Source organism: Halopenitus salinus (genome assembly GCF_042662125.1).
GTDB classification, from domain to species: domain Archaea; phylum Halobacteriota; class Halobacteria; order Halobacteriales; family Haloferacaceae; genus Halopenitus; species Halopenitus salinus.
The window spans coordinates 1-55,397 of the sequence record NZ_JBHSXL010000003.1 but is presented as its reverse complement, the minus strand read 5'-3'; the positions used below and the strand labels follow the sequence as shown (position 1 = coordinate 55,397).

Genomic DNA, 55,397 nt, shown 5'->3' with positions numbered 1-55,397 from the left:
TCCGGAGCCGCTCACGGACCGCGTCGGGCGAGCGGCCGCGGACGTCCTCGAACTGGACGTGGACTCGCTCGTCAGCGACGTCCGCCACGGCATGGCCGCCACGCTCGACGAGTTCGAGTCCGAGTGATTCCCCTTACCGACCGTTCGACTCGGCCCGCGGACCGTTCGACTCGCCGGCCGATCACGGGTCGTGACCTTCAAGCCACGCCGGGTGGTCTCCTCGGGTATGCACGTCGAAGGGACGATCCTCCGCGGCCGACAGTTCACGCCGGTCGAGGGACGGGTCGTGATCGCCGACGGCGAGATCGTCGCCATCGAGGAGGTCGAGACCGAAAGCGACGACGTGATCGTGCCCGCGTTCGTCAACGCCCACACCCACATCGGCGACTCGATCGCCAAGGAGGCGGGCGGCGGCCTCTCGCTCGACGAGCTCGTCGCGCCGCCGGACGGGCTCAAGCACCGCCTCCTCCGGTCGGCGAGCCGCGAGGAGACGGTCGAGGCCATGGCCAGGTCGCTCCGATTCATGGAGTCGACCGGAACGGGCGCGTTCCTCGAGTTCCGCGAGGGCGGCCGCGAGGGCGTCGCCGCGCTCCGTGACGCCCTGGCCGGACGCGGCGGTGCGGAGTCGATCGGGGCGCGCGACGTCGAGTCGGTGATCCTGGGTCGTGGCGGGAGCGAGGTCCTCGAGGTCGCGGACGGGTATGGTGCCTCCGGCGCCCGCGACGGCGACTTCGACGAGGCGCGCAACGCGGCCCGAAAGGCGGGAAAGCCGTTCGCGATCCACGCCGGCGAGCGTGACGACCTCGACGTCAACCCGGCGATCGACCTGGATCCGGACTTCCTCGTCCACATGGTCCACGCGGGAGAGCTTCACCTCGACCGCATCGAGGACCGGAACACGCCGGTCGTGGTCTGTCCGCGGTCGAACCTCGTCACGAACGTGGGGGTCCCGCCGATCCGAGAGCTCGCTGAACGGACGACCGTCGCGCTCGGAACGGACAACGTCATGTTGAACTCGCCGTCGATGTTCCGCGAGATGGAGTTCGCGGCCAAGCTGGCGGACGTTCCGGCGGCGGCGGTCCTCCGGATGGCGACGGTCAACGGCGCGGAGATCGCCGGCCTCGACTGCGGGGTGATCGAGGAGGGTGCGGACGGCAAGCTCCTGGTGCTCGACGGCGACTCGGACAACCTCGCCGGCGTGCAGGACCTCGTCCGCGCCGTCGTCCGGCGCGCCGGTCACGGCGACGTCGAACGCGTCGTGTTATAGCGCCGTGTCGTGGGCGTCCAACGGCGTCGTGTTGTAGGTGATTCGGACGAATTCGTCCTCAGGCCTCCGGGTTCACGTTCCGTTCGGACCCGGCCGGTTCGGTACCCTCGTCGTCGGCTTCGTCCCCGTCAACGGCGTCGGACTCGTCGACCGCCCCGTCCTCGTCGGTCGTGTCGGCTGCCGGATCGACGTCGACTCGCGGCGGGAGGTCGTCGACGAACCGTTTTATGACCTCCTCCTCGGCGCGGTGAAGCGTCTCGCTCGCGGTGGATTTCGCGATCCCGACCGTCTCCGCGAGGTCCGTCAGCGAGCACTCGCGGGGGGTGTCGTAGTAGCCGCACTCGACGGCCGTGAGAAGCAGCTCCCGCTGTTTCTCCGTGAGTATCTGGCTCGGCTGGAGCCGTTCCTGGATGTACTCCACGCGGAAGTCCATGTCCAGCTCCTGAAACTGGCGGCCGAGCTGTGAGAGGCGGTCGTGGGCCCCGGTCACGTCGATCGTCGCCTCCCCGTCGCGGATCTCGATGGGCATCTCGATGGGGATTCCGGACCGCTTGGCGGCGATCAGTAGCATCGGCGCGGAGGTCTCGAACTGCACGGTGGCCTCGCTTTCGGTCCGCTGCATCACCGACAGCTCCGAGAGCACGGGGTGGTCGTGCATGTCCGAGAGCACGGCGTCGAGGTCCGGCGCGGAGATCCACACGAGCGCGAATCCCGGTCCGTCGCCCGGAAGCGCGGCGAGTACCTGGAACGTGGCGTCGGGATGGGCCCGCGAGACGTCCGCGACCCACGGTCCCTCGGGCATCTCGACGACGAGGCGAGCCTGTGTCATGTTTCGTCCTCCCTTCGATCGAGCGTCCTGCGATCGAGTGTCGCTATCGGCCGATGTGTTCGTGTTGGTAAGTATTTACGGGTCGGTTCGACGGCGACGGCGCCCTTCATTCGACGAAGGGGGCCGTCACTCCACGACGATGGCGCCCTTCATGCCGACGGCCTCGTGGGGCGTACAGACGTACTTGTAGGTGCCCGGATCGAGGGTCTGCTCGAAGGTGTGGCCGGACTCGCCGGTCGTCTCCGACTCGAACTCGCCCCCGTCGGCGGCGACGTTGTGCTGGCCGCCCTGTCCGGTCCACTCCCAGACGATCGTCGTGTCGCTCGAGACGGCGACGGCCGGCGGAGCGAACGAGAGCCCGTCGCCCGCTCCGACTTCGATCGTGACGCTGTCGGCGTCGCGGCGGTCGAGGGTGCCCTCGTAGTTGCTGACGCCCTCGAACCAGCCGTCGTAGTTCGGCTCCTCCGAGAGGTACTCGTCTCCGCCGCCGTTCCCGCCGCCACCGTTACCACCGCTCTCGCCATTTCCGCCGTTCCCGCCGCCACCGTTTCCACCGTTCCCGCCGTCGCCGCTCCCGCCCGAACAGCCGGCGAGCATCGTCGCCCCGACGGACGCGGTCGCGGCGAGGTACGTTCGGCGGTCCAGGGTGCGGTCCGTGAGCGTGCGTTCGCGTTCGGTCATGGGACGAGTGGTACTACCCGGTGGGAGGGGATAGGGTCCGCGATGATTCCCGGCCGCTGGAAACCCCCTGCGAACATGTTCGCTCGCGTGGCGTGCGTCACTCCTGCCAGTCGGGATCGAGACGCGGCGGCGAGAAGAGGTCATACCCCTCGACGGGGACGTCCTGTTCGTTGATGGCGGCGTGGGTTTCCCCGCCCGGAATGACGTAGGAGTCGCCCTCGTGGGCGAGCCGTCGTTCACCCTCGATCACGAACGTGAGGGTCCCGGCGGTGATCACTCCGGCCTGTTCGTGTTCGTGGCTGTGTTCGGGGACCTCCGAGCCCGGCTCGAAGTAGTAGCCCTGGACGCTTATCCTGTCGCCGGCGGCCTCCTGTGTCAAGTGGACGCCCTCGACCGCCTCCACCGGATCGACGTCTTCGTCGGTCACGATTTCCATGTCGATAGGGGGCCGTCGTCGATACTTAAATCGCTCGGCCGGATCGCCGCTTCGAGGCCGTCCGATCGCCGCTTCGACGGCACGTTCATCGCATCGCCGATCGGTCGAACCACGCTCGATCGGTCGTCGGACTCCGTTTCGGTAGCACGGTCCTTATTACCGCGGCGCCCGCGGAGTCCGATATGGAACTCGACGCGATCGCCGACCTGATCGAGGCGGAGATCCCGGACGCAGTCGCCGCGGTGACGCGCCCGCGCGTTCACGACGACGAGGACGAGGACGATCACTACGCGGCGGTCGTCGTCTCGCCCGCCTTCGAGGGGGAACCGCTCGTCGCCCAACACCGGCGCGTCTACGACGCCCTCGACGAGCACATGACGACCGACATCCACGCGATGGAGATGCAGACCTACACGCCCTCGGAGTACGCCGACCGCGGCGACGGCGCCCTCGACGATCGGCTTCGCGAGGCCGGACACCTCCCGGTCGAGGAGTGACGTCGGGGCGGAGACGGTGTCGAACAACGATCGGCGGGGACGTCAGCGGCTTTCAGTAGCTTTTACGCGCTCCACGCGAGAACCCATGGGCATGGAAGACGATCACCGGATCGAATCGGACAGCCTCGGAGAGATGCAGGTGCCGGCGGACGCCTACTGGGGCGCCCAGACCCAGCGTGCGGTCGAGAACTTCCCCATCTCGGGGATCACCTTCGGGCGGCGGTTCGTCCGCGCGCTCGGCATCGTCAAGAAGTCCGCCGCGCGCGCGAATCGTGATCTCGGGTTGATAGAGGAGGACGTCGCGGCCGCGATCGTCGAGGCCGCAGACGAGGTCATCGCCGGGGAACACGACGACCAGTTCCCCGTCGACGTCTTTCAGACCGGGTCGGGGACCTCCTCGAACATGAACGCGAACGAGGTCATCGCCAACCGCGCGGCCGAGATCACGGGCGCGGAGATCGGCGACCGCGTGGTCCACCCGAACGACCACGTCAACTACGGCCAATCGAGCAACGACGTCATCCCGACGGCGATGCACGTCGCCGCGCTCGAGGCGCTCGAGAAGGACCTCGTTCCCGCCCTCGAGACCCTCCATACGTCCCTCTCGGAGGCGGAAGCGGAGTTCGACGGCGTGGTGAAGACCGGACGGACCCACCTCCAGGACGCGACGCCGATCCGGCTCGGTCAGGAGTTCGGCGGCTACCGCTCGCAGATCGAACACGGGATCAAACGCGTCGGCGACGTCCAGCTGCACCTTCGCGAGCTGGCGCTGGGCGGGACCGCGGTCGGGACCGGCCTCAACACCCACCCCGAGTTCCCGGAACTCGCCGCCGAGTACATCTCCGAGGAGACGAACACGACCTTCCGCGAGGCCGACAACCACTTCGAGGCGCAGGCCGCCCACGACGCCATGTCGGAGGCCCACGGCGCGTTGCGCACGGTCGCCGGATCGATGAACAAGATCGCGAACGACCTCCGGCTTCTCGCCTCCGGCCCGCGAAACGGCCTCGGCGAGATCGAACAGCCGGAGAACCAGCCCGGCTCGTCGATCATGCCCGGCAAGATCAACCCGGTCGTCGCGGAATCGGTCAACCAGGTCCACAAGCGCGTGATCGGCAACGACGCGACGATCTCCGCCGGCGCCGCCCGCGGCGAGATCGACTTGAACCTCTACAAGCCGGTGGTGGCCCACAGCTTCCTCGAGTCCGCGGCGCTGCTCGCCAACGCCGTGGAAACGTTCGGCGAGAAGTTCGTCGCAAAGCTGGAGGCCAACGAGGAGTACTGCGCCGAGCAGGTCGACCGCTCGATGGCGCTCGCGACGGCGCTCAACCCCGCCATCGGTTACGACAAGGCATCGAAGGTCGCAAAGAAGGCCCTCGCCGAGGACAAGACCGTCCGCGAGGTCGCCGTCGAGGAGGGCTACCTCACCGAGGAGGAGGCCGACGAGGTGCTCGATCCCGAGCGGATGACCCACCGCGGGATACTCGGAGACGACTGAGCGACGGACACAAAACACGCCGATTCAGTATCGACGCCGCGCGAGCGAGCGATTGTTGGGGTTCGGAACGGACTGGACCGACCCACAGCGTCGACACTTCCAGGTGTAGGCTCCAAGCGAGAGGTAGCCGTCGCCGACGTCCCCGCCGTGATCGATGCCCCACTCGAGCCCGCACTCGCGACAGGAATCCGGGCGGTGTTTTCGCGTCTTCACCGAGGAGTCGTCGGGCCGGGCCGGAAGCGTCGCTTCGGCGGTCAACGCGTCGAGCACCGCACGCTTGTCGTCGGCCGAAAGCGCCGCCTGAAGCTCCTCGATCCGATCGATCGCCTCCGATCGACGCCTCCGCAGCCGCTCGTAGTCCGGATCCGATCGGCGATCGGTCTCGCCGTCGGAGATCTCGTAGGCGCTCATCCGGGCCGTCACCCCGTAATAGGTCCGGAGGGCGTCGTGATAGACGGCGCGTCTGAGGAGGCGGGCGACCGTGGTCGAAACGGCGTCCTCGGTCACGGGCCTCGTGATCGTTCCGTGGTGAGCGACCGCCGCGTCCGCGATCGCCTCGCGTTCGGTCGAGACGAGCGCGATCTTACAGGCGGAGGACGTCTCCTCGACCGCGGCCACGACGTCGCGTTTGAGGTCTCCATCCAGCCCGTACCCGAGCAACACGACCGCCACGCTCGCGTCGAGCACCGCGAGCGTCTCATCGCGCGTGCTCGCGGTTCTAACCGTGTACGTCTTCGAGAGCCACATCGCGTACCGATCCGCGTGATGATCCTCGTCGACGACGAGGACGGTCGCTCCGTGCGAACCGCTCGAGCCGGATCGGCGCCGAGTCTGCGAGGCGTTCCCCTCACCGGGACGAGGGTGGTTCGCCCGCTCGGAACGGTTCGTGGGCCTCATTTTGGTTTGCTTCCCCCATGTCGGCGGCGTTCCCGTCGAGCCGAAACGTGACGCGCGCCGGATATACTCGGAAAGTTCGATCTCACGGTATATATACGTTCGTCGAAACGCCGGCTCGATCCGCTCGTTTGCCGGAAGCGCGGGTGAACGGACGATTTAATCCGGATTAAATCCGGCTTAACCGTTCGAAATCCGGATTCACGGTCTCGCCTTTATAAGTTCTCCACGCTCATTGGACCGAACGCGATGAACCGACTCAGCACGCTCGTGATCGCGTTCGTCCTGGTCGTCTCGACCGTCGGGGCCGCACCGGCCGCGGCGGCGGCCATGGACGGCGCGAACGCCCAGGCCGTCGACGCGCCCGGAAGCACGGTCGAACAGGTGACCACGGAGAACGATACCGAGACGAACGGAACCGAGACGAACGAAACCGAGTCAAGCGACACCACCAACGGAACCGAGACCGCCAACGACTCGGACGATACGACGAACGAGACGGACGACGGTAACGAGACCGACGTCGAGGACATCCCGCCCGGCCAGTTCCTCTCGGGCGCGATCGGCGTCCAGGAGGCCGAACTCGACGGTGAGATCGAATCCCGCGCGCTCGGGCTCCGTATCGCACGCGCACAGACCGACGGCGAGCGTGCGGACGTGATCGCGGACGCGATCGAAAACGACTCCGAACGCGTCGAGGAACTCCGGGAACGACAGGAGGAGCTCCGCGAGATGCGCGAGGAGGGCGAGATCTCCGAAGGTGAATACCGCTCGCGGAACGCGAAGATCGCGGCACAACTTCGCAACATCGAGCGCACGTCGAACCAGACCGCCGAATCCGCCGCGGGACTGCCGGACGAGCTGCTCGAGGAGCGCGGCGTGAACGCGACCGCGATCCGGGAACTGCAGAACAACGCGAGCGAGTTGCGCGGCAACGCCTCGGAAGTCGCTGGCAACATCGCCGGCCCGCCGGCACACGCGGGTCCGCCGGGCGACGCCGGTCCGCCGGAGAACCTCCCCGGACGTGACGATGGCGACGACGATTCCGAGGAGGGGATGGAGGAGAGCGACGAACGGGAGAACGCCGACGACGAAGCCGGAACCGCCACGGACGAGGGTGCCTCCGACCGCGGCGACGCTCCCGACGAATCCGGCCGTCCCGATGATGCCGACGGACCGGCCGATTCTGACGGTTCCGAGGACGGCACCGACGACTCGAGTGATTCCGACGACGGGTCGGACGACTCGACCGAGTCCACGAGTGACGACTCGACCGAGTCCGACGGCGACGACGGCGGTAGCGCCGGAGGTTCCGGCGGATCGGCCGGATCGAGCGGCGGTTCCGATCGCGGTAGTGCGGGAGGAAATCGATGAATCGAGGGGGATCTAACTCCAACTCGCGATCCGAGACCGACCGGTCGGCGTTCGGCGTCGATCGACCGGTGACCGCCTATCCGTCCGAGATCTCGCGATGATCGCGGCGTCCCGGATCGCGTCCGCGTGTCTGGCGGCCGTCGTCGTTTCCGGCCTGCTCGCCGGTGCGACCGGAGGTGCTGCGGCCGCAGACCACGACGGAAGTCCGGCGTTCGTCGTCGAACTCGAGGAGAACGGCGACGCCACGGTCACCCTCGTGTCGACCTACGATCTGCGTGACGACGACGAGCGGGACGCCTTCCGAGCGCTCGCGAACGACACGGACGCGCGGTCGGCGCTTCGCGACCGCTTCGAGTCGCGAATGGCCTCCGTCGCCAACGACACGGCGGCGGAGACGGACCGCGAGATGCGCGTCTCCGACGGGTCGATCGACGTGAGCAACCAGGAGAGCTCGGAGGTCGGGACCGTCGCGCTATCGGTGCGCTGGAGCGGGCTGGCCGCACTCGAGGACGACTCGATCGTCCTCACGGAACCGTTCGCGAGCGGGTTCGAGTCCGATCGCACCTTCGTCGTGACGGCTCCCGACGGGTACGCCGCGAGCGGCGTGACGCCGGAGGCGGATTCCGGTGGCGCCGAGCAGGAGGGCGAACCAGAGTCCCTCCGGTGGGAGCCCGGGACGTCGCTCGAGGGGTTCGAGGTGACCTTCGAGCCGACGTCGAGCGCGAACGGCGATTCCGATGACGCCGCCGGCTCCGGATCCTCTCAGGCCTCGGCGCCGGGATTCGGCGCCGTGACGGCGGTTCTTGCGCTGATCGGGACCCTCCTCGCGGCGCGAGCGCGCGCCGATCGCTGATCGGTTGGTAGCCGACCATCTTCCACCGGCCGACGGCCGACCCGATCTTCCATCGACCGCGATCCACCCGGACGTCTCGAACCGTCCGTCAAAGAACGTCGAGATCTCTTCTCACGTACGATCGACGACGCCGTCTCAGGCCGATCGGACGGCCTCGAGCACCGCCTCGTAGTCGGGCTCGTTCGTCGGATCGTCGGCGACCCAGTCGTAGACGACCGTGCCGTCCGCATCCAGCACGTAGACGGCCCGGTTCGCGATCCCGTGTAGCCCGAGGTCGGCGATGTCGATCTCGAGGTCGAAAGCCCGGATCGCCTCGCGGCCCATGTCGCTTATCAGGTCGAACTCGAGGTCGTGTTCCTCGCGGAAGGCGCCGAGCGAGAACGGCGAGTCGGCGCTCACGCCGAGGATGCGCGCGCCGGCGTCGTCGAACGCCTCGAGTCGATCCTGGAGAGCGATCATCTCGTTCGTACACGGCGGGGTGAACGCGCCGGGGAAGAACGCGAGCACGACGGGACCGTCTCCGAGGGCGTCCTCGAGGTCGAACGATTCGTGGTCACTCGTGCCGATCGTTGCGGTGAAACTCGGAGCGGCGTCTCCATTGGAGACCATCACGACGAGATTCGGGGTGGCGAACCATAAAGTCGATCACGAACGGACGGGAGCTCGTCTCCGAGGCGACTCAGGCGTGTTTTTTGGGTTGGGTGAAGGCCGGCTGGTCGCCGTCCTCGAACTGCTTTATCATCCGCTCTTCGGCCCGGTGGAGGATCTCACAGCACGTCGACTTCGCCATCTCCAGCTCGTCGGCCAGCTCGCCCTGGGTACAGCCCCGCGGCGAGTCGTAGTACCCGAGGTCGATCGCCGTCGCGACGACTTCGGCCTGTCGCTCCGTGAGGATCCGATCGAACTGAACGCTCTCCCAGATGTGTTCGACCATGAAGCCGATGTCCGACCGCTCGAGCTCGTCCGCGAGCGTGGACAGGCGGTTCCTCGTCGTCGTCAGCTCCCAGTCCACCTCGCCGTCGACGATCTCGAAGGGCATCTCGATCGGCACCCCGGTCCGATCGAGAACGCGAAGCAGGAGCGGATCGTCGGCCTCGAGCTGGATGAGCGCCCGGTCGGCGCCGCGCTGGAAGACCTCGACGGTGTAGACCTCGTCGTAGGCCTCCATGCGCTCGACGATCGCGTCGGGGTCGGAGTCCGTAGTCAACACCTCCACGAATCCGACGCCGACGTCGTCACACGACTGTGCCGATCGAATCCGAAACCGGGCATCCGGAAACTCCCGGGAGAGATCGCCGATCCATGCGCGCGTCGGGACGTCGAGCGTGAGTGAGACGGACACCATCTTAGGCGAACCTAAACGCGTTGCCCCATTCAACGTGTTGGCGAACATGTTCGACGTAGAGGTTGCTGTCCGGCGTCCGTCGACGCCGACGCGTGGGGCGCCCTACGGTCGCCAAATGGCGGTCACCACGGCGTCGTCCGTCTCCGCGGTTCCGTACTCGTAGCCGCGATCCGCCAGTTTCGGGTAGAGGTGCTGTGGCGCCCGATCGTTGAACTGCACCAGGACGGTTTCCCCGGACAGATCGGGCAACCGCTCGAGCGTGTTCTTCAACGGCTGTGGCGGCGGCAGGTCGCGGGCGTCGAGCGTCTCCGTCGGTCGTCCGGTGGGTGCACCCGTCTCCGCGAGAACCGCCGGTTCGGCCTCCATGTTCGAGATGGGGGCTCGCGAGGGAGTGACTATTTCGCCGAAGATGTTCGATCGGATCGTGACGGCACGAGCGTTCCTCGACGACGAGCGCGAGCGCCCCTCGACGACGAATACGTTCGCACGAGGGCGTACGGTGGTTCCGCTCGGAGGGATTTATGCGGACGGCCGGAGATCGTCTCGATCTCCCGATGCCCGCGATCGGCTCGATGGTCGAACCGGGCGTCCATCCCCACACCCATGCACTCAGTCACCGTCACCCGAACGATCGATTCGGATCCGGAGACGATCGCCGAGGCGATGACCGACGTCGGTCCCTTCATGACCGCCGCCGGATTCGACGAGGTCGCCGTCGACGGCGACCGGATCGAGGTCGCGAACGCGGTCGGGATCGCCACGATCGAGTTGACGCTCGAGCGCGTCGACACGGACGCCCTCGAAAAACCTCACGCCGATGCGGCCTTCGCCTACGAACAGCGCGAGGGCATCTTCGAGGAGATGGTCACGTCCTACTCGCTGTCGTCGGTGGCGGACGGGACCGAGGTCGAGGCCACGACGACGTTCGCGCTCGACGTCGCGGTCGTGGGCGACCTCCTCGATGCGACCGTGATCGACCGCCAGCGGCGTCGGGAGCTGGAGGCGCAACTCGACTGGCTGGCGGACGAGACGGCTTGAACCGACTCGTCGAGTTCGTCTCTCCGGGAGGTGTTTCGGACATGTTCGCCCGGCCGGACTTGTCCGTTCCGCCGGTAGTTCGTGGTGAGACCCATGTCCGAGACCACACGCAAGGGCGAGCCGGGCGTCGACGCCGACCGCGATCACGACACGGATCATGATCACGACGCCGACCACGACCACGACGCCGAACCGGTGACCGACCGGGTTCACGACAACTCCTGGTCGGCGAACCTCGAGAAGCCCGAGCACGCCGAATCGCGATCGCTCGTGGTCGAACAGGCCATCGACGCCATCGAGCATACGGCACCCGGAAACCACGTCAATCTCGTCACCCACGGCGCACACGGGCACCCCTCGGAGTACCTCTTCGACGCGCTGGAGGCGGCTGAGATCGGCGAGGCCATCGAGTGGGAGTACGTCGAACAGTGCGGTTGCGGCGGTCACGTCGTTCGCGTTCGGGCGTGAGTTGCTCCGGGACCCTTCGGGCCCCGCACGCCGATCGCTGGTAGAGTGAGCGATCGCCGGAAGAGTGATGTGCGAATGAACACCACGACCCACATGGACGAGACCCTTCCCCGAATCGGCCTCGGCACGTATTCGGACGACGACGCGGCGCAGTGGACGAAGAACGTTCGAAGCGCCCTCGAGGCGGGGTATCGTCACGTCGACACGGCGGAGGTCTACGGGAACGAGGAGTACGTCGGCGAGGGGATCGCGGCCTCGGACGTCGACCGCGAGGACGTCTTCCTGGCGACGAAGTCCGTTCACGAGGAGAAACCCGGTCCGACGCGCGAGGACGTGATCGCGGGCGTCGAGGGCAGCCTCGATCGGCTCGGAACCGACTACGTCGACCTGCTGTACGTCCACTGGCCGGCTGACCTCTATGACCCCGAGACGACCCTCGGCGCCTTCGAGGAGCTTCGCGAGGGGGGCGCGGTTCGAAACGTCGGCGTCAGCAACTTCGAGCCCGACCAGCTCGACCGCGCCCGCGAGGTGCTCGACGGACCGCTTTTCGCCCACCAGGTGGAGATGCATCCGCTCTTGCAACAGGAACACCTCCAGGAGTACGCCGCGCGCCACGACCACTGGCTCGTCGCGTATTGCCCGATCGCCCGCGGTCGGGTCTACGACGTGCCCGTCATCCGGGAGATCGCGGAGGAATGCGACGCTACCCCCGCACAGGTCAGCCTCGCGTGGCTGCTCTCGAAGGAGAACGTCGCGGCCGTCCCGAAGGCCGCCACCCCCGCACACCAGCGGGAGAACCTGGCGGCCCTGGATCTCGCACTCGACGACGGACAGGTGGCTCGGATCGACGCGCTGGAGCGAGAACACCGGATAATCGACCGGGACTACGCTCCCTGGAACCGTTGAGGCGTGGGCGGTGAACTCAACGGTGAAGACGGCGGTGTAGTCGACGGTGAAGACGGCGGTGTAGTTGACGTCGAGATTACTCCCGGTCGAGGGTGTCCAGAAGCTCCTCGACGAGCGTGTGGGACTGATACCGAACCTCCTCCGTGTCCGCGTCGTACTCCACGATCCCGCGTTCGGACAGCGTCGGGAGGATGACGTGTTCGAGGTTGATCAACGCGTCCTCGTGTGGCATCTCCCCTTGCGAGGCGAGGTGGCCCGCGATCTCCCCCGCGGACGCGACACCGTCGGATTCGTCCGCCAGATATCGCACCACCGATCGTCGGTATCGGTCGGCCAGCACCTGAAGTATGCCGTCGACTGCTTGCGATCGCATCGTCGATCCACGATCGATGCGACGGTACAAAGTGTCACCCGATGACGTAACGACAACCCCTGACGCGGGGTCGTGATCGTCCCGATCGACCCTCACCCCGGGGTCTTCAGCGTCGACTGCTCGCGGTACGTCTCGAATATCGACTCGACCGTGGCTCTGAGGGCGGGATTTTCGGAGATCGCGAGCGCGTACGGCCGTTCGTTCCTCGACACCGAGACCATCGCCGTCCCGTCGGCGGCTCCCGCGAAAAACGACATCTGGTCGGGGTGGACGTAGATGTCGACGTCGTCCGAGTCGGTCGCCACCGCGTGACCATCGCGGTACTCCGTCCTCGAGTCCGCGATATCGCCCGCCTGCCGTGGGATCACGGCCTCGACGTCGATGTCCTCCCCGCTGCGTATCCGCTCTGCGAGCTGGTCGACGCTCTCCTTTTGAACGCCCGGTGCGACCTCCCGAATCCGGGTCGCCTCCGATCGAAGCGTGAGTATTCGATCGAGGATGCTGAACGGATCCGACTCCGAGGCGACGAGCAGTTCCGCGCCCTCCAGGTCCTCGAGATCGATGGTCTCGAGCGCGGGCGGCGCGTGACGGAGAAGCGGCCTGAAGGTGACCGCGAGGTCCGTCGTCTCGAGGAATCCATCGAGCTCGTCGGCGACGTGGGACCCGAACGGGGTCAGCCGGAGCGATCCGTCGGTTTCACGGAGATATCCTCGCTCCCGTAGCGATTTCACGACACGCACGACGGTTCTGTGTGACGCATCGAGCCGGGACTCCAGTTCGGCCCGCTCGAGCTCTCCCGCCTCCGAGAGGATCACGAGCGTCCTCGCTCGACTTTCCGATTGAGTTATGTATCGGAGTTCCGATACCGAATTCGTCGTCATATTCGGCGCTTGATGCGACGTCCCTTAAAATGGGGCGTCGATCACGAGTCTGGAGCGTCGATCACGAGGCGAAAGGATCGATCACAAAAGTGGGACGGGTGGCGTCCGAATCGTCGCCTCGCGGTGCGGTATGAAAAGGATGATACCCGCTCGAAACTCGCTATACAGTATCAGGTGGTTTGTGTGACCCAGAAACGCGAGTACACGGGCGACTATCCCGACAAGACGCTGTACATTCCGGGGCCGACGGAGGTTCGCGAGGACGTCATCGAGGCGATGTGTGAGCCGACGTTCGGCCATCGGATGGATCGGATGACGGACCTGTATACGACCATCGTCGAGGATACGAAGGAGTTCCTCGACACCGACCACGAGGTGATCGTTTTGACGGGATCGGGTACCGAGTTCATGGAGAGTTCGATCCTCAACCTCGTCGACGAGGACGTCCTCTGTACGACCTGCGGCAGCTTCAGCGAACGGCAGGCGAACGTTGCGGAACGCCTCGGCAAGTCGGTCGACACGCTCGAGTACGAGTGGGGCCAGGCCGTAAAGCCGGAGGACGTACGAGCCGCCCTCGAGCGGAGCGAGACGGACTACGACGCCGTCACCTGCGTCATGAACGAGAGTTCGACCGGCGTCCGCAACCCCGTCGAGGAGATCGGCGACGTCGTCGCCGACTACCCGGACACCTACTTCATCGTCGACGCTGTCTCCGCGCTGGGCGGCGACTCCGTCGACATCGACGCCCACGGCATCGACGTGATCTTCACCTCCGTCCAGAAGGCGTTCGCCATGCCGCCGGGACTCGCGGTCTGTGTCGTCAGCGACGACGCCTACGAGCGCGAACTCGAGAAGGACTCCGCCTCGTGGTACGGCGGGTTCCAGCGCTCGCTCGACTACTACGATCGGAAGGGCCAGACCCACTCCACGCCGGCCATCCCGATCATGTTGGCCTACCGCAAACAGATGAAGTACATGCTCGAGGAGGGCCACGACGAGCGTGACCGTCGCCACCGCGAGATGGCCGAGTACACCCGCGAGTGGGCTCGCGACCACTTCGATCTGTTCCCGGAGGAGGGCTACGAGTCACAGACGGTGAGCTGTATCGCGAACACCCAAGACATCGACGTCGCCGGGACGATCGAAACCGTCTCCGAGCGCCACGACATGGTCTTCTCGAACGGATACGGGTCGGCGCTCGGCGAGAAGACGTTCCGGATCGGACACATGGGCGAACACACCGTCGAGTCGATCAGGACGCTCACGGACGCCATCGAGGACGCCGCCGGTCTGTGAACAGCCGTCCGAGACGTCGCCAGTGATCGAGTCGGGACCGTAGTCGGATCGTATCGGTCATGTCTCGATCGTGTCGGTCACAACGACACCTTCAACTTTGTCCGGATTATTCATCCGGACACGCCCCATGGCGGTGAATTCCGGCGGTTCCGGCACCGTTCGATCGTGCGTGGAATGGCCGGAAGTTCACCATCCGTTTCCGCTTGCGAACGGATGGAACCGATGACGGAACTGGGGCGAATCACGATCCATGGTGGGATGGCAGAGCGGCCCATTGCGCCTGCCTTGAAAGCAGGTAGCCTCACGGCTTCCTGGGTTCGAATCCCAGTCCCACCGTACGAAGCGCGACGCAGTTTCGCGCCGCGCAGTTTCGCGCCGCGCGGCGCTCGTGTTTGGATTCAAAACGGACCTGTTCTGTGAATTCGAAGCGGACCTGATCCCGTTCCGAATTTCACGGCCACGAGACACGTTACCGTGCGTTTCCTCAATCTTTAACAGCCCCGCGATCGATCCATGATGTGGGTGAAACACATGAGCGACCACGAACTCGATCCGCTTCCGTACGACTACGACGCACTTGAACCGCACATCTCCGAGCAGGTGCTCACCTGGCACCACGATACCCACCATCAGGGGTACGTAAACGGGCTCAACGCCGCCGAGGAGACGCTCGCCGAGAACCGCGAGAGCGGCGATCACGGCAGCACCGCCGGCGCGCTCGGCAACGTGACCCACAACGGCAGCGGTCACTACCTCCACACGCTGTTCTGGAACAACATGTCGCCGAACGGCGGCGGCGAGCCGGACGGCGAACTCGCCGACCGCATCGCCGAGGACTTCGGCTCCTATGAGGCCTGGAAGGCCGAGTTCGAGGCCGCCGCGGGCGCCGCCGGCGGGTGGGCCCTGCTCGTCTACGATCCGGTCGCAAAGCAGCTTCGCAACGTCAAGGTCGACAAACACGACCAGGGCGCGCTGTGGGGCGCCCACCCGATCCTCGCGCTCGACGTCTGGGAACACTCCTACTACCACGACTACGGCCCGGCACGCGGCGAGTTCATCGACGCGTTCTTCGAGGTCGTCGACTGGGACGACGTCGCCGACAACTACGACAACGTCGTGCCGCGCTTCGAGTAGTCGCTCGCGAGACGGGAGCGCCCCGCGACCCGCGATCGAATCCCGAGTTTTTTGCGGACTCGACGCTCGAGCAGTCCCGCGTCTCGGCTGGTCCCCGGTCTCGATCGCGCCACCGAGTCGAGACGGTCACGTCGGGCCTCGACCGTGGCCCTTCGTGACCCTCTCGCCGGGCCTCGACCGTGTCGTTTAGGGCCCGCGCGGGCGGATTCGGTGACATGCCCACTTCCAAGGACGCCTTCGAGACGACCTATCCCTGCGAGTTCTACACGGCCGAGGAGCTGCTCGACCCGGACCTGATGTACACGGTGCCCGAGATCGCCAGGCTCCTCCAGGGTCTCGAACCCGACGCCGAGATCGACGACGGGGCCGAGGCGGTCCTCGTCGACTGGGCGATCCCCTGGATCATGCAGAACGCGGACGAGTTGGTGATCGGCGAGCCGCTCGAGGAGAACGGACCTGGCTATTACGGCCTCGCGGTCGAGGACGGCGATCGGACGTGACCGGTGGCGGCGACCTCCCGGTCGAGGACCGCAATCGCCGATCCGGTGGCGACCACCTTCGGCTCCTCGTCGCGGGCGGATCGCGCGTCGACGCCGGTAAGACGACCTTCTCGGTCGGACTCCTCGCTCACCTCGCCGAGCGCGGCCGGGAGCCCGTCGGCGTGAAGCCGCGGGCCGGAAACGATCGCTGGTTCGATCACGACGATTACCGCCGCGCCACCGCGGACGGCCGGCTCTACGGAAAGGACGCGAAACGGCTCGCCGCGGCGAGTTCCCGCGGACTGACCACGACGCCCGTCCCCCCCGAGTCGATCAACCCGGTTCATCGGCTCTGGCGACCGACTCCGGGCCGAACCGGGATGCTCGGCGACTCCGATCGGACGTTCCTCTGTGACCGGGTCGGCGGCGTCGAGGAACCGGGCGACGCCCGGTTCGTGGTGAACGGTGCGGCCGAGGAGGCCGGTCTGATCCCGGAGGATCTCGAGGGACGGTTGCCGATCGCGGAGGCGACCCGTGTTCACGACCTCGAGGAGTTCAACCGCGTCATGCGCGAGGCGTACCTCCCGACGTTCGATCGGTTTGCGGGGCGGATCCGGTCCCACGACGGTCCCGTCGTGATGGAGTCGTACGCCGACGTCGCGGTCCCCATCGACGTGGGTTCGGACGCCAATTCCCCGGAGTCGGACGCGTACTCCCGCGGTGAGGAGATCGGCATCGACGCCGTCGCGGTCGTGGCGCCAGGGCGTGTCCGGATCTACGACGGAGATCGGTATCTCCGGGGACGCGAAGTCGCCTCCGGGAGCGCCCGCGAGGGCGCTCTCGAGGAGCACACCGAGGCGGTGACCGCGATGATCGAGCCGGTGGCGCGAACGGGTCTTCCGGCTCTGTCGACAGAGGAGCGCGGCGATCCCTCACGTGTCGCCGCCGCGTACGCGGACGCCTACGATGCGCTGTTGAAGGCCGTTTGAGGGTTTATGCGACCACGGAGAGCGCTTCGATCGAATCGGGCCAACGATCCGGACCGCACTGGTTCGGAGGAACCGTTTTTGTGCGTCGCGGCGTTGATCCGGTGATGAACGATCTCGAACGGCACGGCGTTCCCGAGGAGGTGGAGACGGACGGGTGGACGCTCGAGGTCACCGGTTCCGTCGACGACGTGCTCTCGCTCACGCGTGCGGACCTCGAATCGTTCGCCCGTGAATCGATCGTCGACGACTTCGTCTGCGAGGAGGGGTGGACTGCCGAGGGGCTTCGTTGGGAGGGGATCCGCGTCGCGTCGATCCTGGAGCGAGCCGGCGTGAGCGATGCGGGCGAGTACGGGCTGGTTCGAGCGCTCGATTCGGGATACGCCTGCTCGTTCCCGATCGAACGTCTCGCCGACTCGGTGCTCGCGGTGGAACTCGACGGAGAGTCCCTCGCGCTCGAACACGGCGGTCCCGCTCGGCTGGTTCCGGTCGGGAACGACCGCGACTGCTGGGAGAGCGTTAAGTGGGTCTCCGCCATCGAGGTCCGAAAGTCCGAGCCGACCGCGGCGGACACCGCCAAGGACGCGGCGCTTTCGCGCGTCTCATGAAGGATACGCACCGAAAGTGGGAACGACGGTTTCGAAACGAGGAGTATCCGACCGACCCCGAGCCCTCGCCGTGGCTGTTCGACTGCATCGAGGCGGCACCTGGACGGGGGACGGAAGCCGGAGCAGCTCCGGAGGCCGAGGCTGAGAGGGAAGCGGATACGGATCACCACGTCGAGGGCCCGGATGCCGACGTTCCGGGTTCCCACGTCCCGAATGCCGATACGACCGGACGGGACGGACCACCGCGTGCCCTCGACGTCGCGACGGGGACGGGGCGAAACGCGATCCCGCTCGCGGAGGCGGGCTTTTCGGTCGAGGCCGTCGATCAGTCGCGAGCGGGATTGCGAACTGCCCGCTCGCGGGCCCGCGAGAGGGGCGTCGCGGAACGGATCGACTGGATCCAGGCGGACGTCTCCACGATGCCGATTCCGACGTCGCGGTACGGGCTCGTCGCGATCAGCTTCTTCCGGACGATCGATCGCCTCCCGGATCTCAAACGCTCGCTCGTTCCCGGCGGGGTCCTGTTCGTCGAACACCACCTCCGATCGGCGGACGACGTCGAGCTCGGTTCGAGCGACGAGCGGTTTCGGCTCGCGTCGAACGAGCTGCTTCGGTCCTGTCTGGATCTGACCGTACTTCACTACGAGGAGCGAACGGAGGTCCGCGAGGACGGCCGAAAGAGCGCCATCGCGGAGATCGTCGCCCGCAAATCGTCCGGGAACGCACAGTCGTATCCCCGGTTCGATCACGGCGGAGCGCGGCGGTAGTCCTCCTCCACGGCGGTGAATTGTCTCCACGGCGGGAAGTCCTGCTTCACAGCGGTATCTCGTTCCTACGGCCACGCCGAGATCCGTTCCCCTTCCACAGAGGTGATATCCCTGCGGCCGCCATCCTCTTCATGGCCCGGACGGCGTTTCGCTCCCGACGGACCGCCTACTACCTCGCGCTCGTCGTCGCCACGACGGCGCTTTTCACGCTGACGTACAACTTCGGCATGGCCGTCTGGGAGGGCCGCCCGCAGCCGCTTTTTCGCTCGCTCGAGGTCGTCGTCCAGAGCTTCACGACCACCGGATACGGCGAGGACGCCCCCTGGCAGTCGCCCCAGATGAACGTGCTCGTCATCGTGATGCAGCTTTCGGGGATCGGGCTCATCCTGACCGCGGTCGACGTCTTCGCCGTTCCCTGGCTTCGCAGCGCGCTCACGCCGACCGTGCCCGAGGCGGCCGACGAGATCCGCGACCACGTCGTCGTCTGCGGCTGCACGCCGCGGACCGAGGCGTTCATCGACGAGCTGGATGCCCGCGGTCGCGACCACGTGCTCGTCGTGGCCGACGACGAGACCGCACGGGACCGCCACGAGGAGGGATATACCGTGGTGCACGGCGATCCCGAACTGACGGGGACGCTGGAGAACGCCCGGATCGGGTCCGCGATCGCTGTCGTCGCCGACGCGGGCGACGAGATCAGCGCGAGCATCGTCCTCGCGGCGCGCGACGTCGATCCTGACGTGCGAACGGTAACCCTCATCACCGACTCGGATCTCGTTCGGTACCATCGCGCCGCCGGCGCCGACGACGTGCTCTCGCCGCGACGGCTGGTCGGCGAGAACATCGTTCGCGAGATCCCGACGGCCGTTCGGACCGACGTCGAGGAGGGGATCCCCCTCGGCGAGGAGTTCGAGTTGGCCGAACTCTCCGTCGAGACGGGAAGTGACCTGTGTGATCGGACCTTCGGCGACGCACGCGTCCGTGATCGCTTCGGCGTGAACGTGATCGGGGCGTGGTTCAACGGGGACTTCGAGACCCCTGTCGATCCCGATCGAACCTTCGATGCGGGGACGCGACTCCTCGTCGTGGGCGCGCCCGATCGGATCGAGGCGCTTCGTGACGCGACGGAGACGACCGTTCGACGGTTCCCGAGCCAGCGGATCGTGCTCGCGGGGTACGGCGACACCGGCAAGGTGGTCCACCAACGGCTTTCCGGCTCGAACTCACGGCTCACCGTCCTCGACGTCGAGGACGACGATGAGGGAGTCGTCGACGTCGTCGGCGACGCACGTGATCCTGACGCACTCGAGCGGGCGAACGTCTCGGAGGCCTCCGCGTTCATCGTCGCGATCGAGGACGACACGACCGCCATCTTCGCCACGCTCATCGCTCGCGAGCTGAATCCGGACCTTCGGATCGTCGTTCGAGCGAACGACGTCGCGGACGTCGAGAAGCTTCACCGCGCCGGCGCCGACCACGTCCAGTCGCTCGCGGCCATCAGCGGACGGATGCTGGCAGCGACGGTTTTCGAGGACGAGGAGGTCATCGCCTACGACAAACAGATCAGCGTCGTTCGGCTCCCCGCCGGTGAGCTCGCTGGAACCACGATCGCCGACGCGGCGGTCCGCGAACGGACCGGCTGTACGATCGTCGCGTTCCAACGTGGCGACGAGACGATCTCGGAGTTCGATCCCGAGACGTTCGAGGTTCACGAGGAGGACCGGATCGTGGTCGCCGGTACCTCCGAGGACGTGACCCGATTCGAGCGAAGCTTCGCTCCGTCGTGAGGCGGTGTATCGCGCAGGGGAACGTTGGGATGGGGGAGGGAGAGAGTACGTTTCGTGTGCTTTCGGATCGTGGGGTGGGGTGGGTCGTGAGATGGGGATCGGTGATGCGGCTCCGGAACAGCGGCGGACCCACTGGACATGAAACAAGGAGGGACGTACGCCGGGGATCGAACGCCAAAGGCCGGGGATCGAACGCCAAACGTCGGAGACCAGGACGTGGATCACGAGGCAACAGTAACTGAGAGTACGTTTCGTGTGCTATCCGATCCGGAACCAGGATCGGAATCACGATCGAGTCGACGCTCTCGAACGTCGTTTCCGCTTCTCGTCCCGAAAGCAAACGAAACACTCGAAGGTAGGTATTAAATACTACAAGCACGGTACACTTCACAAGGACATGGGAGGGCCATTCAGCGGTCTCACGGAGACCATCTTCGCGGACAAGTCCGTCCTCAACGAGAGCTATCAACCCGAGGAGATCCTCGAACGCGACGAGGAGATCGAGTCGTTCAGTCACGCGCTCCAGGACGTGTTGTTCGGTCGCGAACCGGAGAACGTCTTCCTGTACGGCAAGGCCGGCCTCGGTAAGACCGCGGTCACCAAGTACATGATGGACGAGCTACGCTCGGAGGTGGCCGTCCGCGAGGAGGCGAACGATCTCCACGTCCACGAGATCAACTGCAACGGCAAGACGCTCTTCATGGTCGTTCGTCGGCTGGTAAACGATCTGCTTCCCGAGGACTCGAGTCCGTTCCCGAAGCGGGGACTGGGAACCGGGGACGCCTTCGACGAGCTCTACGACCAACTCGATCGGCTCGGTGGGACCCACCTCGTCGTCTTCGACGAGATCGACCACCTCGACGACGTCAACACGCTCCTCTACGAGCTCCCGAGGGCCCGATCGAACGGCCACATCACCGACTCGCTGGTCGGGATCATCGGGATCAGCAACAACTACACCTTCCGCCAGTCGCTGTCGGCGAAGGTGAAGGACACGTTGATGGAGACCGAGATATCCTTTAGCCCCTACGACGCGGGCGAACTTCGCACCATTCTCCACAACCGAGCCGACAGAGCGTTCGTCGACGGGGCCTGTGACGACTCCGCCATCGCGAAGGCGGCGGCGCTTTCCGCCCAGGACATGGGGAACGCCCGACAGGCGATCGATCTCCTCCGCGTCGGCGCGGAGGTCGCCGAACGCGAGAACGACGAGGTGGTCTCGGACGGCCACATAGCGGACGCACGAACACTCGTACAGCGCGGCCGGCTACGCAACAAGATCCGCGATCAGACCGAACACGCTCAGTACATCCTCGAGACGATCGCGAAACTCGACCAGCAGGGGGAGGTCCCGGCGCGCTCGAAGCAGATCCAGAAGGGATACGAGCGGATCGCGGACGCCTACGGCGCCTCCCCGCTTACGACCCTCAAGAGCATTCAGGACCACCTCTCGGATCTCCACATGCTCGGGTTCCTCCTCAGACACGAGCGCAACTACGGGCTCAAGGGCGGCCAGTACTACGAGTACGAACTCGATCTCGATCCGGAAATCGTCCTCGAGACCCGGGCCGACATCGTCGACGTCGAGGATGGGCCATCGAACTGACTGACTGACTGACTGATTCCTCCCTCGTGTGATGTGAAAGCACACGAAACGTACTCTCTTCCTCCACCGTCCGTTCCGTTTCATCCCTCTCCGTCCGCTCCGATTATCCTCCTCCATCGGTTTCATCCCACTCCACTCGTTTCGATCGCTTCCCACTCTTCGTTCGCTTCACCCTATCCCCCAACCCGAAAGCACACGAAACGTACTCTCCCTCTTCCTCTCTCCCCCCCGCTTCTCCTGTTCTTTCCTCCATCGGACCGTTCCGTCCCGCGTACGATCGCCTTTAAGCGTCCGCTCCCCGTTTGACCGGACGAGTTCATGTCCGTACCGACCACGACGCTGCCGAGCGGAGACGAGTTGCCACAGATCGGATTCGGGACGTGGAACATTCCCGAGGGTGACGTCGCCGACGCGGTTCGGACCGCGATCGACGCCGGATACACGCACATCGACACCGCGGAGGGGTATCAAAACGAGGCGGGGATCGGCGAGGCGCTCGCCGACTACGACCGTGAGGACCTGTTCGTCACCTCAAAGGTGCTCCCGTCGAATCTGAACTACGAGTCCCTCATCGAGTCGTGTGAGGCGTCCTTGGACCGGCTCGGGACCGACTACCTCGACCTCTTCCTCATCCACTGGCCGAACCCCGCGATCTCACTCCGGGAGACGTTCCAAGCGATGGAGCGACTCCACGAGCGAGGGCTCATCCGGAACATCGGGGTCTCCAACTTCAGCCAGTACCAGCTCAGCGCCGCCCACCACATCGCCGACTTCCCAATCGCGGTTAACCAGTTCGAGTACCACCCGTGGTTCCAGCGCCCCGGCCTCGTCGAGTATTGCGAGGAAACCGATACGGTGATCGAGGCCGCCGCTCCCCTCTCGCGCTCCGACGTCTTCGACGACGAGGTCGTTCGCGAGCTCTCGGAGACGTACGACGTCTCCCCCGCACAGGTCGTCCTCCGGTGGGCGATGGACAACGACGTGGTCGTGATCCCGAAATCGAGCTCGCCGGACCACATCCGCGATAACCTCGAATCGGTCGAGTTGGAACTCGATGACTCCGATCGCCGCCGGCTCGACGAACGCGACCGAGACCGACCCTGCTACGACACCGGACCGCGCGACTGGACCCGGGATGTCTACGGGATCTCGGAGTAGGTCGACTCCACCGTTGACCTGACTGACTCTGCGAGAAATGCGAGTGCTCCCATCGGTGGGCGAATCGTTCGCCGGTCCCTGACGGGAGTTACTCCGATCGCCGGTCCCTAACGGGAGTCACTCCGACTGGCCACCACGTTCCGGAGCGGTGTTGATCTCGAATCGGACGCCTCCCAGTTCCGTCGCGTCCGTGACCTCGATCTCCCAGTCGTGTTCCTCGATGATCTGGTGAACGCTTGCCATTCCTATTCCGATCCCCTCTCCATTGACTTTCGTCGAAAAGCCCGGAACGAACACCCGTTCTCGATTCTCCGGAGGAATCCCCGGTCCATCGTCCTCCAGGTAGAATCCGTCCTCTCCCCGGAGGGGGCCGATACGGATCCGAACCGTTCCTTCGCCGTGTTCGATCGAGTTCCCGATCAGGTTCTCGAACAACCGTCTAACCGCGCTCTCGTCGCCGCGGACGTCGATCGGCCCTTCCACGTGGAGGCTCGCGCTTGCCTCCGTGTTTTCGTGGCTAGTCGCCCCACCCTCCTCGTTCCCTACAGCACTCGAATCATCCATCTCTCCCCTGGAATCATTCACCTCCGTCCCGGATTTCGACTGCTGTGTCGCCGACGTGTCGATCGTCTCCCAGACCGATCTGGCGAGTTCGTCGACCTCGAGCGATCGAGTTTCATCAACGATCTCCCCGGTCTTGAGCACCGTCTCCAGATCCGCACGGAGTTCGTCCGCGCGATCGAGGGCCGAAAGTGCCGCCTCGATGTGCTCCACCTCGCCCGTCTCCCGTGCCAGCTCCAGACGGCCACGGACGGTGGCCATCGGCGACCGGAGGTCGTGTGAGACGACGCTCGTGAGCTCGTCGAACTGCTCGATCTGCCGTTCGAGCTTTCGTTCGAGCTGCTTTCGGTCGGTTACGTCGCGGAACATCCACAGCCGGCCGTAGTAGTTCCCGTCCTCGCCGGTGACGGGGGTCGTGTATCGATCGAAAATCCGACCGTCCCGCAGTTCGATCTCGCCGCGACTCGTCGCCTCCGGGCCCGCATACAGCTCCTCGATGAACTCGCGGAACGCCTCGGGATCGATCGTCTTCTCGGACACCCGTTCGAGGACGGCATCGTCGTCGCCCCTCTCGAGGACGTGCTCGGGGATCTCCCACAGCTCACAGAACCGGTCGTTGTAGGAGACGATCTCGCGATCCTCGTTGACGACGATGAGGCCGTCGAGGATCGCGTCCCGCTGTGCCGCGAGGAGTGACCGTTGGAACTCGAGTTCCCGCTGGCGCTCGCGATCGTTTCGATTGCGGAGTGCCCGGTGAACGATGTCCGCGACGTCGTTGGCGAACTGTACCTCGTCGCCGCTCCACTCGCGCGCCTCCTCGCGTGTCTCGTGACAGACGACACCCTTGACCTCGCCCTCGGAGCGAAGCGTCGCGTCGAGGAGCGACTGCACGTCGTTCGGTTCGAGGTAGTCCCCGGCCAGTCCTCGAGTTCTCGGATCCGAACGCGCGTCCTCGGCCGCGATCGACCGGTTCGATCGGATGGCGTCCACGTATTCGGGATACGCGTCCACGTCGAGCGTCATCCCCGATTCGTGTTCGTCCTCGATCCGGTCGTACTCATCGACACATCGCAGTACGTCGTCCTCCTCGTCCAGGAGCCAGACGTTCACCGCGGACGCATCGAGCACTTCCGTCGCGGTCTCGGTGACCTCCTCGACGGCACGGTCGAAGCGTCCGGAGACGACCGATTCGTGGGTCATGAGGTCCAAGAGCGCGTCCTGTTGGCGCCGTTGACGGCGTCTCCGGCGCTGTTTTTCGGAGACGTCCTGGACGACACAGACGTGGCCGCCCGTATCGAGCCGTGCGAGCGAGAGACGCTCGGGGATCGCCGTACCGTCAGCGTGCAGTCCCCGGCTCTGGCCGGTCCAACGCCCTTCCTCCTCGAGCCGCGGGAGGATCTCCTCCTCGAACCGCTCGACCTCCTCGTCGGGATACAGGACGCGCCAGTGTTCGCCGACGAGCTCCTCGGGATCGTAGCCGTAGAGGTTGGCGTAGGCCTCGTTGAGATAGATGTAACGGCCCTCCTCGTCGATTAGCCCGATCGCCTGGGTGGCCGTCTCGAGGGCCCGATAGACGCGGTTTCGCTCGTGTTCGTAACGGTACTGTTCGACCGCGTTCGTGATCCGATTCGCCAGCAGCTCGTACTGTTCCGTGCCGCCCCTCTTTTGGAGGTAGTCCGTCGCACCCTTTGCGATCGCCTCGCTCGCCACCTCCTCGGATCCCTTGCCCGTAAAGAGAATGAACGGCAGGGTCGGCTCCTCCTCGCGGACCGCTTCCAGAAACTGGAGGCCGTTCGATTCCGGCATGTCGTAGTCGCTGACCACACAATCGATCCGATCCGGATCCCCCGAGAGCTTCTCGAGGGCCGTCGTGACGCTCGTCTCCGTTTGAACCTCGATCCGATCGTCGACGCGTTCGAGGAACGCCGCGACCAGCTCCCCGAAATCCGACTGGTCGTCGACGTGAAGAACCCCGATCTCCGACTCCATGGGGGACTCGTTGTGTCCATCGGGCCAAAAGTCGATCGAATGCTCCCGGATCTCGAACATGTTCGCGGACAGCCGCAGGTATCTGCCGACCGTTTTTCAAACCGGCATGAGCGTGGTTCCCGGAACCGTCGAGACGGATCGACAGCCGCCGATGACGGTCCCCCTCCGTCACTTTCTCGTCGCCTCGCTGTTTCTCCTCGCCGGCGTGATCGCCGGGGTGTGGATCGCCGTCGGTACGCCACCCGCCTCCTCGAGCATCGCTCACGTCCACCTGCTCTTGGCCGGGTGGGTCTGTGTGACGATCATGGGCGCGATGACGCAGTTCGTTCCGGTGTGGTCCGGCGTCGATCTCCACTCGCGGTCGCTCGCGACCCGACAGCTCCAGCTCGTCTCCCTCGGACTGGTCGGGTTCGCGTTCGGGCTGTTCTCCGGTCGATTCCTTCTCCTTCCGGTATTCGGAGCCGTGATGTTGCTCGGCTTTTGGGTCTTCGTGTACAACATCGCTCGGACGCTTGCGTCCGTCGGCCCTCCCTCCGAACTCGACGTGACGGAACGCCACTTCGCGATCGCACTCGGATTCTTCCTCCTTCTCACGAGCGTTGGCGTCCTTCTCGCGATCGATCTCGTCCATCCGGTCCTCTCCACGCTTTCGGCTTCACATCCCGATCCGGCTTCACACCTCGATCCGGTCTCGCGCGTCGACGTCGTCGGCGCACACGCGACCCTCGCCGTCTTCGGCGCGGTCCTCTCGACCGTCCTCGGCGCGCTCTACCAGCTCGCGACGATGTTCACCCAGACCGAGCTCCACGGGCTCGACGTTCCACTGCAGCGGCTCGAGGAGGTCGGATACCCGATCGGCGTCCTGGCGCTCGCGACCGGCCGTCTCCTGGGCCTCCACCCTCTCGCCGCTTTCGGCGGGGTCCTGGTCTGCGTCGGGCTCCTCGCGGCGAGCGTCGTCCTCGCCCGTCGACTCGTCGAGACGCGGGTTCCCTGGACGCCCATGCTGTCGCGATACGCCGTTCTCGCCCCGGCGATGGCGCTTTGGGCGCTTCTCACGCTTCCGAGCTGGCTCCGCGATCCCCTCGCCACGTCCGCGCGGTTCGGGGCGCCGGGGACGGTCCATCTGTTGACCCTCGGCGTCATCGGGTTCGTCGTTCTCGGGACGGTCTATCACGTCGTTCCGTTCATCGTCTGGGTCCACCGCTACAGCGATCTCCTCGGGTTCGAGGACGTTCCCATGATCGACGACCTCTACAGCGACCGGATCGCCCGAACCGACTTCGCGTGTTTCCTCCTCGGAACCCTGTTCGTCGTCGTCGCCGATCTGAACGCAGTCGTCGGGCTCGGGTTCGGGAACGCCGGAGTCGCCGATCTCCTCCGCGGCGTCGGTGGAGCGGCGATTCTCGTCGGATCGGTCGCGTTCTGTTGGAACGTCGCTACGGTGGTTCGAACCCACAGCCCGTATTCGATCGCGGAGATCCTGTTCGGATCGATCGCCGCCGGTGACGCCGACGCCAACACCGGCTCCGACGCCGACCAACCGGGCAGCGATGACCCCGGAACCGACGAACCAACCGGAGATCTCTCTACTCGAGAGGACCCGGCCATGCAGGGTTCTACCTCCGACATGCGGAGTCCCACCTCCGATCGCGCCGCCTCTAGGCGAACCGATTCGGGAGGAGACCTTCCCGCCGAGGGTTCCTGATCCCACCCATCCATGTCGACCGCCCGATCGCCGCCGAACTCCGTCGAACCCGCGGGAGCGTGTGCGTGTGACCGCCCGCACGAATGCATCGATCGCCGTCCTGGACGCTATCTGGTCGCCGTTCGTCTGCTCGCCCTCGACGACGGGGTGAGCGCGTCGACCGGAACGATAAGCGACCGTCTGTCGGTCACCCCCGCGAGCGCCACGGAGATGGTCGACCGGCTCGCAGCGGACGGCCTCCTCGTTCGCGAACCACGCGGCGACGTGTGGCTGACCGACCGCGGCGCGACGGTGGCCGCCGAACTCGCGTGGCGACGTGATCTCGTCCGCCGATTCCTCGACGAGATCTCGGGTGACGACGTCGCTTCCAGGGACGCCACGACCGATCCCGAGGTGGCGTATCGGATCGGCTACCACCTCCCTTCGGACGCGGTCGATCGGCTCGCGGGGCTCGCCACCGACGGCCAGTGACCAATCGATCGAACCGCAATCCGGAAATGGCCGCCGCTCGCAGGCCGTGGTATGACGATACGATTCACACCCGGTCCGACGGCGGTTCCGGAGTCGGTCCGCGAGGCGATGGCGGAAGTCCAGCCCAACCCGGACGTCGAGGCATCCTTTCGGGAGCGCTACGACGCGCTCCGTGGAAAACTCGCCCGCGTCTACGGCGCCTCTCACGATGGCATCGATGAAGCCTCTCACGACGTCGTTATCCCGGGCGGCGAGGGGATCCTCGGACTGGAGGCGGCGATCGCCTCGCTCGTCGCGCCGGGCGACCGCGTGCTCTGTGTCTCGAACGGGATCTACGGCGACGGGTTCGCCGACTTCGTCGAGTCGTACGGCGGGGACGCCACGGTCGTTTCCGCGCCCTACGACGAGGGGCTCGATCGCTCGGCCGTCGCCGACGCGCTCGAGTCCGCCGCCGCCGAGGACGACCCGTTCGAGGTCGCCACGCTCGTCCACTGCGAGACGCCGACGGGAACGCTCAACGACATCGGCCCCGTCCTCGACCTCCTCGATGCCCACGACGTGGTGACCGTCGTCGACGCCGTCTCCTCGCTCGGCGGGACTCCGGTCCCGACCGACCGGATCGACGTCTGTCTGGGCGCCTCCCAGAAGTGCTTCAGCGCGCCGCCGGGGCTCACCACGGCCGCGATAAGCGACCGAGCCTGGGAGCGAATGGAGGAGCGCGACCCGTCGTCGCTGTACACGAACTTCCTCCCGTGGCGGGACGTCTCCGAGGGGTTCCCCTACACACACCTGAACGCGAACGTCGCCGCCCTCGACGTCGCGGTCGATCGCCTGTTGGAGGAAGGTCTCGAGTCCGTCCACGACCGACACGAGCGCGCGGCCGAACGCTGTCGCGAGCGCGTCCGGGAGCTTGGTCTCGAGTGCTACCCCGACCCCGATCGATGCTCGCCGACGGTGACCGCCGTCCACCTGCCCGGCGAGGCCCGGACCGTTCAGCGGCGCGTTCGCGAGGAACACGACGTCGTCCTCGCGACCGGCCTCGGGGAGATGGCCGACGACGTCCTTCGGTTCGGCCACATGGGGTACAACGCCGACGTGGAGACGGTCGATCGCGTGATGGACGCGGTGGCGGACGTGCTTCGATGAGTCCTCGCGTACTCTGGTGAACTCTCGCGTGTTCCGGTGTGCCCTCGGCTTCGATGATCGATGCCCCTCAACCGAGGAACCGAACCGCCCGTTCCGTCACCGTATCGCGGAGTTCCTCGCACGAGATCGCATCCGCCCTACCTGCCCCGCCGGACGACCGACCGTCGGTCCCGCGTCCCCCATGGCCCTCGCGATGGAGGGTGGTCTCTCGAAGCACCCGCTCGAGGACGCGCTCCGTGAGCGCCTCGACGGTCACCGGTTCGCCACGCTCCGCGATCCGCGTCGCGGTCCGTTCCAGACGGTCGTCGCTCACGTATCGACCGATCACCTCGTCCGGTCGCTCCTCCGGGGATCCGTCGGACGATCCCCTCGACGGCGTCGACTCTCCCGATGTCTCGGTTTCCCCGGTCGTTTCGGCTTCTCCGGCCGCGTTCGAGGTCCCGGTGGTTTCGGATCCCTCGGATGCTTCGGACGCATCGATCGCTTCCAGTTTCGGATGGACCATCGCCGCTCGATCGCCGCTCTTGTTCCGGATCACGACCCCCGCCGCGGGGCCGTCGTACCACTCCGACTTCGGGATCGCGTACGAGCCGGGATCGAAGTCGCGCGCGCGGACCTCCCGTTCGATCGCGTTGACCGGGTCCAGTCCGAGCGCCTCGAAGATCGACTCGACGGCGTCCGGCGGACGAAACGCGCCCGCTTCGTCAGACCAGACGTCGAACCCCAGGAACGGCGGGATCCGGTCCCACTCGTAGTCGATCGCGTTCCGATACGTCGCCTCCCCGAAGAGGACCACGTCCTCGACGTCGTCGACCGCGGCGCGAAGCGCCTCGCGATCGAGGTTCTCGCGAACGTGTCTGACCGCGTGGCGGTACTCCACGGGGATCTCCTCGGCGTCCTCGTAGACCCGATTTCGATCCCCGAACCGAATCAGCCCCGACTCCCGAAGCTGCATCCGGAGGTGTCCGCCGTCGATCTTCTCGAGGAGCCAGAGGTGTCCTCCCTCGAGGAGTCGATCAGGGGCGTCCTCGGCTCGCGGGATGGATGGGTACTCCTTCATGGAAACCGTCGCCGCCTCGGCGTACGCCGACCTTCGCCGCGATCGGATTTATACTTCCGGGGCCGCGATCCGGTTCGGTCCTTCGAATCCGCGATCCGGTTCGACCCTCCTGACCTAAAAGGGAGCCTCCGAGTTCCCCGGCGGCCCGCGGCTCGGCGACTCCTCGCGTTTCGATCGTTCCATCGGCGTCGAACCGACCTCGCCGGCGTCCTCGGGAACGACGGTCACGTCGCCGGTCTCCAGGTATCGCTCCTCCAGCTCCGCAAGCTGGTCGTTTATCGCCTCGCTTTGGTGGTGCATCCGGGCCGCCCGCACACGAACCAGATCGTAGTCGTGGCGGTCGCTCAAGCCGTTCCAGGCTCGAAACGACCCCATGGTCAAGGTGTGGGTCTGGGGGCAAAACGGCGTCGTCGGCGTGAACTCCGCACGCAGGACGGCGGGGTCGTCGACCTCCTCGGCGTATCGGTAGCCCGCACCCGGATGACGTGTATCGAGGTTCAACCGCGCCAGGTTGTAGTTGAAGGTCATGTCGTAGACCGTTCGCTCCTCGAAGCAGTCCTTCGTCACCCGGTGGAACGCCACGTGTTCGTCGCCGGTCAACACGTCGTGACCCTCGAGGAACGCTCCCGGCCTCGGCAGGTTATCGGGGACGAACTCGTCGTAACCGTCGAAGAGGTCCCCCGCGTCGCTCCCGAACGGTGATGGAAACCCGGCCATACGCGTGGATCCGGCCCGAGCGTCCCTATGAATCCCCCCGAACACGTTCGTCCCGAACGAGCTCGAGGTCGCCGTCGGCCTCTCTGGTCTCGAGGCCGTGTTCGTGGACGAACGTCGCCGTGTGTTCGGGAACGACCCGCTCGGCGGCAAAGCGCGCTCTAAGCAGCGGGACGACGTCGAGGAGGTCCTCACCCGTTCGGATGGCGGGGAGCGACCGGACGAACTCGACGTCCTCGCCCGCCTCCCGGGTCCGTTCCGCGAGCGTCCGGACGCTCGCGCCCGCGAACGCGTCCGTGAAGTCGACGGGCTCCGTAAACCCGGCGTAGTAACACCGTCCGCGTCGGGCGGGACCGAGGACGGCGCCCGAACTCCGGAGCTTCATCGCGGCCGCGTCGATCACCTGTCGGGTGAGAAACGGCGTCGTCGGCTCCACGATCGCCACGGACGCCGCGTCCTCCTCGCGAAGGAGGTGCGTCGCCGTGTTTCCGGCCCGTGCGCTGTAGTTCGAGCCGACCTGCGGCTCGAACCGAACGTCCTCGACGCTTCCGAGGGTGTCGGCGACGATCGCACGCAGCTCCGCCTCCGGTGGGTCGCCGCCGCGGGCCGGTTCCGGAAGCATCTCCTCTGTCGGGTAGTTCACGAGGAGGTCGCCCCCCGAGCGGTCGACGGCTCGAACCGTATCGCGAAGGACGGCCTCGTACAGATCGCTCGCCTCCGCCTGCGAGAGCGGGCTCGTCTCGGGAAGGGTCGGATAGCCGACGCCCGGACGCGGCGGGTCGGCGAGCACGGCGATGACGGTCATACCGGAGATGGGACGGTCCGCGACTTGAACGTCCGGTTTCCGATCCGGGTCGCGTTCGCGTCCGCCGTCGACTCGGTCGATCGAGCCGCCCGGATCACCGGCTCCGTCGCCCCTTCGTCTGGCGGTAGTCCCGTTGAAGCACGTTCTCCCGAAGGTGCTCGAGGAAGGCCTCCCGCTGGTCAGCACTCGCGGCCGTGGGATCACACATCGGAACGAGTTCGAATCCCCGCCCGCGAACGGTGCTCGCGTGTTCGGATTCGACGTCGAATGAGTCCGGCGCGCGCGTCGTGTACTCGATCGCGAGCGCCTCGAGCGGGCGTTGGCCCACCGGCACGATGATCTGGGGGTTGATCATCCGGATCTCCGCGTTCAAGAACGGCTCGCAGTTGGCTCGTTCCTCCTCGGTCGCCGGCCTCTCCGGGTGGTGACACCGCGTCAGGTGGGTGAAGAAGGCGTTTCGAACCGTCGGTTCGTGCGGGTCCTCGATTTCGCCGTCGTCTCCCCCCGTCGACTCGGTGTCCTCCAACGGTTCGACGAACCCGAGTTCCGCGAACATCGATCGAAGCCGGGATCCCCGTTCCCCGGCGAGCGGGCTACCAGCCCGGTCCGCACCCGAATCCGGAGCCTCCGCGACCACGAGGAAGTCCCCGCCGACGTCCCCGTATCCGTGTACAACGCTCGAGCGCGTCCCGCACAGCTCGGGACAGTTCTCACACTCCGAGTCCATCCCGAACGGGTTCGCGAGCTCCGTCTGGCGTGCGTCCACGGGCCACGTTCGATCCCGAGGGCAAAAACGCCGATGATCGTGCCCGCGTTCCTCGTTCCGTGTCACTCCTACCGCCGAGGATCCGCGTTCCCACAAGATTTATGAGGAAATGTGTGACACCCTCACACGATATGCCGGAATGTCAAAACTGCGGCGCGTTCGTCACCCCGGCGTACGCCCGCGTGTTCACCCCGGACGGGATCGAGGAGCCACGAGCCTGCCCCAGCTGTGAGGACGTCGTCCGCGACGGCGCGGACGTCCGGCGTGCCCGATCGACACGGAACACCGGCTAAGACACGTCGTTTCGCTCGCCGAAACGCCCCCGCCTCATCTCTGGAGTCGCGATCCGTCCGAACCGTGATCGGTCCGACTCAGGTGAGCCGATATTCCTCGCCGCGTTGTGCCACGAACTCCCGTTTGCGTAGCGTCTTCAGGATGCTGTAAAGGGAGATCTTCTTCATCCCGAGGGAGTCGGCCATCTCACCCACCGTCGCGCGCTCGTTGGTTCGCAGGTACAGATACACGAGCTTCGCTCGAGGCGACTGTAGCTCCGGCGGGAGCGTCATCGCGGTCCCCATGCCGGATTCGGTTTCGATCATCATGCGTGATTCAGTACTTCGACGATAATAAATCCCCTATTCAACGATCGTCGAACATGGGAAAAGCGGGCGTTATAACGCTTCTCACCGCAGATCTACCCCGAAACTCGATCGGAACATCCCGATCGACGGTCGTCCTGCGGCGGGAATTCGAACCGATCGTTCGACCGACGTCGTATGAGCCGTGTGAGTTGTGTACACGGCCGCACTGGTCCTTTTGAGGCCCGAGATCCCCCTCGATCTGAAACCTCCACACTCGGGAGGTGACCTGCGACTTCTACGCTCAGTAGGATCGGACCTTCGGCTCGTAGCGCTTCTCCTCGCCCTCGAGCACGACCGGACGGTACCACAGCTCGGGTTCGCCGTCGTTCCAGGAGATGAGCGTGTGTTTGAGCCAGTTCTCGTCGTCGCGGATCTGGTTCTCCTTGCGCCAGTGGGCGCCGCGGAACTCGTTTCGCGCGAGCGCCCCGACCGTCAGGGCCTCCGCGATGTCGAGGATGTTTCGCGTCTCGAGCGTGTGGATGAGGTCGGTGTTGAACGTGCGCGAGGGATCGGAGACGCCGACGTCGCGATAGCGTTCGCGGGCCTCCTGGAGGTCGGCGAGCGCCTGCTCGAGACCTTCCTCCTCGCGGAAGACGTTCACGTTCTCGGTCATCGTGTCCTGGACGGCAGAGCGGATCTCCGCGTGGTTGACGCCGTCGGCGACGAGCAGCTCCTCGACGCGTTCCGTCTCGCGCTCGACCGCGCGCTCGAGTACGGCGTCGCCGTCCGTGATCGTCTCGCCGCCGTCGGCCGCCGCGGTCGCATCGGCTCCCTCATCGGGCTCGCCGAGCGGCACCGGCGAATCGAACTCGGCGTCCTCGTAGTCGCCGCGTCGTCCGGTGTCGATCTCCGGCTCGCCGTACTCCTCGCCGGCGGCGTGGCGCCCGGCGAGCTTCCCGAAGACAATGAGCTCCGGCAGCGCGTTTCCGCCGAGGCGGTTCGCGCCGTGGACGGACGCGCACGCGCACTCGCCGGCCGCGTACAGTCCGTCGATGCACGTCTCGCCGTACTCGTTCGTCTCGATCCCGCCCATCGCGTAGTGCTGGCCGGGCTTTACCGGCATCGGCTCCTCGAGGCCGTCGACGCCCTCGAAGTCCTCGGCCAGGTGGAGGATGTTCTCGAGCCGATCGAGGATTCGCTCCTCGCCGAGGTGGCGCATGTCGAGGTGGACGTACTCGTCTTCGATCCCGCGTCCCTCGTTGACCTCCGTGAGTTCGGCCCGGGAGACGACGTCACGGCTCGCGAGCTCGCCGTCGTTGTTGGCGTAGCCGTGTTCGAACATGAAGCGCTCGCCCTCCTCGTTGTAGAGGATGCCGCCCTCGCCGCGGACGCCCTCGGAGATGAGCACCCCAGTGGAGGGAAGCGTCGTCGGGTGGAACTGGATGAACTCCATGTCCTCCATCGGGACGCCGGCGCGGTAGGCCATCGCGACCCCGTCGCCCGTGTTCGCCACCGCGTTCGTCGTGTGGTCGTAGACCTGGCCCATCCCGCCCGTCGTCAGGATGACGCCGTCGTTGGCGCGGAAGCCGGCGATCTCGCCGCTTTGCAGCTCGTAGGCCACGACGCCGTGACACGAGCGGTCCTCCGGTTCGGGCTCGTCCGTGACCGCGAGGTTCATCACGTGCCACTCGTCGTAGACCTCGATGCCCCGTTTGACCACCTGCTCGTACATCGTGTGCAACAGCTGGTGGCCGGTCTCGGCGCCCGCGTAGGTCGTCCGCGGGAACGAGAGCCCGCCGAACGGGCGCTGGGAGACGGTGCCGTCCTCCTCGCGGGAGAAGGCCATTCCCCAGTGTTCGAGCTGGATCGTCTCCTTGGGACTCTCCTGACAGAGCCGCTCTATCGCCGGCGCGTCGCCCAGGTAGTCCGACCCCTTCATCGTGTCGTAGGCGTGGTCCTCCCAGGAGTCGGCGTCGCGGATGGCCGCGTTGATGCCGCCCTCCGCGGCGCCGGTGTGTGACCGGACCGGGTGGAGCTTCGAGACGATCGCCACGTCGGCGCCGGCCTCCTGGGCCGAGATGGCCGCCCGCAGTCCGGCGCCGCCCGCGCCGACCACGATCACGTCGTGTTCGTACGTCCGTCCGTCGGTGTGTGATTGCTGGCTCACGGTCTTTTCACCAGAATTTGAGGTTGTTCTTCACCGCTTCCCGCTTCAGCTCCTGGATGTGCTCGGTGAGGGGGATGTCCTTGGGACACACCTCGGTACAGGAGAACTGGGTCTGACACCGCCAAACGCCGTGTTCCTGCTCGAGTATCTCGAGGCGTTCCTCGGTTCGATCCTCGCCCTCCCGATCGTCCATCGCGAACCGGTACGCCTTGTTGATCGCGGCCGGGCCGAGGTACTGGTTGTCCCCGGCGGCGATGTTACACGAGGACATGCAGGCGCCACACCAGATGCACCGCGTCGACATCTTCACCTTCTCGCGGTTCTCCCGGCTCTGTCGCTGTTCGGCCAGCTCGTCCTCGGGTAGCTCGTCCGGATCGAAGAACGGCTCGACGGCGTCCATCTGGTCGTAGAAGTGCTGCATGTCCACGACGAGGTCCTTTCGCACGTCGGCATGCGGCAGCGGCTCGATGCGGACCGGGTCGGAAAGCTCCGATATCTGGGTCTTGCAGGCCAGCCGCTGTTGGCCGTTGACGAACATGGCGTCCGAGCCACAGACCGCCTGTCGACAGGAGTGTCGAAACGTCAGCGACGAGTCGAAGTGATCGCGCGCGTAGATGAGCGCGTCGAGGACGGTCATCCCCTTCTCGAAGGGAACGTGGAACTCGTCGAACCGCGGCTCCTGTTTGCCCTCGACCTCGGGGTCGAACCGGAAGACGAGGATCTCGCGGGTGTTCTCGTTCGCCGCCGCCCGCTCGCCCTCCTCGGCTTCCCGTTCCGCCTCCGCCTCGGCCGCACGTTGGCGTTTCCGCTCGCGGCGAAGGTCGCCCTTCGAGGGCGCCTCCTCCGCGTCCGATTCGACCTCGGCGTCCGCGTCCGATTGCTGTGGTAGTTGCGTGCTCATTGATGTGGTCCGGTTACAGCGGGAATCCCCCCGCCCAGGCGTTGGCGGTGCGGATGCCCTGTACGATGAGGACGATGCTCGCAAGGATCAACGCGCCCTTGATGAGTTGCTTCTTGCGTCCGGTCAACCCCTGGTTGATCAACGCGTTGTAGACGCCGTTGACGCCGTGGAACGTGGCCGTCACGAGGAACAACACCATGAGCGAGTAGTAGCTCAGCGTCTCCATGCGCGCGGAGCTCGCCAGGAACGACACCTCGTCGGCGTGGTTGACGAAGTGGAGCAGGAAGAAGTGGAACGCCAACACGACCACGAGGAACGCGGCCGTGACCCGCTGGAGGAGCCACATCGTCCCGCCGGGGGTGAAAGAGGAGTAGCGCTCGGCCATCTCAGAGCGCCCCCCCGACGAACGTCGGAACCGACGCGACCGTGATCAGGCCGGTCAGGATCAACGACGCGTAGAAGCTCTTGTCCTGTGAATCCAATCCGACGCCGAGATCGACGAACAGCAGACGCGTTCCGTTGAGGATGTGGAACACGGCCACCGCGAGGAGGCCGACCTCGAGTATGCGGACCAAAAGCAGCTCCTCGAGGGTGACGATCGTCTGCGTGTAGACGTCGTCACCCGCCTGCAGGACCGCCTGTTCCGCGCCGGATGCGGGGATGGCGGTGCTCAAAACCGCGATGTGGGTGAACAGATATCCCACGAGCACCCACCCGGTGAACTTGTGAAAGATCCAGGCCCACATCCCCGCGCGGAACTCCCGCCAGCGGCCGAAGTCCTCGATGAGGCCCCGATTGTGCGACTGACTCATACCGCTTGGGGGTCCGTACCCATGAGGTAAAGGCGTTTCTAACGCGCGGAGAGGACGCCGCCTCGCGCGTACGATCTACTGTGATATTCGACGTCGATCTGCGACGGTATGCGGCGTCCACCCGTAGGGGTGTGCGGGACGGTACGCGGCATCCACCCGTAGGGGTGTGCGGCATCGACTCGCGGTGGTCTGTGACATCGACACGAGTCCTTCCGTACCCGGCATCATTCCCGGTCCGTTCCGGATCTCGCCGCACGCCGATCAACGATCGACGATCCGGTGTTCGTCCCGCGGTCCCTCGATCCGACAGCCCTCCCGCGGAGTCCCGGATGATAATCCCCGTCTTCTCGTCCGAACGTTCGATCACCGTCGAACGAGGATCGTTTTCTCCCTTTAAGTACTATGGTACCTACATGTTCGAGTATCATCCCAAAAAATTGGAAACCGCTCGCCGTTTCATGTATGTTTCCTACATATGCTCAACTGGAGGGAGACACAATGTCCGAAACCAACGGATTCCCACGGCGGACGTTCATGAAAGCGGCCGGCGCCGGCGCGGCGGTACTCACCGCCGGCTGTCTCGGTGCCCCGCAGTCCGGAGACGCGAGCGCGGAGGCGGCCACCCCGGAGCCGGAGGCCCAACTCGCGGAGGCACGGTCGGTCGATCTCGACCGGATCGCGGCCGACCCGACCGAGCTACCGGACCCGGTCGACTGGAGCGAGCCGCGCCACCACGAGGTGGAACTCGAGACGACCGAACGCGTCGCCGAGATCGAGCCCGGCGTCACGTTCAACTACATGACCTTCGAGGACCGGATCCCCGGTCCGATGGTCCGCGTGCGCCGCGGCGACACCGTCACGCTTCGTCTCACGAGCAGCGAGGACAACTCGCTGCCGCACAACATCGATTTCCACGCGGTCTACGGCCCGGGCGGCGGCGCCGATGACACGACGATCGCGCCGGGCGAGAGCGCGGAGATCCAGTTCAAGGCGACCTACCCCGGCGTGTTCATCTACCACTGTGCGGTCCCGAACATGGACCACCACATCAGCGCCGGGATGTTCGGCGCGATCCTCGTGGAGCCGGAGGACGGCCTTCCGGAGGTCGACCGCGAGCTCTACTTCGGCCAGCACGAGCTGTACACGACCGGCGAGGCCGGCGAGAAGGGCCACCACGAGTTCGACGTGGAGGCCATGAAGCGCGAGGAGCCGACCTACGTCTGTCTCAACGGCGAGGCGTACGCCTTCACCGGCGACGGCTACGGTCCCGTCACGGTCGACAAGGGTGACCGGGTCCGGATCTTCCACGCCAGCGGCGGCCCGAACCTGACGAGCTCCTGGCACGGCATCGGGAACGTCTGGGAGACGTTCTACCGCGACGGCGACCTGGTCTCCGATCCCGACCGCTACGTCGAGACCGCCCCCGTCGCGCCCGGAACGGTCGCGGCCGCGGAGATCGACACGCCGGTCCCCGGACCGATCAAGCTCGTCGACCACGCGCTGAGCCGGGTCGCACGCAAGGGCATGCTCGGGGTCATCCAAGTCGAGGGCGAGCCGGAGCCTGAGATCTTCAACCCGGATCCCTGAGACGCCCCGGCGCGCCCCTCCCGGCGCCCGACCCCGACGTACCGTTCTTCCGATGTTTTCACCGGTGTGACCGCGTCGGCCTGACCGTCCGCGACCCCGATGGGCCGTGAGCCGAACACGTTCGCGACCACCCATTCGGCCGCGGCGCCCGAACGACCACCCGATGGGGACCTGTGACCTCTGTGATCTGCCGACGCCGGATCCGCCGGTCGAGGAGCCGGACGTGGACGGGTCGTTCTGTTGCCGGGGCTGCCTCGAGGTCTCGACGGCGCTCGCGGACGTCGACGACCCGTCTTCAGAGGTCGACGAACTCCGCGAGGACGGAGCCGAGGGAAGCACCACTGGGGCGACAGGTGCGACACGCGGGAGGGGCGGGACGGGCCGGGACGTCTCCGGGGACGACCATTCCGATGACGCCTCCCGGACGTTCCTCGCGGTCGACGGCATGCACTGTACCACCTGCGAGGCCTTCCTCTCGCTCCGCGGCGAGGAATGTGCGGGCGTTCACGCCGTCGACGCCAACTACGGGACCGGGACGGCTCGCGTCGACTACGACCCCGACCGGATCGACGAGTCGGATCTCCCGGATCGCCTCTCCGGTTACGGCTACGCGCTTCGATTTCGCGATCCGAACTCTGGTGCGCACGGGAGCGCGGACGGGTCGGAGGGGACAGACCGCGGACCCTCCCGTGCGCGACGAAGCGACACCCTCCAGCGGCTCGTCGTGGGCGGCTTCTTCGCGATGTTGATCATGCCGTGGTACCTCTTTTACCTCTATCCCGGCTACGTCGGCATCGAGACGGGGGTCCTCGACGTCGACACCACCACGCCGGTCGGGATCTACCTCCCCCTGGCGTTCATCGCGCTCGCGAGCGCCGTCGTCGTCTTCTACACGGGACGCCCCGTTCTCCGGGGCGCCTGGGTGAGCGTTCGAACCCGCCGGCCGAACATGGACCTCCTCGTCTCCGTCGCGGCGCTTTCGTCGTTCGCCTACAGCACGGTCGCGCTCGCGACCGGCAGCACGCACCTCTATTACGACGTCAGCGTCGCCGTGATCCTCGTCGTCACGGTCGGGAGACACTACGAGGACCGGATCCGGTCGGCGGCGACCGAGCGCCTGTCGGCGGTTACGGCGGCGCGAACGCGCGAGGCGACCCGTCTCACGGCGGACGGTCGCGAGACCGTCCACGTCGGCGACCTCGACTCCGGCGACCGGGTCCTCGTCCCGCCCGGCGAGCGGGTTCCGGTCGACGGCACCGTCCGCGAGGGCGTCGCGGACGTCGACGAGTCCGTGCTCACCGGGGAGTCGCTTCCGGTCTCGAAACGGCCTGGCGATCCCGTCGTCGGCGGTGCGACCGTCACCGACGAGGCGCTCGTGGTGGAGGTCGGCGAGGACGCCGAAAGCACCGCCGACCGGATCGCGACCGCGCTCTGGGAGATCCAGAGCGAGGCGCCGGGCGTCCAGCGATTCGCCGACGCCCTCGCGACCGTCTTCGTCCCCCTCGTGTTGACGATCGGGATCGCCGTGACGATCTGGCGGCTGTGGGCCGGCGCCGGGATCGCGCCCGCGCTTTTGGCCGGCTTGACCGTCCTCGTCGTCTCGTGTCCGTGCGCGATGGGGCTCGCGACCCCGCTCGCCGTCGCCGGCGGGCTTCGGGACGCGCTCGAGCGGGGCATCGTCGTCACCAACGACGCGCTCTTCGAGACCGCGCCCGAGGCCGAGGTCGTGGTCTTCGACAAGACCGGGACTCTCACCACGGGCGAACTGCGCGTCGCGGACGCGTTCGGACATCCGGATACCCTCCGTCGCGCCGCCGCCGTCGAGCGGCTCTCGGACCATCCCGTCGCGGACGCGCTCCTCTCGGCTTTCGGGGAGCGCGATCCGACGGTCGCGGAGGGTGGGGCGGGTGCGGAGAGCGATCGGACGGTCGAAGGATCACTCCCGGACGTCGACGGCTTTGCTCGCCATCCCGGCGCGGGCGTGTCGGGAACCGTCGACGGCGATCGGGTCGTCGTCGGCACGCCGGAACTGGTCGTTCGCGAGACGATCGAAGCCAGGACGGGGATTCCGGACGGCGGCGATTCGGGATCTCCCGAGGCGCTCGAAGGGTCCGGTGAACTCGAAGCGTCCGGTGAACTCGAGGGGATCGGGAAACTCGAGCGGATCGACGACGACCTTCGAGAGCGGATCGAACGCGCCGACCGCCAGGGCGCGCTGCCGGTCGCGGTCGGCTGGGACGGCGCGGTCCGGGGCATGCTGGTCCTCGAGGATCGCGAGCGGTCGGCGTGGCGCGAGACGGTCGAATCCGTGCGCGATCGCGAGGTGTGCGTGCTCACCGGCGACGACGGCGAGAGCGCGGAGCGCTTCCGGGACCACCCGGCAGTCGACCGCGTCTTCGCCGGCGTCCCGCCCGACGGCAAGGCGGAGACGGTGAGGCGGCTCGCGGCCTCGGGAACGACCGTGATGGTCGGCGACGGGACCAACGACGCGACCGCGCTCGCGGCGGCCGACCTCGGGATCGCGATGGGTGACGGCACCGCCCGGGCGGTCGACGCCGCCGACGTGACGCTTCTCGACGGACGTCTCCGTGAACTCGGAACGGTCTTCGAGCTGGCGCGGGGAACTCGCCGTCGGATCCGCCACAACGTCGGATGGGCGCTCCTGTACAACGCGGTCGCCATCCCGCTCGCCGTGGCGGGGCTTTTGAACCCGCTTTTCGCCGCGGTCGCGATGGCGGCGAGCAGCCTGATCGTCGTGGGGAACTCCGGTCGCCCGATCGTCGATTCGACCTCCGCGGACTCCGCGGACTCCGCCCCCGCATCCGACGACGATCGATCCGGGGCTTTGCGACCCTGACCAGTCCTAACCGGTCTTGACCGGGCCGACGCTCGCGGCGGTGACCGTCTCGTCGGCCGCGTCGAACATGTGCGCGATAACCACCAGTGCCCTCCGGATGCAACCTTCGGCGTGAGCGACACATGAGCACGAACGAATCACGGAGTTCCACGACGCCGTTCATGCAACGGCTCTACGACCGCATCTGGCTGCTCGCCGCGGCGGCGTTCGTCTTCTTCCTCGTCGCCTACGTGGGCTGGGGCGTCCTGGACGTTCTATCGCTTCCCGCGAGGTGATCACGCATGCCAGCACCCATGGACCCGCCGGAGGGCAACTGGTGGGACGAACCGGTGAACAGACGCGAGACGATCTGGCTCGGGATCGCGGGCGCGTGGTCGATCGCGATCTTCGGGTGGATGAGCGGCTTCACCCGCTTCGGCGACCAGAACCCGATCGGCGAGACCTACGAGGTCGATCCGGACGCCTACCGCGACCGCGTTCAGGAGTACAAGGAGGCGGCCGAGGAGCGCGAGGAGGGGATCGTTCCCCCCGGCGACTCCCTGTACGTCGGCGCGATGCGGTTCAACTGGGACGGGCTCCCGGCGATCATCGAGGCCGGCCGTGAGTACGACGTCCACCTCGGGGCCTACGACGTCCAACACGGCTTCTCGATCCGGCCGGAGGACACCCTGAGCAAGCAGATCAACCTCCAGGTGTTCCCGGGCAACGAGTGGGTCATCCCGATGACGTTCGACGAGCCCGGGACCTACCACGTCATCTGCAACGAGTTCTGCGGGCAGGGTCACCGAACGATGCACGGCAAACTGATCGTGGAGGAACCCTGATCATGTACGCGCGCCTACGCTCGCTTTTCGACAACGACTACGGCGACGACGGGTTCCGGAGCTGTTCGGTCACCGGCCTCGACGTGCATCGGTCGGTCGAAAACCACGTGAAGCTGTTCGCGGTCACCGCCGTGATCGCGTTGATCGTCGGCGGAACCTTCGCGTTCACCGTGGCCACGACGCGCTGGGAGGTGATCGGGCTGCTCGAGCCCGGACAGTTCTACACCCACCTGAGCCTCCACGCGTGGAACCTGCTCATCTTCTGGATGGTGTTCATGGAGATCGCCATCCTCTACGTTGGCGGCCCCATGGTGCTCGGGCGGCGGCTCCCCTACACGGCGATCGCGAAGGCGGGCTGGGCGATCATGGTCGCCGGCGCTTTGGGGGTGAACCTCTCGATCTGGTTTTCGGGACCGACCGAGGCGGCGCCGCTTTTGACCGCCTACGTCCCGCTTCCGGTCTCGCCGGCGTTCTACGCGACCGCGATCGTCTTCCTGCTCGGCGCGACGATCGCCGCCGTGCCCTTCTTCGTCTCCATCTGGCGTGAGAAGCGCCTCGGCGAGACGGGGACGCTTCCGCTCGTGGCGTTCGGCGCGTTCGTCACATCGATCATCGCCGTGGAGGCGATCCTCGGCGGGATCGCGGCGTTCGGATACGCGCTCGTCTGGCGCGTCGGACTGATCGACGGCGTGAACGTCGGCATCTACAGACAGCTCTACTGGATCGTCGGCCACGGAACCCAACAGATCAACCTGCTCGCGATGGTTACCGTCTGGTACTTCCTCACCCACGTGGTCGGCGGCGCCGTCGTCGTCTCCGAGAAGGTCTCGCGGTCGGCGTTCATCCTCTATCTGTTCTTCATCAACCTCGGGGCCGCCCACCACCTGATGGTCGACCCCGGTCTCTCGGTCGGCTGGCGGATCTGGAACACCTCCTACGCGTTCTACGGCGCGGCCTTCGCGAGCATGATCCACGCGTTCGCGATCCCGGCGGGCATCGAGGCCGGTCGCCGCCAGCGCGGGCTCGGCGGCGGGCTCTTCGGCTGGCTCACCTCCGCGCCCTGGCGTAACCCCGCCTTCTCCGCGACCGTCTTCAGCATCATCCTCTTCGGCTTCCTCGGGGGGATCACGGGCGTCGTGATGGGCCAGATGCAGGTCAACATGACCTGGCACAACACCCTCGCGACCGTCGGCCACTTCCATGCGACCGTCGCGCTCGGGACGACCCTGACGTTCATGGGGCTCGTCCTGTTCGCGGTGAAGGTCATGTTCCGCCGCGAGTTCGTCTCCGACCGGCTCGCGTCGCTCGTGCCGTACGCCTACGCCGGGACGATGAGCGTCGCCACGCTCATGTTGATGTACGCGGGCATCCTCTACGGCGTCCCCCGCCGGACCGCGGAGGTCGTCGAGAACATCCCCGGCACCTCCTTCAACCTCTCGGCGGCCGCGCCGCTTTTCGTGATCTTCGGCGTCTTCGCGATCCTGGCGATCGTCTCCGGCGTCCTGTTCGTCCTCGTCACGGTGGGATCCCTGCTGTTCGGCAGCGACAACTCCGACGGCGACCTCACGGACCTCCACGCGGAGGGCGGGCTCGCTCCCGACGGCGGGTCGGTCCACGTCGTCGAGCTCCGCGGGACGTTCGCCCTCTGTCTCGTGTTCATGGCCGTCTTCGTCGCCTCCTACGCGCTCAACTGGTACCTGCTCACGCAGCTGTGGTCGATCGGCGCCTAGCCGGCGTCGATCGACGCCCTCCGAGAACCGCCGGCGAACCGACCGACGTAATCGACCGACATCGCCCATCGACACCACCGATCAAACCGACCCACCCACACACGTACACCACCGACACATGTCATTCACATCGTCCGTCTCGAACCCGGTAACCACGATCGGCCACGCGCTCCGGGGCGTCTGGCGCGACCTGTTGAGCGTCTACTGCGCCAACACGCCGACCTGGCGCTGGCTGAAGAGCGGGACGCTCGTCGTCTTCGGCTTCTTCCTGTGGACGGGATCGAGCGTCCTCTCGTCGTACCGCCCCGACTGGGGATTCCTCTCGTACACCATGGCCTACGGCTTCGTCGTCATCGCGTGGGGGCCCTTCACCCACCTCGTCGTCGTTCCAACGGTGATACGGCTTCGGCGTACCGCGGAGCATCCGGCCGTCAGAACGCTCGTTCGACACGGATCGAAGCTGAACTTCGGGACGTTCCTGCTCGTCGTGGTCGTGCTCGGGACGTTCACCCCCGGCGTCATGGCCCTCGACTACTCGAGTCCCCTCTCCGGCGGCGACAGCCCCGACGCCGGCGCCGACGTGATCTGTGAGACCAGCACCGACGGGGAGACGATCGCGTGCCACCTCGAGAACGTGGAGGGCACGGACCACGTCGTCGTCCGCTCGGGCGGCGAGAACCTCCGAACGCTCGAGGAGCCGCCCTACGCCTTCGAGTTGCGTCGCGACGAGCTCACCGCCTCGACGACGGGCGAGCAGTTCGTCGTCGAGCTGCGCGACGAGAACGGGGAGACGCTCCGACGGTACATCCGAACGCCCGCGTGACCCTCACGGGTTCCCGTTCTGGTTGCTCCGGCCCGGACCGTTCTCGCCGAAGTCGCTCCCGTCCGCGACCGTTTCGCGATACGCGCGAGCCACGAGCCACCAGAAGTGGATCGTCGGCGGCACGACCACGACGAGGGCGGCGAGCCAGGCGCCCGTGACGTAGAGGTAGAGGCCCCAGAGGGTCAAACAGAACAGCCCGAGTCGGACGATCCCGGACAGGACCTGTTTCGAGTACGCGAACAGGACGATCGGCGTCGGCATACGTGGCGGTCCGGTTCGTGAGGAATAAAGCTTCTCAGCCGAACGTGCTCGGTCGATCGTTTATGTTCCCTTTCCTCCCTTCCTCTCTTTCGCTTCAACCGATCGGCTCGAACGAGGCCGCCATCCCCATGCCGTCGTCGCCTCAGCCGACGAGCAGCGCCTCGAGGAGCACCGCCGCGAGGACGGCGCCGAGGTACGCGTTCGACGCGTGGAAGGTTCGGTAGGCCGCGCGGTCGGTCCCGCGCTCGTACTGGCGGACGATCGACCGCAGGAAGACGGCGGCGGCGACGGTCGTCACGACCGCATAGAGGACGCCGAGGTCGGCGACGACGCCGAGGAGGACGGTCGCGACGAGCGTGCCGCCGAGCCAGTAGCACGTCCGCCGACGGGTGGTCGAAACGCCCGCGACGACGGGCAACATGGGGTATCCGCCGGCGGCGTAGTCCTCGCGATAGGCGATGGCGAGGTTGTAGAAGTGCGCCGGGGTCCACGCCACGACGAGCGCCGTGAGAACGATCGCCGGAATCCCGATCGATCCGGTCACGGCCGCCCAGCCGATGAGCGCCGGGAGAGCGCCAGACCCGCCGCCGATGGCCGTGTTCCAGCGCGTGTTCGGCTTCAACACGACCGTGTAGACGACCGAGTAGTAGACGATCGCCGCCGCGGTCAACAGGGTCGCGAGGGGCGTGGCGTACGTCCAGAGCACGACCAACGAGAGCGCGGCCAACGCGACGCCGAACGCCGCCGCCCGGCGGACCGGGACCCGAGCCGTCGCGACCGGCCGGTCCGCGGTCCGGTCCATCCGTCGATCACGGTCGTGTTCGAACACGTGGTTGAACGTTCCCGACGCGCCGATCGCCAACACGCCGCCCGCGAGCGTCGCGACCACCGTGATCCCGTGGAGGGTGACGTTCGCGGTCGCCGCTCCCGCGGCGGCCCCTCCGCCCCCCGACGTCGGAGCCGCGATCCGCGCGAGCGCCATCCCCGCGAGCGCGAGGAGACAAAGCAGCCACATCAGTCGCGGCTTCGTCAACGCCGCGTAGGCGCGGACGCGATCGCGAACCCGTTCGCCGGATCCGCTTCGTTCCGGGGATTCGACCCCGTCGCCGTCGAGTCCGTCGACCGATTTCCCGCCGCGATCCCCCTCGAACGGTTCGTCGTCGATCCCGGCTACGGCTTCCGCGCCGGCACCGTCGCTCGCGGCCACCTCCCGATCGAGGTGGCGGACCAACGAGAGCAGCAGCGTCGCGAAGACGAGGACGGCGCCGAGCAGGTGGAACTCACCGACGTCGCTCGCCCCGCCGATCCGGCCGACGAGTCCGGCCGTTCCCTGACCGAGATAGAGGAGCGTTCCCCCCGCCAGTCCTACGGTCACCCACCGATCGTGGCCCCCGAGCCACGACCGGACGGCGGTGACCGCCACGAGCAGCCACCCCGCCGCGGCGGCGACGTAGTGTCCCCACGCGAGCGGGGTCGCTCCCGACGCGGCGGCCGTCATCGCGCCGAGCGCGAACAGCAGGTAGGTGGCGACGACCGTCGCCGTCAACTGCGTGGTGAACCGTGGCGAGCGCATGTCGATCGGTTGGCGCCGCCGCTCCCCGAGGGTTCCCCCGAACGTGTTCGCCGCCGCCCGACGCTCGCCCGTTCCGGCCACCCGTCAGTCAGCCGAGCCGGGGGTTCCCGTCGGTTCGGCTATCGTCTCCGGTAGCGGGCCGTCGTACCCCTCGGGCACGTACGGGCAAAGCGGGTCGCTCTCCAGCGGGTCGCCGGTCGCCGCGTACGCGCGCGATCGACTTCCCCCGCAGACCTGGCGGAACTCGCAGGCGCCGCACTTCCCGCGGTAGCCGTCCGGATCGCGCAGGGACTCGAAGAGATCCGCGTTCCGGTAGACGTCGACGACCGAGCGCTCGCGGACGTTGCCGGCGGACTCGGGGAGGAACCCGGATGGGTACACCTCGCCGGTGTGGCTCACGAACGCGAACCCGCGCCCCGCGGTGATTCCCGCGCGCCGTCTCGGGGCGGCGGCCTCGCCGTCGGACTGGAGCTCGACGCGTCTGTAGAAGGGCGCCTCGGTCGTCTTCACGCCGAACCGCTCCTCGCTCGCCACCTCGGAGAGCCACTCCATCACCGCCTCGGCGCGCTCCGGGGATATCGGATCGAGGACGCGCCCCCGACCGACGGGCACGAGGAAGAAGACGCTCCAGAGGACGGCGCCGAGCTCCCGGACGCGGTCGCGGATCGCCGGCAGCTCCCCGACGGTGTCCGCACAGACCGTCGTGTTGATCTGCAGCGGAACCCCCTCGTCGGCGGCGGCCTCCGCGGCCGCCACCGTGTCCGCGAAGCTCGCCTCGCCGCGGAAGGCGTCGTGGCTCTCCGCCGTCGCCCCGTCGAGGCTCAACGCCATCCGTCGGACCCCGGCGTCCGCGAGGTCGCCCACCCGCTCCGGCGTCAGAGACCGGGTCCCGCTCGGCGTGATCGTCATCCGGAGGCCGAGATCGTCGCCGTAGGAGACGAGTTCGAGCAGGTCATCGCGTGCGAGCGGGTCGCCCCCCGAGAGCACGACGAGCTGTCCCTCCCCGAAGGACGCGGCGTCCTCGAGGAGCGCCTTCCCCTCCGCGGTGGAGAGCTCCTCGGGGTGGCGAGCCGGTTGCGCGTCGGCCCGACAGTGTCTGCAGGCGAGCTCGCACGCCTGGGTGACCTCCCAGATGAGCACCACCGGCCGCCGGTCGGTGTCGATGTCCTCGAACATTCCCTGTTCGACGGTGGGACCTCGATCCGCTTTTCTCCTCGACCGAACACGTTCGCACGGCGTTTTCACCGCGTGATAGCGGTCGAAATCGGGTTCATGGATCGCCGTCAACCGTCCGCCATGGTCGAGAAAGCGAACCGATCGTCGGAGGCGAGCCCGCGGGCGACCACCGAGCGTCGCTGGGAGGTGTTCGTCCGCGAGGAGGTCGACGACCCGCTATCACACGTCGGGACGATCGCCGCTCCCGCTCCCGACGTCGCACGCGAGGAGGCGAGCAAGCTGTTCGCGTGGTACGCCCGGGACCTGTGGGTGTGTCCGGCCGACGAGACACATCGCTACTCGACGTACACCCTCGGGGAGGGCGCAAGCGGGGACGCGGACGACGGCACGGACGAACGCGAGGGGCGGGGCGGGTCCGGCGGCACGGACGACGCGTCCGCTTGCGAGCCTCGCGTCTACGAGGAGACGGAGGGCACGCCGGAGGTCGGGGGAAGCCCCGAATGATCTCGATCAGCAAGCTCCTCTGTGGCCTCGACGCCGAGAGCGACGGGCTCCGGTACGACGCCGCCGAGGAGTCGGCGGTGCCACAGATCACGGAGCGCAAACAGCTCCGGCCGGTCGTGGTCTGGAACACCACGAAGCGGTGTAACCTCTACTGTGACCACTGTTACGCCTCGGCCGACACCGACGGTGCGCCCGGCGAACTCTCCACCGCGGAGGGGAAGGCGCTCCTCGACCAGCTCGCCGACTTCGGCGTCCCGGTCGTGTTGTTCTCCGGCGGCGAGCCGCTCGTTCGCGACGACCTGCCGGAGCTCGTCTCCCACGCCGCCGATCGCGGGCTCCGACCGGTCCTCTCGACCAACGGAACGCTCCTTACGGAGGAGTCCGCTGCGACGCTCCGGGACGCGGGCCTGCAGTACGCCGGCGTCTCCGTTGACGGGCTCCCGGAGCGCAACGACGCCTTCCGCGGCAAGGAGGGCGCCTTCGACGCCGCGATCCGCGGGATCGAGGCCTGCCTCGACGCCGGGTTGAAGACGGGACTTCGATACACGATCACGGACCGCAACGCCGCCGATCTCGAGGGCGTCATCGATCTCCTGACCGACGTCGGCGTCGACCGGTTCTGCTTCTACCACCTCGATTACGGCGGGCGCGGCAAGGGGATCGTCGACGCCGATCTCTCCCCGGCCGAAAAGCGCGACGCGGTCCGCAGGCTCTTCGATCTCACCCGCGAGTACCACGCGAACGGCGAGGAGATCGAGACGCTCCTCGTCGGCAACTACGCCGACGCGGCCTACCTGATCGAGTACGCCCGCCGCGAACTCGGTCCCGAAGCCGCCTCACGGATCCGGACGTACCTCGAGCGGAACGGCGGGGATCCCGCCGGCGAGCGGATCGCCGACGTCGACCCGGTCGGGAACGTCCACCTCACCCAGTTCTGGCAGGGATACAGCCCCGGAAACGTCCGCGATCGCCCGTTCGGTGCCATCTGGCGGGACGCGCACAACCCCCTCCTCGAGGCGCTTTACGACCGCGACTCCCGTCTCACCGGGCGGTGTCACGAGTGTCAATATCGCGATGTCTGCCGCGGCGGCTCGCGGCTTCGAGCGTTGACCGTCCACGAGGACCTCTTCGCGCCCGACCCGCAGTGTTACCTCACCGATTCCGAGATCGACTCGACTGCCGACGCGAACCCGGCCGATTGATCGGGAGTCGTTCTCACACCGGGTGGCGAAGCTTCCAGACGTCGGATTCGGGATCGAGGTTCGACGGCTCGGCCCCTCGCTCGGTCAGTATTCCGGTGTGATAGAGGATCGCCTTCAGCTGGAAGACGGTCGGGGAGTGGTACACCTCGCCGTCCGTCGCCGCCTCGCGTCGGAGATCGCCGTCAGGGGAGAGCACTCGACTCCGGGCGTCGTCGGTCCCGCGGACGAACAGCTCGATCGCGAACGAGGGGTGCAGCTCGTGGAGGTACACGAGGAGGTCGACGAGGGAGGGCTCCGCGATCCCGTCCGCGTGCAGCCGCCGAAGCTCCTCCACGAGAAGTCGGGTGGCCGGGTACGCCCACACGACCCGGCGCGTCATCGCACCCCACCTCGGCGCGACATCGTGAAACCGCCGTCTGGATCCCTGCCAGTTCGCGAACGTCTTCAGGGCGGCGTCGACCGAGCCGTGTTCCTCCAGTGCGAACCGGACCACCTCCCGCCCCATCGGCGTGAGTTCGGGACCGTCCGGCCGCTCCTCGATGAGGCCGAGGAAGGCCGCCCCGCGTCGCGCGGCGTTCGTGGCTCCCACCACGCGCGCCTCGAGCATCGTTTCCGTGTCCGCCGGATGGTGGAGGGCCAGCGGATACGCCAGGTAGTTCTTCGGGTGGTTGAGCCCGAAGGACCGGTCGGTGACCCCCTGCGCGCTCGCTTGAAACCGGATGGCCGTCGTCTCCGTGGTGGTCCGGTTTCCGATCACCCGCGGAACCTCGAACGGCTCCACGGTGCCGCCGCTCTCGACGCCGAGGACGCCGACGTTCAGCTCCCGGGCCAGCGTCCGGCTCGATTGCGAGACGGCCGACGCCGGCGCCGTCACGTATGCCGCGTTCGCCTCGTGGAGCCGGTCGTACGCCTGTACGATCCCCCGCTCGACGTCGATGGATCCGTCCGCCGTGTATCCCTTCGCCTCGACGGCGACGAGCGGCGGTTGATCGCCCAGCCTGTCGACGGCCAGCAGCTCCTCGTCGAGCGTTCCGACCCCGACGAGGTCGGGGTAGCCGGTTCCGACCCGGACGTGGTTGAACGGCGAGAGGGCCTCCGAAATCGCGGGATCGATCCGCCGGTCGTCGATCCAGCGATCCGCCGAGAACTGCGTGTCCGCGACCGCGTAGGCGGACTCCTCGGCGTCCTCTCCGAAGAGCCGACGCTTCGTGTGCGCGAGGACGTGCGGCTCCGTGAGCTCGCGGGAGGCGCTGGCCATGTCCCGATCTCCGTCGACCGGAACATGAATCCACCGGCGAAACGCCCGCCGGTGGTGACCCTACTCCGTCGGCGGCGCCGACCCGTCGGTGCGGGTCGCTTTCGGTGGTGGACGCGTGTAGAAATGCTCCGACTGGGATTCGAACCCAGGTCATCGCCTCGAGAGGGCAATATGATTGGCCGGACTACACCATCGGAGCGTGTAGCGCGTTCGTCTCGAACGCATCCATCGGTATGCCGGAGTGAATTAAAACAGTTCCGTTTCACGCCTCCCGTGTGGCGCTTTGGCGTGTTCCGCGATCGCTCCATGCTACGCCTCCGGCGGTGCCGTGGCTCGGCACGCGACGTCGTCGAGAATCGGGATCCGGACTCCCCGATTTGAACGGGGGGCAAGCCGATCTACAGTCGGCTGCTCTACCAGGCTGAGCTAAGTCCGGTCGCGACCATAGGTAGGAGACGAGCCCAACTTAAGGGTTCTCTTTCGCGGCGTTCCCGTCCGTCGATGTGTGTCCGTTCGTCACCGACGCGTGCCCGTTCGACACGAGCGACGTGTGCCCGTTCGACGGTCCCGGGCACGTCCCGGATCGCCGCCCCCGTTCACTCCTCGGCGGTCGTCTCGCGGACCCGGATCCCCTTCCGTCCGAGGTGGTGCATCCGTCGTCTGGCGAACTCCTCCTCCCTCGATCCCCGCGTCGCGAGCACGTAGACGAGCGCCGATCCGGCGGGACGCATCGTCCGCCCGGCGCGCTGGGTACCCTGCCGTCGCGATCCGCCGAGCCCGGAGGCGACGACGGACAGTCCGGCGTTCGGCAGGTCGATCCCCTCGTCGCCGACCCGTGAGACGACGAGCACCCGCCGGTCGCCCTCCCGGAACGCCTCGAAGAGCCGCCGCCGCTCGTGATGTGGCGTCTCGCCGCTCACGAACGGCGCGTCGATCGCCTCCGCGATCGCAGCCCCCTGGTCGAGGTACTCGACGAAGACGAGCGCCTTGCGGTCGTCGTACCGCGAGAGGAGCGACCGTACCTCGTCGGTCTTCGCGGGGTTCTCGGCCGCCAGACGATATCTGTCGCGCCCGTCCGCGCTCGCGTACGCGTTGTGTGCATCGTCGTCGCGCCAGGGGACGTACCGGATCTCCACCTCTGGCTGTTGGACGAACCCGGCCTCGAACAGCGTGTCCCAGTCGGCGCCGATCGGCGGCCCGATGAGCGTGTAGATCTCCTCCTCGCTTCCGGTCTCGCGCACGGGCGTCGCGGAGAGGCCGAGCCGGTGTTTCGCCTGGAGGCTCGCCGACCGCGAGAAGACGGGACTGGGGATGTGGTGGGCCTCGTCGTAGACGATGAGCCCCCACTCCCGCGAGTCGAACAGGTGTCTGTGTGCGTCCATCCCGGCGGTCTGGTAGGTCGCGATCGTCACCGGGCGGATCGCCTTCTCTCCGCCGTGGTACTGCCCAATATCGTCCGGTTCCAGGTCCGAATGCGTCGAAAGCTCTGTGCGCCATTGCTCGGCGAGTTCGCGTGAGGGGACGAGGATCAAGGTCTCGCCGCCGACGGCCGCGATCGTCGCGATCGCCGCCACCGTCTTTCCCGACCCGGGCGGGCCGACGAACACGCCCGCCCGATTCTCGAGGAACGTCTCCACCCACTCGCGTTGGTACTCGCGAAGATCGGTCCCCATCTCGAGGTCGATCGGCTCGCCCGACTCCAGGTCGCGATCGTCCTCGACGGGGTAGCCGGCCTCGTAGAGCGCCCGCTTGATCGCGGCGATCGCGTCCTCGTTGACCCACGCCTCCGTCTCCGAGATGGGCGCCCGCAGGTGGTCGTCCTCGAGGTGGTCCTCGACGACGGTTCCCATCAGGCTCTCGGCGGCCGCCTCGAGGACGACGTATCCGTCCTCGTGGGTGACGAGCCGAAAGCGGTGGGCCCGCTTCCACTGGTCGGCCACCCACTCCTCGAGCGCCTCGTGTCGTCCCGAACAGACCGACCGGAGACTCGAGAGGAGCGCCTCGAGTTCCTCGAAGGGCGCGGCCCAGACGTCCTCCTCCCGGATCCGATAGAGATACCCGCGGGAGTCGGGCTCCCCCGCCGACGTATCGACCAGATGGGCGAACTGCGAGAGCCGCGCGCGGGTGTACTGCGTGGGTCGATCGACGACGATCTCCCGACGGTTCGCGAACACCACGACGCGCTCGCGTGCGGCCGGGTCGCGCCACTCCGCGGGGTAGAACACCGCCGCATCCGACTCGACGCTCGCACGGGCGAGCGCATCGTCCTCGACGCGCCGGTCCAGCGCCTCCCTCGCATCCGGTTCGGACAGGTCGGTCTCGCGGGCGATCTGACGGGGGGTGAGAACGGGACGTTCGGCCGCGAGCAACGCCTCGTAGAACTCCTCCATCGTGACGTTCGGGGCGTCCCCGGAGGGTACCCGACCGCCGTCGTCAGACTCTCCGGTATCCATCGACGGTACCACGGGAGCCGCGGGCAAATGCCTGCCGACTCCGGGGTCGTCGGGCGGGACGTGTCGGCCCTCGCGTTCTCACCGACACCGCCGGTTCCGCAGCGCCGATTTCGAGCGGAACCGTCCGCCGCAGTCCGTACAGACGACGGAGCGCTCCCCGGGCGCGGTGTGTACGTGGTGGTCCCCGACCGTGAACGGTCGGGAGACGTCCCGGGGACCGATCCGGTCGGGGATCTGGCTATCCCCGGCGTCGCTCAGGTCGCTCCGGAGACGGATCGTCTCGAGGTCAGTCGCGTCGAACCCCGGCGCGTGATCCGCGTCCTCCCGATCGGCGATCTCCGTCCAGCCCGTCACCACCACGGGCGACGGCGTCTCGGTGTCGCCGACCACGATCACGTATCGAATCCCGTCGATCACCGTCGCGAACCGCCAGCCGTCGCTCGTGTTCCAGCGAAGCTGTCCGGTCTCTATCGCCTCGTGGACGGCCTCGAAGGTGACGTACCGTCCGGGCTGTCCGATGCGCTCGAGAACGTGGTCGGTGAGCGCGTACGCTTCGGGGTCGCGGACCGGCGGATCGGCGATCGATCGTCGCGATGCCGACGGGCGCGATTCCGAGCGCGTGCGAGCGGACCCGTCCTCCTCGGACGAAAGTCGCGTCCGAACGGACCCGTGGTCCGTGCTCGTTCGGCGAGTCGATGCCGTGGAGGCGTCCCGCGCCGCGGTTGCGGGCTCCCGTGAGCCGACATCGGAAGCCTTGTCGGCTCCCGATCCGTATCGTCGGGTTGCCACTATCCCGGGGTTTGCGGTCCACTTACAAATGCGTTGTGGCGATCCGAAAACTCGCGCTACCCGAGCAGTCCCAGGTCCTCGATGCGGTCGACGATCTCCGCGACCGCGCCCTCGGCGTCGTCGGTGTGCTTCCCGCCCGTGATCACGATCTTCCCGCTGCCGAACAGGAGGATGACGACGTCCGGATCGTCCATCCGATAGACGAGCCCCGGAAACTGTTCTGGCTCGTACTCGACGTCCTCCAGGCCGAGCCCGATCGCGAGCGCGTTCAGGTTCAGGTTGTGACCGAGGTCGGCGCTCGAGACGATGTTCTGAACCGTGATCTCCGGGTCCTCCTCGACCGGAATGCTCAGATCGCGGAGCTTGCCGAAGATGATCCCGAGCGCCTCGTGGACGTCGTCGATGCTCTTTGCGCCCGTACAGACGATCTTCCCCGACCGGAAGATGAGCGCCGCCGCCTTCGGCTCCTGGGTCCGGTAGACGAGTCCGGGGAAGTTGTCCGGGTTGAAATCCGCACCCGGAAGGTCCTCGGCCAGCGCTTCCAGATCGAGCTCCTGCCCGATCCCCGTCGATGCCACCACGTTCTGAATCTCGATCGACTCTGCGGGGTTCGTCATCGTTCGCTTTTATATGCGGGCTCCCCCCTTATAAACGCCGGTGTTATAAAGAAACGCGAACCGAACCTCGGAATCAACGCGCGTACGGGCGCACGTATCCACACCCCTACCAGTCCAATGCGATCAGTACCGATCAATAATCGTCCTTCACGGGTCGTCAAGTATGTCCCTCCACGCGTTGTCGGGTCGGCGTCCGATCGCCGCCCGCGGCCGTGGTAGTGTGGTCCCATGAAAACGCCTGACGCAGCACGGATCGAACGACGGGGTTAAGTACTCACCTCCCATCGAATGGAATGCAACGGGCGAGCCCCCGACGGGGCACGCCCACCCGCCGTTCATCGGCGGGCGTTTCGGAACGACGCCCTTATCAAGGGTCGTCCACTCGGAACGTAATGCGACAACACGACCGCGAACTCGCCTCGTTCAACCCGAGGCGGTTTCGCCCCCGGACCCGAGCGGACCCGACGGGCTTATGCTCGTCGAGTCCCAACGCTCGGGTCCACCCCAATGAGGACGTCACCCCTGCGGTCCGCCGTAAGCCGACGTCTGATGTGAGCTCGATGGTCCGGTGTCATCCGGGACTGCCGGCGACACCGGACACGGACCATGCAATGAATGTAGACGATCGTATCACGACGATACGACGGTGATCGACGAGCAGCGCGCTCGTCCATCCCGCCACCCCCCTCGCGTGGGGAATCACACGCGAGGGCACCCATTCCGGTTGATCCTGCCGGAGGCCATTGCTATCGGGGTCCGATTTAGCCATGCTAGTCGTACGAGCTTAGACTCGTGGCATATAGCTCCGTAACACGTGGCCAAGCTACCCTTCGGAGACGCATACCCTCGGGAAACTGAGGCTAATTCGTCATCCGACTCCCCGGCTGGAATGCGGGGAGTCGCA

Annotated in this window: 56 protein-coding genes, 3 tRNA genes and 1 rRNA gene (1 of these 60 running past the window's edge); 32 read left to right on the top strand and 28 right to left on the bottom strand. The window is 66.8% G+C overall.

Annotation, left to right across the window (positions count from 1 at the left end; translation table 11 throughout):
- Both ACFQE9_RS03085 and ACFQE9_RS03080 read left to right on the top strand, forming a co-directional pair.
- Positions 1-127, top strand: the final stretch of a protein-coding gene (locus ACFQE9_RS03085; RefSeq protein WP_379740138.1) for an HD domain-containing protein. The gene continues 1,103 nt to the left of window position 1, outside the view; only the last 127 of its 1,230 coding nucleotides appear in the window; its start codon lies beyond the left edge, outside the window; its stop codon occupies positions 125-127.
- A 99-nt stretch (positions 128-226) separates the two neighbouring features.
- Positions 227-1,267 carry an amidohydrolase family protein gene (locus tag ACFQE9_RS03080; RefSeq protein ID WP_379740135.1) on the top strand — a complete coding sequence of 347 codons (1,041 nt, stop codon included), beginning with the start codon at positions 227-229 and terminating at the stop codon, positions 1,265-1,267.
- Positions 1,268-1,325: 58 nt separating this feature from the next.
- Here ACFQE9_RS03080 and ACFQE9_RS03075 read toward each other — a convergent pair whose 3' ends face one another.
- The 3 genes from ACFQE9_RS03075 to ACFQE9_RS03065 all read right to left on the bottom strand — a co-directional run bounded on the left by ACFQE9_RS03075 (position 1,326) and on the right by ACFQE9_RS03065 (position 3,213).
- Positions 1,326-2,096 carry a helix-turn-helix domain-containing protein gene (locus ACFQE9_RS03075; protein ID WP_379740132.1) on the bottom strand — a complete coding sequence of 257 codons (771 nt, stop codon included), beginning with the start codon at positions 2,094-2,096 and terminating at the stop codon, positions 1,326-1,328.
- A gap of 126 nt (positions 2,097-2,222) precedes the next feature.
- A complete protein-coding gene (locus tag ACFQE9_RS03070; protein WP_379740128.1) occupies positions 2,223-2,777 on the bottom strand; it encodes a halocyanin domain-containing protein in 555 nt (184 codons plus the stop codon).
- A 97-nt stretch (positions 2,778-2,874) separates the two neighbouring features.
- Positions 2,875-3,213: a cupin domain-containing protein gene (locus tag ACFQE9_RS03065; RefSeq protein WP_379740125.1), complete on the bottom strand. Its 339-nt coding sequence runs from the start codon at positions 3,211-3,213 to the stop codon at positions 2,875-2,877.
- A 182-nt stretch (positions 3,214-3,395) separates the two neighbouring features.
- Here ACFQE9_RS03065 and ACFQE9_RS03060 point away from each other — a divergent pair, with 182 nt between their 5' ends.
- Together ACFQE9_RS03060 and ACFQE9_RS03055 are read left to right on the top strand one after the other, a co-directional pair.
- Positions 3,396-3,710, top strand: coding sequence for a BolA/IbaG family iron-sulfur metabolism protein (locus ACFQE9_RS03060; RefSeq protein WP_379740122.1), 315 nt, complete (start codon positions 3,396-3,398; stop codon positions 3,708-3,710).
- A gap of 91 nt (positions 3,711-3,801) precedes the next feature.
- Positions 3,802-5,208: a class II fumarate hydratase gene (locus ACFQE9_RS03055; RefSeq protein WP_379740119.1), complete on the top strand. Its 1,407-nt coding sequence runs from the start codon at positions 3,802-3,804 to the stop codon at positions 5,206-5,208.
- A gap of 24 nt (positions 5,209-5,232) precedes the next feature.
- On the opposite strand, the gene ACFQE9_RS03050 is transcribed toward ACFQE9_RS03055, so the two are convergent.
- Positions 5,233-6,105 (bottom strand): hypothetical protein, encoded by an 873-nt coding sequence (locus tag ACFQE9_RS03050; RefSeq protein ID WP_379740116.1) that lies wholly within the window; start codon positions 6,103-6,105, stop codon positions 5,233-5,235.
- Positions 6,106-6,351: 246 nt separating this feature from the next.
- Between ACFQE9_RS03050 and ACFQE9_RS03045 the strand changes: the two genes are divergently transcribed.
- Together ACFQE9_RS03045 and ACFQE9_RS03040 are read left to right on the top strand one after the other, a co-directional pair.
- Positions 6,352-7,476, top strand: a complete 1,125-nt coding sequence (locus ACFQE9_RS03045; protein ID WP_379740113.1) for a DUF7096 domain-containing protein — start codon at positions 6,352-6,354, stop codon at positions 7,474-7,476.
- A 97-nt stretch (positions 7,477-7,573) separates the two neighbouring features.
- Positions 7,574-8,329 (top strand): DUF7345 domain-containing protein, encoded by a 756-nt coding sequence (locus ACFQE9_RS03040; RefSeq protein WP_379740110.1) that lies wholly within the window; start codon positions 7,574-7,576, stop codon positions 8,327-8,329.
- A 135-nt stretch (positions 8,330-8,464) separates the two neighbouring features.
- Here ACFQE9_RS03040 and ACFQE9_RS03035 read toward each other — a convergent pair whose 3' ends face one another.
- The 3 genes from ACFQE9_RS03035 to ACFQE9_RS03025 all read right to left on the bottom strand — a co-directional run bounded on the left by ACFQE9_RS03035 (position 8,465) and on the right by ACFQE9_RS03025 (position 10,040).
- Entirely contained in the window at positions 8,465-8,938 is a 474-nt protein-coding gene (locus tag ACFQE9_RS03035) for a redoxin domain-containing protein (protein WP_379740107.1), read from the bottom strand.
- A 70-nt stretch (positions 8,939-9,008) separates the two neighbouring features.
- Complete coding sequence (locus ACFQE9_RS03030; RefSeq protein ID WP_379740104.1) at positions 9,009-9,674, bottom strand: helix-turn-helix domain-containing protein; 666 nt, start codon at positions 9,672-9,674, stop codon at positions 9,009-9,011.
- Positions 9,675-9,776: 102 nt separating this feature from the next.
- Positions 9,777-10,040 (bottom strand): DUF2249 domain-containing protein, encoded by a 264-nt coding sequence (locus ACFQE9_RS03025; protein WP_379740101.1) that lies wholly within the window; start codon positions 10,038-10,040, stop codon positions 9,777-9,779.
- 237 nt (positions 10,041-10,277) lie between these two features.
- Here ACFQE9_RS03025 and ACFQE9_RS03020 point away from each other — a divergent pair, with 237 nt between their 5' ends.
- From ACFQE9_RS03020 to ACFQE9_RS03010, 3 genes are all read left to right on the top strand, one after another.
- Positions 10,278-10,712, top strand: a complete 435-nt coding sequence (locus tag ACFQE9_RS03020) for an SRPBCC family protein (RefSeq protein ID WP_379740098.1) — start codon at positions 10,278-10,280, stop codon at positions 10,710-10,712.
- Between the two features lie 93 nt (positions 10,713-10,805).
- Positions 10,806-11,180, top strand: a complete 375-nt coding sequence (locus ACFQE9_RS03015; RefSeq protein WP_379740096.1) for a CGCGG family putative rSAM-modified RiPP protein — start codon at positions 10,806-10,808, stop codon at positions 11,178-11,180.
- 93 nt (positions 11,181-11,273) lie between these two features.
- On the top strand, positions 11,274-12,086 hold the full coding sequence (locus tag ACFQE9_RS03010) for an aldo/keto reductase (RefSeq protein ID WP_379740093.1): 813 nt from the start codon (positions 11,274-11,276) through the stop codon (positions 12,084-12,086).
- A gap of 76 nt (positions 12,087-12,162) precedes the next feature.
- Here the strand turns inward: ACFQE9_RS03010 and ACFQE9_RS03005 are convergent, their stop codons facing one another.
- Together ACFQE9_RS03005 and ACFQE9_RS03000 are read right to left on the bottom strand one after the other, a co-directional pair.
- Complete coding sequence (locus ACFQE9_RS03005) at positions 12,163-12,459, bottom strand: DUF7344 domain-containing protein (protein WP_379740090.1); 297 nt, start codon at positions 12,457-12,459, stop codon at positions 12,163-12,165.
- Positions 12,460-12,551: 92 nt separating this feature from the next.
- Positions 12,552-13,340: a helix-turn-helix transcriptional regulator gene (locus ACFQE9_RS03000; RefSeq protein WP_379740087.1), complete on the bottom strand. Its 789-nt coding sequence runs from the start codon at positions 13,338-13,340 to the stop codon at positions 12,552-12,554.
- 183 nt (positions 13,341-13,523) lie between these two features.
- Here ACFQE9_RS03000 and ACFQE9_RS02995 point away from each other — a divergent pair, with 183 nt between their 5' ends.
- From ACFQE9_RS02995 to ACFQE9_RS02950, 10 genes are all read left to right on the top strand, one after another.
- On the top strand, positions 13,524-14,636 hold the full coding sequence (locus ACFQE9_RS02995) for a pyridoxal-phosphate-dependent aminotransferase family protein (protein ID WP_379740084.1): 1,113 nt from the start codon (positions 13,524-13,526) through the stop codon (positions 14,634-14,636).
- Between the two features lie 252 nt (positions 14,637-14,888).
- Positions 14,889-14,972 (top strand) — tRNA-Ser (locus ACFQE9_RS02990).
- 195 nt (positions 14,973-15,167) lie between these two features.
- On the top strand, positions 15,168-15,770 hold the full coding sequence (gene sod / locus ACFQE9_RS02985; RefSeq protein ID WP_379740081.1) for a superoxide dismutase: 603 nt from the start codon (positions 15,168-15,170) through the stop codon (positions 15,768-15,770).
- A 215-nt stretch (positions 15,771-15,985) separates the two neighbouring features.
- Positions 15,986-16,270, top strand: coding sequence for a DUF5827 family protein (locus ACFQE9_RS02980; protein WP_379740078.1), 285 nt, complete (start codon positions 15,986-15,988; stop codon positions 16,268-16,270).
- Complete coding sequence (locus tag ACFQE9_RS02975) at positions 16,267-17,238, top strand: ATPase (RefSeq protein WP_379740075.1); 972 nt, start codon at positions 16,267-16,269, stop codon at positions 17,236-17,238. The genes ACFQE9_RS02980 and ACFQE9_RS02975 overlap by 4 nt, the downstream gene beginning before the upstream one ends.
- A gap of 104 nt (positions 17,239-17,342) precedes the next feature.
- On the top strand, positions 17,343-17,843 hold the full coding sequence (locus ACFQE9_RS02970) for a molybdopterin-dependent oxidoreductase (protein WP_379740072.1): 501 nt from the start codon (positions 17,343-17,345) through the stop codon (positions 17,841-17,843).
- Entirely contained in the window at positions 17,840-18,610 is a 771-nt protein-coding gene (locus ACFQE9_RS02965; RefSeq protein ID WP_379740069.1) for a class I SAM-dependent methyltransferase, read from the top strand. The genes ACFQE9_RS02970 and ACFQE9_RS02965 overlap by 4 nt, the downstream gene beginning before the upstream one ends.
- A 131-nt stretch (positions 18,611-18,741) precedes the next feature.
- A complete protein-coding gene (locus ACFQE9_RS02960) occupies positions 18,742-20,397 on the top strand; it encodes a potassium channel family protein (protein WP_379740066.1) in 1,656 nt (551 codons plus the stop codon).
- Positions 20,398-20,794: 397 nt separating this feature from the next.
- Positions 20,795-22,003: an orc1/cdc6 family replication initiation protein gene (locus ACFQE9_RS02955; protein ID WP_379740063.1), complete on the top strand. Its 1,209-nt coding sequence runs from the start codon at positions 20,795-20,797 to the stop codon at positions 22,001-22,003.
- 318 nt (positions 22,004-22,321) lie between these two features.
- A complete protein-coding gene (locus tag ACFQE9_RS02950; protein WP_379740060.1) occupies positions 22,322-23,161 on the top strand; it encodes an aldo/keto reductase in 840 nt (279 codons plus the stop codon).
- Positions 23,162-23,278: 117 nt separating this feature from the next.
- Here the strand turns inward: ACFQE9_RS02950 and ACFQE9_RS02945 are convergent, their stop codons facing one another.
- Positions 23,279-25,711, bottom strand: a complete 2,433-nt coding sequence (locus ACFQE9_RS02945) for a PAS domain S-box protein (RefSeq protein WP_379740057.1) — start codon at positions 25,709-25,711, stop codon at positions 23,279-23,281.
- A gap of 106 nt (positions 25,712-25,817) precedes the next feature.
- On the opposite strand from ACFQE9_RS02945, the gene ACFQE9_RS02940 reads away from it, so the two are divergent.
- From ACFQE9_RS02940 to ACFQE9_RS02930, 3 genes are read left to right on the top strand one after another with little or no spacing between them, the layout of a single operon-like run.
- On the top strand, positions 25,818-27,416 hold the full coding sequence (locus tag ACFQE9_RS02940) for a hypothetical protein (RefSeq protein WP_379740054.1): 1,599 nt from the start codon (positions 25,818-25,820) through the stop codon (positions 27,414-27,416).
- Positions 27,417-27,428: 12 nt separating this feature from the next.
- The gene (locus tag ACFQE9_RS02935; protein WP_379740051.1) at positions 27,429-27,887 is read left to right on the top strand and encodes a metal-dependent transcriptional regulator; all 459 of its coding nucleotides are present in this window, start codon (positions 27,429-27,431) and stop codon (positions 27,885-27,887) included.
- Between the two features lie 57 nt (positions 27,888-27,944).
- A complete protein-coding gene (locus ACFQE9_RS02930; protein WP_379741317.1) occupies positions 27,945-29,033 on the top strand; it encodes a pyridoxal-phosphate-dependent aminotransferase family protein in 1,089 nt (362 codons plus the stop codon).
- A gap of 67 nt (positions 29,034-29,100) precedes the next feature.
- Here the strand turns inward: ACFQE9_RS02930 and ACFQE9_RS02925 are convergent, their stop codons facing one another.
- From ACFQE9_RS02925 to ACFQE9_RS02910, 4 genes are all read right to left on the bottom strand, one after another.
- On the bottom strand, positions 29,101-30,093 hold the full coding sequence (locus tag ACFQE9_RS02925) for an RNA ligase family protein (RefSeq protein ID WP_379740048.1): 993 nt from the start codon (positions 30,091-30,093) through the stop codon (positions 29,101-29,103).
- A gap of 114 nt (positions 30,094-30,207) precedes the next feature.
- Positions 30,208-30,810 (bottom strand): hypothetical protein, encoded by a 603-nt coding sequence (locus ACFQE9_RS02920; protein WP_379740045.1) that lies wholly within the window; start codon positions 30,808-30,810, stop codon positions 30,208-30,210.
- A gap of 25 nt (positions 30,811-30,835) precedes the next feature.
- Positions 30,836-31,612, bottom strand: a complete 777-nt coding sequence (locus tag ACFQE9_RS02915; protein ID WP_379740042.1) for a hypothetical protein — start codon at positions 31,610-31,612, stop codon at positions 30,836-30,838.
- A 94-nt stretch (positions 31,613-31,706) separates the two neighbouring features.
- Positions 31,707-32,378 carry a uracil-DNA glycosylase gene (locus ACFQE9_RS02910; protein ID WP_379740039.1) on the bottom strand — a complete coding sequence of 224 codons (672 nt, stop codon included), beginning with the start codon at positions 32,376-32,378 and terminating at the stop codon, positions 31,707-31,709.
- A gap of 131 nt (positions 32,379-32,509) precedes the next feature.
- On the opposite strand from ACFQE9_RS02910, the gene ACFQE9_RS02905 reads away from it, so the two are divergent.
- A complete protein-coding gene (locus ACFQE9_RS02905) occupies positions 32,510-32,671 on the top strand; it encodes a DUF7563 family protein (protein WP_379740036.1) in 162 nt (53 codons plus the stop codon).
- A 78-nt stretch (positions 32,672-32,749) separates the two neighbouring features.
- Here the strand turns inward: ACFQE9_RS02905 and ACFQE9_RS02900 are convergent, their stop codons facing one another.
- The 5 genes from ACFQE9_RS02900 to sdhC all read right to left on the bottom strand — a co-directional run bounded on the left by ACFQE9_RS02900 (position 32,750) and on the right by sdhC (position 36,839).
- Positions 32,750-32,977: a TrmB family transcriptional regulator gene (locus ACFQE9_RS02900; RefSeq protein ID WP_379740033.1), complete on the bottom strand. Its 228-nt coding sequence runs from the start codon at positions 32,975-32,977 to the stop codon at positions 32,750-32,752.
- 283 nt (positions 32,978-33,260) lie between these two features.
- Positions 33,261-35,126, bottom strand: a complete 1,866-nt coding sequence (locus ACFQE9_RS02895; protein ID WP_379740030.1) for an FAD-dependent oxidoreductase — start codon at positions 35,124-35,126, stop codon at positions 33,261-33,263.
- Positions 35,127-35,133: 7 nt separating this feature from the next.
- Positions 35,134-36,027, bottom strand: a complete 894-nt coding sequence (locus ACFQE9_RS02890) for a succinate dehydrogenase/fumarate reductase iron-sulfur subunit (RefSeq protein WP_379740027.1) — start codon at positions 36,025-36,027, stop codon at positions 35,134-35,136.
- A gap of 13 nt (positions 36,028-36,040) precedes the next feature.
- Complete coding sequence (locus ACFQE9_RS02885; RefSeq protein WP_379740024.1) at positions 36,041-36,412, bottom strand: succinate dehydrogenase/fumarate reductase transmembrane subunit; 372 nt, start codon at positions 36,410-36,412, stop codon at positions 36,041-36,043.
- Between the two features lies 1 nt (position 36,413).
- Complete coding sequence (gene sdhC, locus ACFQE9_RS02880) at positions 36,414-36,839, bottom strand: succinate dehydrogenase, cytochrome b556 subunit (protein WP_379740021.1); 426 nt, start codon at positions 36,837-36,839, stop codon at positions 36,414-36,416.
- Between the two features lie 498 nt (positions 36,840-37,337).
- Here sdhC and nirK point away from each other — a divergent pair, with 498 nt between their 5' ends.
- From nirK to ACFQE9_RS02850, 6 genes are all read left to right on the top strand, one after another.
- Complete coding sequence (gene nirK, locus ACFQE9_RS02875) at positions 37,338-38,426, top strand: copper-containing nitrite reductase (protein ID WP_379740018.1); 1,089 nt, start codon at positions 37,338-37,340, stop codon at positions 38,424-38,426.
- A 163-nt stretch (positions 38,427-38,589) separates the two neighbouring features.
- The gene (locus ACFQE9_RS02870) at positions 38,590-41,283 is read left to right on the top strand and encodes a heavy metal translocating P-type ATPase (RefSeq protein ID WP_379740015.1); all 2,694 of its coding nucleotides are present in this window, start codon (positions 38,590-38,592) and stop codon (positions 41,281-41,283) included.
- A 122-nt stretch (positions 41,284-41,405) separates the two neighbouring features.
- Positions 41,406-41,558, top strand: coding sequence for a hypothetical protein (locus ACFQE9_RS02865; RefSeq protein WP_379740012.1), 153 nt, complete (start codon positions 41,406-41,408; stop codon positions 41,556-41,558).
- A 6-nt stretch (positions 41,559-41,564) separates the two neighbouring features.
- Positions 41,565-42,107, top strand: coding sequence for a cupredoxin domain-containing protein (locus ACFQE9_RS02860; RefSeq protein ID WP_379740009.1), 543 nt, complete (start codon positions 41,565-41,567; stop codon positions 42,105-42,107).
- 2 nt (positions 42,108-42,109) lie between these two features.
- Complete coding sequence (locus ACFQE9_RS02855) at positions 42,110-43,837, top strand: cytochrome c oxidase subunit I (protein WP_379740006.1); 1,728 nt, start codon at positions 42,110-42,112, stop codon at positions 43,835-43,837.
- Positions 43,838-43,955: 118 nt separating this feature from the next.
- On the top strand, positions 43,956-44,660 hold the full coding sequence (locus ACFQE9_RS02850) for a hypothetical protein (RefSeq protein ID WP_379740003.1): 705 nt from the start codon (positions 43,956-43,958) through the stop codon (positions 44,658-44,660).
- A gap of 3 nt (positions 44,661-44,663) precedes the next feature.
- On the opposite strand, the gene ACFQE9_RS02845 is transcribed toward ACFQE9_RS02850, so the two are convergent.
- The 3 genes from ACFQE9_RS02845 to ACFQE9_RS02835 form a co-directional block, all read right to left on the bottom strand.
- Positions 44,664-44,921 (bottom strand): hypothetical protein, encoded by a 258-nt coding sequence (locus ACFQE9_RS02845; protein WP_379740000.1) that lies wholly within the window; start codon positions 44,919-44,921, stop codon positions 44,664-44,666.
- A gap of 142 nt (positions 44,922-45,063) precedes the next feature.
- Entirely contained in the window at positions 45,064-46,575 is a 1,512-nt protein-coding gene (cyoE, locus tag ACFQE9_RS02840) for a heme o synthase (RefSeq protein WP_379739997.1), read from the bottom strand.
- Positions 46,576-46,578: 3 nt separating this feature from the next.
- Complete coding sequence (locus ACFQE9_RS02835) at positions 46,579-47,670, bottom strand: radical SAM protein (protein ID WP_379739994.1); 1,092 nt, start codon at positions 47,668-47,670, stop codon at positions 46,579-46,581.
- 120 nt (positions 47,671-47,790) lie between these two features.
- Between ACFQE9_RS02835 and ACFQE9_RS02830 the strand changes: the two genes are divergently transcribed.
- Positions 47,791-48,174, top strand: coding sequence for an Htur_1727 family rSAM-partnered candidate RiPP (locus ACFQE9_RS02830; RefSeq protein ID WP_379739991.1), 384 nt, complete (start codon positions 47,791-47,793; stop codon positions 48,172-48,174).
- Positions 48,171-49,376, top strand: a complete 1,206-nt coding sequence (locus ACFQE9_RS02825; protein ID WP_379739988.1) for a TIGR04347 family pseudo-SAM/SPASM protein — start codon at positions 48,171-48,173, stop codon at positions 49,374-49,376. Before ACFQE9_RS02830 ends, ACFQE9_RS02825 begins: the two co-directional genes overlap by 4 nt.
- Positions 49,377-49,389: 13 nt before the next feature.
- Here ACFQE9_RS02825 and ACFQE9_RS02820 read toward each other — a convergent pair whose 3' ends face one another.
- The 6 genes from ACFQE9_RS02820 to ACFQE9_RS02795 all read right to left on the bottom strand — a co-directional run bounded on the left by ACFQE9_RS02820 (position 49,390) and on the right by ACFQE9_RS02795 (position 54,493).
- Complete coding sequence (locus ACFQE9_RS02820) at positions 49,390-50,634, bottom strand: hypothetical protein (RefSeq protein ID WP_379739985.1); 1,245 nt, start codon at positions 50,632-50,634, stop codon at positions 49,390-49,392.
- Positions 50,635-50,758: 124 nt separating this feature from the next.
- Positions 50,759-50,833: transfer RNA gene (locus tag ACFQE9_RS02815), tRNA-Glu, on the bottom strand.
- A gap of 163 nt (positions 50,834-50,996) precedes the next feature.
- Positions 50,997-51,070, bottom strand: a tRNA-Tyr gene (locus ACFQE9_RS02810).
- Between the two features lie 160 nt (positions 51,071-51,230).
- Positions 51,231-53,087 carry a DEAD/DEAH box helicase gene (locus ACFQE9_RS02805; RefSeq protein ID WP_379739982.1) on the bottom strand — a complete coding sequence of 619 codons (1,857 nt, stop codon included), beginning with the start codon at positions 53,085-53,087 and terminating at the stop codon, positions 51,231-51,233.
- 78 nt (positions 53,088-53,165) lie between these two features.
- Positions 53,166-53,876: a hypothetical protein gene (locus ACFQE9_RS02800; protein WP_379739979.1), complete on the bottom strand. Its 711-nt coding sequence runs from the start codon at positions 53,874-53,876 to the stop codon at positions 53,166-53,168.
- Positions 53,877-53,932: 56 nt separating this feature from the next.
- Positions 53,933-54,493, bottom strand: a complete 561-nt coding sequence (locus tag ACFQE9_RS02795) for a TATA-box-binding protein (protein WP_379739976.1) — start codon at positions 54,491-54,493, stop codon at positions 53,933-53,935.
- A 717-nt stretch (positions 54,494-55,210) separates the two neighbouring features.
- On the opposite strand from ACFQE9_RS02795, the gene ACFQE9_RS02790 reads away from it, so the two are divergent.
- Positions 55,211-55,397, top strand: a 16S ribosomal RNA gene (locus ACFQE9_RS02790); the annotation flags it as partial.

Bases quoted from the DNA above. Each gene is read 5' to 3' on its own strand.
- ACFQE9_RS03080 (WP_379740135.1), top strand. From the start codon at position 227: ATGCACGTCGAAGGGACGATCCTCCGCGGCCGACAGTTCACGCCGGTC.
- ACFQE9_RS03075 (WP_379740132.1), bottom strand. From the start codon at position 2,096: ATGACACAGGCTCGCCTCGTCGTCGAGATGCCCGAGGGACCGTGGGTC.
- ACFQE9_RS03070 (WP_379740128.1), bottom strand. From the start codon at position 2,777: ATGACCGAACGCGAACGCACGCTCACGGACCGCACCCTGGACCGCCGA.
- ACFQE9_RS03065 (WP_379740125.1), bottom strand. From the start codon at position 3,213: ATGGAAATCGTGACCGACGAAGACGTCGATCCGGTGGAGGCGGTCGAG.
- ACFQE9_RS03060 (WP_379740122.1), top strand. From the start codon at position 3,396: ATGGAACTCGACGCGATCGCCGACCTGATCGAGGCGGAGATCCCGGAC.
- ACFQE9_RS03055 (WP_379740119.1), top strand. From the start codon at position 3,802: ATGGAAGACGATCACCGGATCGAATCGGACAGCCTCGGAGAGATGCAG.
- ACFQE9_RS03050 (WP_379740116.1), bottom strand. From the start codon at position 6,105: ATGAGGCCCACGAACCGTTCCGAGCGGGCGAACCACCCTCGTCCCGGT.
- ACFQE9_RS03045 (WP_379740113.1), top strand. From the start codon at position 6,352: ATGAACCGACTCAGCACGCTCGTGATCGCGTTCGTCCTGGTCGTCTCG.
- ACFQE9_RS03040 (WP_379740110.1), top strand. From the start codon at position 7,574: ATGATCGCGGCGTCCCGGATCGCGTCCGCGTGTCTGGCGGCCGTCGTC.
- ACFQE9_RS03035 (WP_379740107.1), bottom strand. From the start codon at position 8,938: ATGGTCTCCAATGGAGACGCCGCTCCGAGTTTCACCGCAACGATCGGC.
- ACFQE9_RS03030 (WP_379740104.1), bottom strand. From the start codon at position 9,674: ATGGTGTCCGTCTCACTCACGCTCGACGTCCCGACGCGCGCATGGATC.
- ACFQE9_RS03025 (WP_379740101.1), bottom strand. From the start codon at position 10,040: ATGGAGGCCGAACCGGCGGTTCTCGCGGAGACGGGTGCACCCACCGGA.
- ACFQE9_RS03020 (WP_379740098.1), top strand. From the start codon at position 10,278: ATGCACTCAGTCACCGTCACCCGAACGATCGATTCGGATCCGGAGACG.
- ACFQE9_RS03015 (WP_379740096.1), top strand. From the start codon at position 10,806: ATGTCCGAGACCACACGCAAGGGCGAGCCGGGCGTCGACGCCGACCGC.
- ACFQE9_RS03010 (WP_379740093.1), top strand. From the start codon at position 11,274: ATGGACGAGACCCTTCCCCGAATCGGCCTCGGCACGTATTCGGACGAC.
- ACFQE9_RS03005 (WP_379740090.1), bottom strand. From the start codon at position 12,459: ATGCGATCGCAAGCAGTCGACGGCATACTTCAGGTGCTGGCCGACCGA.
- ACFQE9_RS03000 (WP_379740087.1), bottom strand. From the start codon at position 13,340: ATGACGACGAATTCGGTATCGGAACTCCGATACATAACTCAATCGGAA.
- sod (WP_379740081.1), top strand. From the start codon at position 15,168: ATGAGCGACCACGAACTCGATCCGCTTCCGTACGACTACGACGCACTT.
- ACFQE9_RS02980 (WP_379740078.1), top strand. From the start codon at position 15,986: ATGCCCACTTCCAAGGACGCCTTCGAGACGACCTATCCCTGCGAGTTC.
- ACFQE9_RS02970 (WP_379740072.1), top strand. From the start codon at position 17,343: ATGAACGATCTCGAACGGCACGGCGTTCCCGAGGAGGTGGAGACGGAC.
- ACFQE9_RS02965 (WP_379740069.1), top strand. From the start codon at position 17,840: ATGAAGGATACGCACCGAAAGTGGGAACGACGGTTTCGAAACGAGGAG.
- ACFQE9_RS02960 (WP_379740066.1), top strand. From the start codon at position 18,742: ATGGCCCGGACGGCGTTTCGCTCCCGACGGACCGCCTACTACCTCGCG.
- ACFQE9_RS02955 (WP_379740063.1), top strand. From the start codon at position 20,795: ATGGGAGGGCCATTCAGCGGTCTCACGGAGACCATCTTCGCGGACAAG.
- ACFQE9_RS02950 (WP_379740060.1), top strand. From the start codon at position 22,322: ATGTCCGTACCGACCACGACGCTGCCGAGCGGAGACGAGTTGCCACAG.
- ACFQE9_RS02945 (WP_379740057.1), bottom strand. From the start codon at position 25,711: ATGGAGTCGGAGATCGGGGTTCTTCACGTCGACGACCAGTCGGATTTC.
- ACFQE9_RS02940 (WP_379740054.1), top strand. From the start codon at position 25,818: ATGAGCGTGGTTCCCGGAACCGTCGAGACGGATCGACAGCCGCCGATG.
- ACFQE9_RS02935 (WP_379740051.1), top strand. From the start codon at position 27,429: ATGTCGACCGCCCGATCGCCGCCGAACTCCGTCGAACCCGCGGGAGCG.
- ACFQE9_RS02925 (WP_379740048.1), bottom strand. From the start codon at position 30,093: ATGAAGGAGTACCCATCCATCCCGCGAGCCGAGGACGCCCCTGATCGA.
- ACFQE9_RS02920 (WP_379740045.1), bottom strand. From the start codon at position 30,810: ATGGCCGGGTTTCCATCACCGTTCGGGAGCGACGCGGGGGACCTCTTC.
- ACFQE9_RS02915 (WP_379740042.1), bottom strand. From the start codon at position 31,612: ATGACCGTCATCGCCGTGCTCGCCGACCCGCCGCGTCCGGGCGTCGGC.
- ACFQE9_RS02905 (WP_379740036.1), top strand. From the start codon at position 32,510: ATGCCGGAATGTCAAAACTGCGGCGCGTTCGTCACCCCGGCGTACGCC.
- ACFQE9_RS02900 (WP_379740033.1), bottom strand. From the start codon at position 32,977: ATGATCGAAACCGAATCCGGCATGGGGACCGCGATGACGCTCCCGCCG.
- ACFQE9_RS02890 (WP_379740027.1), bottom strand. From the start codon at position 36,027: ATGAGCACGCAACTACCACAGCAATCGGACGCGGACGCCGAGGTCGAA.
- ACFQE9_RS02885 (WP_379740024.1), bottom strand. From the start codon at position 36,412: ATGGCCGAGCGCTACTCCTCTTTCACCCCCGGCGGGACGATGTGGCTC.
- sdhC (WP_379740021.1), bottom strand. From the start codon at position 36,839: ATGAGTCAGTCGCACAATCGGGGCCTCATCGAGGACTTCGGCCGCTGG.
- nirK (WP_379740018.1), top strand. From the start codon at position 37,338: ATGTCCGAAACCAACGGATTCCCACGGCGGACGTTCATGAAAGCGGCC.
- ACFQE9_RS02870 (WP_379740015.1), top strand. From the start codon at position 38,590: ATGGGGACCTGTGACCTCTGTGATCTGCCGACGCCGGATCCGCCGGTC.
- ACFQE9_RS02865 (WP_379740012.1), top strand. From the start codon at position 41,406: ATGAGCACGAACGAATCACGGAGTTCCACGACGCCGTTCATGCAACGG.
- ACFQE9_RS02860 (WP_379740009.1), top strand. From the start codon at position 41,565: ATGCCAGCACCCATGGACCCGCCGGAGGGCAACTGGTGGGACGAACCG.
- ACFQE9_RS02855 (WP_379740006.1), top strand. From the start codon at position 42,110: ATGTACGCGCGCCTACGCTCGCTTTTCGACAACGACTACGGCGACGAC.
- ACFQE9_RS02850 (WP_379740003.1), top strand. From the start codon at position 43,956: ATGTCATTCACATCGTCCGTCTCGAACCCGGTAACCACGATCGGCCAC.
- ACFQE9_RS02845 (WP_379740000.1), bottom strand. From the start codon at position 44,921: ATGCCGACGCCGATCGTCCTGTTCGCGTACTCGAAACAGGTCCTGTCC.
- ACFQE9_RS02835 (WP_379739994.1), bottom strand. From the start codon at position 47,670: ATGTTCGAGGACATCGACACCGACCGGCGGCCGGTGGTGCTCATCTGG.
- ACFQE9_RS02830 (WP_379739991.1), top strand. From the start codon at position 47,791: ATGGTCGAGAAAGCGAACCGATCGTCGGAGGCGAGCCCGCGGGCGACC.
- ACFQE9_RS02825 (WP_379739988.1), top strand. From the start codon at position 48,171: ATGATCTCGATCAGCAAGCTCCTCTGTGGCCTCGACGCCGAGAGCGAC.
- ACFQE9_RS02820 (WP_379739985.1), bottom strand. From the start codon at position 50,634: ATGGCCAGCGCCTCCCGCGAGCTCACGGAGCCGCACGTCCTCGCGCAC.
- ACFQE9_RS02805 (WP_379739982.1), bottom strand. From the start codon at position 53,087: ATGGATACCGGAGAGTCTGACGACGGCGGTCGGGTACCCTCCGGGGAC.
- ACFQE9_RS02795 (WP_379739976.1), bottom strand. From the start codon at position 54,493: ATGACGAACCCCGCAGAGTCGATCGAGATTCAGAACGTGGTGGCATCG.